Source organism: Ruegeria sp. HKCCD9138 (genome assembly GCF_057220975.1).
On record NZ_JBWVAZ010000011.1, the window covers coordinates 1 to 52,989 of the forward strand.

General features: G+C 58.4%; 64 protein-coding genes and 1 tRNA gene (1 of these 65 only partly in view). 30 read left to right on the forward strand and 35 right to left on the reverse strand.

Annotation, left to right across the window (positions count from 1 at the left end; translation table 11 throughout):
* Window positions 1-638: 638 nt before the first annotated feature.
* Window positions 639-714 (reverse strand) — tRNA-Ala (locus AC2TEL_RS16950).
* Window positions 715-854: 140 nt separating this feature from the next.
* Window positions 855-1,175 (reverse strand): TIGR02300 family protein, encoded by a 321-nt coding sequence (locus AC2TEL_RS16955; RefSeq protein WP_480842942.1) that lies wholly within the window; start codon window positions 1,173-1,175, stop codon window positions 855-857.
* Window positions 1,176-1,275: 100 nt separating this feature from the next.
* Here AC2TEL_RS16955 and AC2TEL_RS16960 point away from each other — a divergent pair, with 100 nt between their 5' ends.
* The 3 genes from AC2TEL_RS16960 (at window position 1,276) to AC2TEL_RS16970 (ending at window position 3,893) form a co-directional block, all read left to right on the forward strand.
* Window positions 1,276-1,971, forward strand: coding sequence for a M48 family metallopeptidase (locus tag AC2TEL_RS16960; RefSeq protein WP_480905561.1), 696 nt, complete (start codon window positions 1,276-1,278; stop codon window positions 1,969-1,971).
* Between the two features lie 30 nt (window positions 1,972-2,001).
* Entirely contained in the window at window positions 2,002-2,649 is a 648-nt protein-coding gene (locus AC2TEL_RS16965; RefSeq protein ID WP_480842940.1) for a GntR family transcriptional regulator, read from the forward strand.
* Between the two features lie 113 nt (window positions 2,650-2,762).
* Window positions 2,763-3,893, forward strand: coding sequence for a lytic murein transglycosylase (locus tag AC2TEL_RS16970; protein WP_480905563.1), 1,131 nt, complete (start codon window positions 2,763-2,765; stop codon window positions 3,891-3,893).
* Window positions 3,894-3,897: 4 nt separating this feature from the next.
* Here the strand turns inward: AC2TEL_RS16970 and AC2TEL_RS16975 are convergent, their stop codons facing one another.
* Window positions 3,898-4,860 (reverse strand): acetyl-CoA carboxylase carboxyltransferase subunit alpha, encoded by a 963-nt coding sequence (locus AC2TEL_RS16975; RefSeq protein ID WP_480842938.1) that lies wholly within the window; start codon window positions 4,858-4,860, stop codon window positions 3,898-3,900.
* Window positions 4,861-5,247: 387 nt separating this feature from the next.
* Between AC2TEL_RS16975 and AC2TEL_RS16980 the strand changes: the two genes are divergently transcribed.
* The gene (locus AC2TEL_RS16980) at window positions 5,248-6,081 is read left to right on the forward strand and encodes an AraC family transcriptional regulator (RefSeq protein ID WP_480905566.1); all 834 of its coding nucleotides are present in this window, start codon (window positions 5,248-5,250) and stop codon (window positions 6,079-6,081) included.
* A gap of 1 nt (window position 6,082) precedes the next feature.
* Here AC2TEL_RS16980 and AC2TEL_RS16985 read toward each other — a convergent pair whose 3' ends face one another.
* Window positions 6,083-6,679: a LysE family translocator gene (locus AC2TEL_RS16985; RefSeq protein ID WP_480905568.1), complete on the reverse strand. Its 597-nt coding sequence runs from the start codon at window positions 6,677-6,679 to the stop codon at window positions 6,083-6,085.
* A 72-nt stretch (window positions 6,680-6,751) separates the two neighbouring features.
* Here AC2TEL_RS16985 and AC2TEL_RS16990 point away from each other — a divergent pair, with 72 nt between their 5' ends.
* Window positions 6,752-7,204 (forward strand): Lrp/AsnC family transcriptional regulator, encoded by a 453-nt coding sequence (locus AC2TEL_RS16990; RefSeq protein ID WP_480842936.1) that lies wholly within the window; start codon window positions 6,752-6,754, stop codon window positions 7,202-7,204.
* Between the two features lie 120 nt (window positions 7,205-7,324).
* Window positions 7,325-7,906 (forward strand): PA14 domain-containing protein, encoded by a 582-nt coding sequence (locus AC2TEL_RS16995; RefSeq protein ID WP_480842935.1) that lies wholly within the window; start codon window positions 7,325-7,327, stop codon window positions 7,904-7,906.
* Window positions 7,907-7,959: 53 nt separating this feature from the next.
* Here AC2TEL_RS16995 and AC2TEL_RS17000 read toward each other — a convergent pair whose 3' ends face one another.
* Window positions 7,960-8,922 (reverse strand): L-malyl-CoA/beta-methylmalyl-CoA lyase, encoded by a 963-nt coding sequence (locus AC2TEL_RS17000; protein WP_480842934.1) that lies wholly within the window; start codon window positions 8,920-8,922, stop codon window positions 7,960-7,962.
* A gap of 295 nt (window positions 8,923-9,217) precedes the next feature.
* Here AC2TEL_RS17000 and dgcN point away from each other — a divergent pair, with 295 nt between their 5' ends.
* The 3 genes from dgcN (at window position 9,218) to AC2TEL_RS17015 (ending at window position 12,196) form a co-directional block, all read left to right on the forward strand.
* Window positions 9,218-10,219 carry an N-acetyltransferase DgcN gene (dgcN, locus tag AC2TEL_RS17005; protein WP_480905571.1) on the forward strand — a complete coding sequence of 334 codons (1,002 nt, stop codon included), beginning with the start codon at window positions 9,218-9,220 and terminating at the stop codon, window positions 10,217-10,219.
* Between the two features lie 74 nt (window positions 10,220-10,293).
* On the forward strand, window positions 10,294-11,259 hold the full coding sequence (dgcA, locus tag AC2TEL_RS17010) for an N-acetyl-D-Glu racemase DgcA (protein ID WP_480905574.1): 966 nt from the start codon (window positions 10,294-10,296) through the stop codon (window positions 11,257-11,259).
* Between the two features lie 76 nt (window positions 11,260-11,335).
* Entirely contained in the window at window positions 11,336-12,196 is an 861-nt protein-coding gene (locus AC2TEL_RS17015) for a D-amino-acid transaminase (RefSeq protein ID WP_480905577.1), read from the forward strand.
* Between the two features lie 49 nt (window positions 12,197-12,245).
* Here AC2TEL_RS17015 and AC2TEL_RS17020 read toward each other — a convergent pair whose 3' ends face one another.
* The 3 genes from AC2TEL_RS17020 to AC2TEL_RS17030 all read right to left on the reverse strand — a co-directional run bounded on the left by AC2TEL_RS17020 (window position 12,246) and on the right by AC2TEL_RS17030 (window position 13,737).
* Window positions 12,246-12,560 (reverse strand): DUF1244 domain-containing protein, encoded by a 315-nt coding sequence (locus AC2TEL_RS17020; protein WP_480905579.1) that lies wholly within the window; start codon window positions 12,558-12,560, stop codon window positions 12,246-12,248.
* A 112-nt stretch (window positions 12,561-12,672) separates the two neighbouring features.
* The gene (locus tag AC2TEL_RS17025) at window positions 12,673-12,912 is read right to left on the reverse strand and encodes a DUF6868 family protein (RefSeq protein ID WP_480842929.1); all 240 of its coding nucleotides are present in this window, start codon (window positions 12,910-12,912) and stop codon (window positions 12,673-12,675) included.
* Window positions 12,913-12,999: 87 nt separating this feature from the next.
* Complete coding sequence (locus tag AC2TEL_RS17030; RefSeq protein ID WP_480905582.1) at window positions 13,000-13,737, reverse strand: N-formylglutamate amidohydrolase; 738 nt, start codon at window positions 13,735-13,737, stop codon at window positions 13,000-13,002.
* 117 nt (window positions 13,738-13,854) lie between these two features.
* Between AC2TEL_RS17030 and pyk the strand changes: the two genes are divergently transcribed.
* The 7 genes from pyk to AC2TEL_RS17065 all read left to right on the forward strand — a co-directional run bounded on the left by pyk (window position 13,855) and on the right by AC2TEL_RS17065 (window position 19,465).
* Window positions 13,855-15,300, forward strand: coding sequence for a pyruvate kinase (gene pyk, locus AC2TEL_RS17035; protein WP_480842927.1), 1,446 nt, complete (start codon window positions 13,855-13,857; stop codon window positions 15,298-15,300).
* 245 nt (window positions 15,301-15,545) lie between these two features.
* Window positions 15,546-15,983 carry a universal stress protein gene (locus tag AC2TEL_RS17040; RefSeq protein WP_480842926.1) on the forward strand — a complete coding sequence of 146 codons (438 nt, stop codon included), beginning with the start codon at window positions 15,546-15,548 and terminating at the stop codon, window positions 15,981-15,983.
* A 12-nt stretch (window positions 15,984-15,995) separates the two neighbouring features.
* On the forward strand, window positions 15,996-17,546 hold the full coding sequence (locus AC2TEL_RS17045) for an alanine/glycine:cation symporter family protein (protein WP_480842925.1): 1,551 nt from the start codon (window positions 15,996-15,998) through the stop codon (window positions 17,544-17,546).
* 184 nt (window positions 17,547-17,730) lie between these two features.
* Window positions 17,731-17,931, forward strand: coding sequence for a 50S ribosomal protein L35 (gene rpmI, locus AC2TEL_RS17050; RefSeq protein WP_005981143.1), 201 nt, complete (start codon window positions 17,731-17,733; stop codon window positions 17,929-17,931).
* Between the two features lie 15 nt (window positions 17,932-17,946).
* Complete coding sequence (gene rplT, locus AC2TEL_RS17055) at window positions 17,947-18,312, forward strand: 50S ribosomal protein L20 (protein WP_039523695.1); 366 nt, start codon at window positions 17,947-17,949, stop codon at window positions 18,310-18,312.
* A gap of 256 nt (window positions 18,313-18,568) precedes the next feature.
* A complete protein-coding gene (locus AC2TEL_RS17060) occupies window positions 18,569-18,736 on the forward strand; it encodes a hypothetical protein (RefSeq protein ID WP_480905584.1) in 168 nt (55 codons plus the stop codon).
* A 45-nt stretch (window positions 18,737-18,781) separates the two neighbouring features.
* Window positions 18,782-19,465, forward strand: coding sequence for a phosphatase PAP2 family protein (locus AC2TEL_RS17065; RefSeq protein WP_480905586.1), 684 nt, complete (start codon window positions 18,782-18,784; stop codon window positions 19,463-19,465).
* 307 nt (window positions 19,466-19,772) lie between these two features.
* Here AC2TEL_RS17065 and AC2TEL_RS17070 read toward each other — a convergent pair whose 3' ends face one another.
* Together AC2TEL_RS17070 and AC2TEL_RS17075 are read right to left on the reverse strand one after the other, a co-directional pair.
* Window positions 19,773-20,234 (reverse strand): hypothetical protein, encoded by a 462-nt coding sequence (locus tag AC2TEL_RS17070; RefSeq protein WP_480905589.1) that lies wholly within the window; start codon window positions 20,232-20,234, stop codon window positions 19,773-19,775.
* Window positions 20,235-20,373: 139 nt separating this feature from the next.
* Window positions 20,374-21,765, reverse strand: a complete 1,392-nt coding sequence (locus AC2TEL_RS17075; RefSeq protein WP_480905591.1) for an aminotransferase family protein — start codon at window positions 21,763-21,765, stop codon at window positions 20,374-20,376.
* Between the two features lie 219 nt (window positions 21,766-21,984).
* On the opposite strand from AC2TEL_RS17075, the gene AC2TEL_RS17080 reads away from it, so the two are divergent.
* Window positions 21,985-23,613 carry an acyl-CoA synthetase gene (locus tag AC2TEL_RS17080; protein WP_480842920.1) on the forward strand — a complete coding sequence of 543 codons (1,629 nt, stop codon included), beginning with the start codon at window positions 21,985-21,987 and terminating at the stop codon, window positions 23,611-23,613.
* On the opposite strand, the gene AC2TEL_RS17085 is transcribed toward AC2TEL_RS17080, so the two are convergent.
* The 8 genes from AC2TEL_RS17085 to hmgA all read right to left on the reverse strand — a co-directional run bounded on the left by AC2TEL_RS17085 (window position 23,610) and on the right by hmgA (window position 30,765).
* Entirely contained in the window at window positions 23,610-23,939 is a 330-nt protein-coding gene (locus AC2TEL_RS17085) for a DOPA 4,5-dioxygenase family protein (RefSeq protein ID WP_480905594.1), read from the reverse strand. The genes AC2TEL_RS17080 and AC2TEL_RS17085 overlap by 4 nt on opposite strands.
* 117 nt (window positions 23,940-24,056) lie before the next feature.
* Window positions 24,057-24,599 carry a VOC family protein gene (locus tag AC2TEL_RS17090; protein ID WP_480842918.1) on the reverse strand — a complete coding sequence of 181 codons (543 nt, stop codon included), beginning with the start codon at window positions 24,597-24,599 and terminating at the stop codon, window positions 24,057-24,059.
* Between the two features lie 5 nt (window positions 24,600-24,604).
* Complete coding sequence (locus AC2TEL_RS17095; protein WP_480842917.1) at window positions 24,605-24,802, reverse strand: DUF2783 domain-containing protein; 198 nt, start codon at window positions 24,800-24,802, stop codon at window positions 24,605-24,607.
* A 5-nt stretch (window positions 24,803-24,807) separates the two neighbouring features.
* Window positions 24,808-26,418: an FAD-dependent oxidoreductase gene (locus tag AC2TEL_RS17100; protein ID WP_480842916.1), complete on the reverse strand. Its 1,611-nt coding sequence runs from the start codon at window positions 26,416-26,418 to the stop codon at window positions 24,808-24,810.
* A 134-nt stretch (window positions 26,419-26,552) separates the two neighbouring features.
* A complete protein-coding gene (locus AC2TEL_RS17105) occupies window positions 26,553-27,503 on the reverse strand; it encodes an MBL fold metallo-hydrolase (RefSeq protein WP_480842915.1) in 951 nt (316 codons plus the stop codon).
* Window positions 27,504-27,513: 10 nt separating this feature from the next.
* Complete coding sequence (gene fahA / locus AC2TEL_RS17110) at window positions 27,514-28,773, reverse strand: fumarylacetoacetase (RefSeq protein ID WP_480905595.1); 1,260 nt, start codon at window positions 28,771-28,773, stop codon at window positions 27,514-27,516.
* Window positions 28,774-28,780: 7 nt separating this feature from the next.
* Complete coding sequence (maiA, locus tag AC2TEL_RS17115; protein ID WP_480905597.1) at window positions 28,781-29,413, reverse strand: maleylacetoacetate isomerase; 633 nt, start codon at window positions 29,411-29,413, stop codon at window positions 28,781-28,783.
* A complete protein-coding gene (gene hmgA / locus AC2TEL_RS17120; RefSeq protein ID WP_480842912.1) occupies window positions 29,410-30,765 on the reverse strand; it encodes a homogentisate 1,2-dioxygenase in 1,356 nt (451 codons plus the stop codon). The genes maiA and hmgA overlap by 4 nt, the downstream gene beginning before the upstream one ends.
* A gap of 57 nt (window positions 30,766-30,822) precedes the next feature.
* Here hmgA and AC2TEL_RS17125 point away from each other — a divergent pair, with 57 nt between their 5' ends.
* From AC2TEL_RS17125 to AC2TEL_RS17135, 3 genes are all read left to right on the forward strand, one after another.
* Window positions 30,823-31,275, forward strand: coding sequence for a MarR family winged helix-turn-helix transcriptional regulator (locus AC2TEL_RS17125; RefSeq protein ID WP_480905599.1), 453 nt, complete (start codon window positions 30,823-30,825; stop codon window positions 31,273-31,275).
* Between the two features lie 61 nt (window positions 31,276-31,336).
* The gene (locus tag AC2TEL_RS17130; protein WP_480842910.1) at window positions 31,337-32,572 is read left to right on the forward strand and encodes an adenylate/guanylate cyclase domain-containing protein; all 1,236 of its coding nucleotides are present in this window, start codon (window positions 31,337-31,339) and stop codon (window positions 32,570-32,572) included.
* A gap of 135 nt (window positions 32,573-32,707) precedes the next feature.
* Window positions 32,708-33,655: a hypothetical protein gene (locus tag AC2TEL_RS17135; RefSeq protein ID WP_480905602.1), complete on the forward strand. Its 948-nt coding sequence runs from the start codon at window positions 32,708-32,710 to the stop codon at window positions 33,653-33,655.
* Between the two features lie 68 nt (window positions 33,656-33,723).
* On the opposite strand, the gene AC2TEL_RS17140 is transcribed toward AC2TEL_RS17135, so the two are convergent.
* Entirely contained in the window at window positions 33,724-34,533 is an 810-nt protein-coding gene (locus AC2TEL_RS17140; protein ID WP_480842908.1) for a division plane positioning ATPase MipZ, read from the reverse strand.
* Window positions 34,534-34,750: 217 nt separating this feature from the next.
* Between AC2TEL_RS17140 and AC2TEL_RS17145 the strand changes: the two genes are divergently transcribed.
* The 3 genes from AC2TEL_RS17145 to AC2TEL_RS17155 all read left to right on the forward strand — a co-directional run bounded on the left by AC2TEL_RS17145 (window position 34,751) and on the right by AC2TEL_RS17155 (window position 38,482).
* A complete protein-coding gene (locus AC2TEL_RS17145; protein WP_480905605.1) occupies window positions 34,751-35,638 on the forward strand; it encodes an AEC family transporter in 888 nt (295 codons plus the stop codon).
* Between the two features lie 183 nt (window positions 35,639-35,821).
* Window positions 35,822-37,417, forward strand: coding sequence for an MFS transporter (locus tag AC2TEL_RS17150; RefSeq protein WP_480905608.1), 1,596 nt, complete (start codon window positions 35,822-35,824; stop codon window positions 37,415-37,417).
* 213 nt (window positions 37,418-37,630) lie between these two features.
* A complete protein-coding gene (locus tag AC2TEL_RS17155) occupies window positions 37,631-38,482 on the forward strand; it encodes a DUF4396 domain-containing protein (RefSeq protein WP_480905611.1) in 852 nt (283 codons plus the stop codon).
* Window positions 38,483-38,578: 96 nt separating this feature from the next.
* Here the strand turns inward: AC2TEL_RS17155 and rpmE are convergent, their stop codons facing one another.
* Both rpmE and rplS read right to left on the reverse strand, forming a co-directional pair.
* Window positions 38,579-38,800: a 50S ribosomal protein L31 gene (rpmE, locus tag AC2TEL_RS17160; protein ID WP_480810483.1), complete on the reverse strand. Its 222-nt coding sequence runs from the start codon at window positions 38,798-38,800 to the stop codon at window positions 38,579-38,581.
* Window positions 38,801-38,811: 11 nt separating this feature from the next.
* Window positions 38,812-39,195 carry a 50S ribosomal protein L19 gene (gene rplS, locus AC2TEL_RS17165; protein ID WP_480843036.1) on the reverse strand — a complete coding sequence of 128 codons (384 nt, stop codon included), beginning with the start codon at window positions 39,193-39,195 and terminating at the stop codon, window positions 38,812-38,814.
* Window positions 39,196-39,576: 381 nt separating this feature from the next.
* Here rplS and AC2TEL_RS17170 point away from each other — a divergent pair, with 381 nt between their 5' ends.
* Window positions 39,577-40,377 carry a glycoside hydrolase family 25 protein gene (locus AC2TEL_RS17170; RefSeq protein WP_480842903.1) on the forward strand — a complete coding sequence of 267 codons (801 nt, stop codon included), beginning with the start codon at window positions 39,577-39,579 and terminating at the stop codon, window positions 40,375-40,377.
* On the opposite strand, the gene trmD is transcribed toward AC2TEL_RS17170, so the two are convergent.
* The 11 genes from trmD to ffh all read right to left on the reverse strand — a co-directional run bounded on the left by trmD (window position 40,374) and on the right by ffh (window position 47,201).
* A complete protein-coding gene (trmD, locus tag AC2TEL_RS17175; protein WP_480842902.1) occupies window positions 40,374-41,177 on the reverse strand; it encodes a tRNA (guanosine(37)-N1)-methyltransferase TrmD in 804 nt (267 codons plus the stop codon). The two genes, AC2TEL_RS17170 and trmD, sit on opposite strands and share 4 nt — an antisense overlap.
* Window positions 41,174-41,989: a hypothetical protein gene (locus AC2TEL_RS17180; protein WP_480905614.1), complete on the reverse strand. Its 816-nt coding sequence runs from the start codon at window positions 41,987-41,989 to the stop codon at window positions 41,174-41,176. The genes trmD and AC2TEL_RS17180 overlap by 4 nt, the downstream gene beginning before the upstream one ends.
* On the reverse strand, window positions 41,989-42,492 hold the full coding sequence (gene rimM, locus AC2TEL_RS17185; RefSeq protein ID WP_480905617.1) for a ribosome maturation factor RimM: 504 nt from the start codon (window positions 42,490-42,492) through the stop codon (window positions 41,989-41,991). The genes AC2TEL_RS17180 and rimM overlap by 1 nt, the downstream gene beginning before the upstream one ends.
* The gene (locus AC2TEL_RS17190) at window positions 42,485-42,634 is read right to left on the reverse strand and encodes a hypothetical protein (protein WP_480842899.1); all 150 of its coding nucleotides are present in this window, start codon (window positions 42,632-42,634) and stop codon (window positions 42,485-42,487) included. The genes rimM and AC2TEL_RS17190 overlap by 8 nt, the downstream gene beginning before the upstream one ends.
* Window positions 42,635-42,638: 4 nt before the next feature.
* On the reverse strand, window positions 42,639-43,274 hold the full coding sequence (gene bluB, locus AC2TEL_RS17195) for a 5,6-dimethylbenzimidazole synthase (protein ID WP_480842898.1): 636 nt from the start codon (window positions 43,272-43,274) through the stop codon (window positions 42,639-42,641).
* 12 nt (window positions 43,275-43,286) lie between these two features.
* Window positions 43,287-43,682 carry a 30S ribosomal protein S16 gene (gene rpsP, locus AC2TEL_RS17200; RefSeq protein ID WP_480905620.1) on the reverse strand — a complete coding sequence of 132 codons (396 nt, stop codon included), beginning with the start codon at window positions 43,680-43,682 and terminating at the stop codon, window positions 43,287-43,289.
* Window positions 43,683-43,749: 67 nt separating this feature from the next.
* Complete coding sequence (locus tag AC2TEL_RS17205; RefSeq protein WP_480842896.1) at window positions 43,750-44,046, reverse strand: chorismate mutase; 297 nt, start codon at window positions 44,044-44,046, stop codon at window positions 43,750-43,752.
* Window positions 44,043-44,594 (reverse strand): GNAT family N-acetyltransferase, encoded by a 552-nt coding sequence (locus tag AC2TEL_RS17210; RefSeq protein ID WP_480905623.1) that lies wholly within the window; start codon window positions 44,592-44,594, stop codon window positions 44,043-44,045. The genes AC2TEL_RS17205 and AC2TEL_RS17210 overlap by 4 nt, the downstream gene beginning before the upstream one ends.
* Entirely contained in the window at window positions 44,591-45,142 is a 552-nt protein-coding gene (locus tag AC2TEL_RS17215) for a GNAT family N-acetyltransferase (RefSeq protein ID WP_480905626.1), read from the reverse strand. The genes AC2TEL_RS17210 and AC2TEL_RS17215 overlap by 4 nt, the downstream gene beginning before the upstream one ends.
* A complete protein-coding gene (locus tag AC2TEL_RS17220; RefSeq protein ID WP_480905629.1) occupies window positions 45,139-45,651 on the reverse strand; it encodes a GNAT family N-acetyltransferase in 513 nt (170 codons plus the stop codon). Before AC2TEL_RS17220 ends, AC2TEL_RS17215 begins: the two co-directional genes overlap by 4 nt.
* Before the next feature lie 41 nt (window positions 45,652-45,692).
* Window positions 45,693-47,201, reverse strand: a complete 1,509-nt coding sequence (gene ffh / locus AC2TEL_RS17225) for a signal recognition particle protein (RefSeq protein ID WP_480842890.1) — start codon at window positions 47,199-47,201, stop codon at window positions 45,693-45,695.
* Between the two features lie 268 nt (window positions 47,202-47,469).
* Between ffh and AC2TEL_RS17230 the strand changes: the two genes are divergently transcribed.
* On the forward strand, window positions 47,470-48,000 hold the full coding sequence (locus AC2TEL_RS17230) for a prolyl-tRNA synthetase associated domain-containing protein (protein WP_480905632.1): 531 nt from the start codon (window positions 47,470-47,472) through the stop codon (window positions 47,998-48,000).
* Here AC2TEL_RS17230 and AC2TEL_RS17235 read toward each other — a convergent pair whose 3' ends face one another.
* Both AC2TEL_RS17235 and AC2TEL_RS17240 read right to left on the reverse strand, forming a co-directional pair.
* Window positions 48,001-48,741, reverse strand: coding sequence for an aspartate/glutamate racemase family protein (locus AC2TEL_RS17235; RefSeq protein WP_480842886.1), 741 nt, complete (start codon window positions 48,739-48,741; stop codon window positions 48,001-48,003). It lies immediately after the preceding gene.
* Window positions 48,742-48,817: 76 nt separating this feature from the next.
* A complete protein-coding gene (locus tag AC2TEL_RS17240) occupies window positions 48,818-49,399 on the reverse strand; it encodes an FMN-dependent NADH-azoreductase (RefSeq protein ID WP_480905635.1) in 582 nt (193 codons plus the stop codon).
* A gap of 120 nt (window positions 49,400-49,519) precedes the next feature.
* Between AC2TEL_RS17240 and AC2TEL_RS17245 the strand changes: the two genes are divergently transcribed.
* The 4 genes from AC2TEL_RS17245 to AC2TEL_RS17260 all read left to right on the forward strand — a co-directional run bounded on the left by AC2TEL_RS17245 (window position 49,520) and on the right by AC2TEL_RS17260 (window position 52,173).
* On the forward strand, window positions 49,520-50,398 hold the full coding sequence (locus tag AC2TEL_RS17245) for a LysR family transcriptional regulator (protein ID WP_480842882.1): 879 nt from the start codon (window positions 49,520-49,522) through the stop codon (window positions 50,396-50,398).
* Window positions 50,395-51,309, forward strand: coding sequence for a DMT family transporter (locus AC2TEL_RS17250; RefSeq protein ID WP_480842880.1), 915 nt, complete (start codon window positions 50,395-50,397; stop codon window positions 51,307-51,309). The genes AC2TEL_RS17245 and AC2TEL_RS17250 overlap by 4 nt, the downstream gene beginning before the upstream one ends.
* A 59-nt stretch (window positions 51,310-51,368) precedes the next feature.
* Window positions 51,369-51,647: a hypothetical protein gene (locus AC2TEL_RS17255; RefSeq protein WP_480842878.1), complete on the forward strand. Its 279-nt coding sequence runs from the start codon at window positions 51,369-51,371 to the stop codon at window positions 51,645-51,647.
* 112 nt (window positions 51,648-51,759) lie between these two features.
* Window positions 51,760-52,173 (forward strand): universal stress protein, encoded by a 414-nt coding sequence (locus tag AC2TEL_RS17260; protein ID WP_480842876.1) that lies wholly within the window; start codon window positions 51,760-51,762, stop codon window positions 52,171-52,173.
* Here the strand turns inward: AC2TEL_RS17260 and AC2TEL_RS17265 are convergent.
* Window positions 52,153-52,509, reverse strand: coding sequence for an ArsR/SmtB family transcription factor (locus AC2TEL_RS17265; RefSeq protein WP_480905638.1), 357 nt, complete (start codon window positions 52,507-52,509; stop codon window positions 52,153-52,155). The two genes, AC2TEL_RS17260 and AC2TEL_RS17265, sit on opposite strands and share 21 nt — an antisense overlap.
* A gap of 231 nt (window positions 52,510-52,740) precedes the next feature.
* On the opposite strand from AC2TEL_RS17265, the gene AC2TEL_RS17270 reads away from it, so the two are divergent.
* A protein-coding gene (locus tag AC2TEL_RS17270) for an AtpZ/AtpI family protein (RefSeq protein ID WP_170387173.1) crosses the window boundary here: on the forward strand, window positions 52,741-52,989 show its 5' portion. Its footprint extends 84 nt past the window's final position; only the first 249 of its 333 coding nucleotides appear in the window; the start codon lies at window positions 52,741-52,743; its stop codon lies off the right edge, out of view.

Consider the following 52,989-nt stretch of genomic DNA (forward strand, 5'->3'; position numbering starts at 1 on the left):
TACAGGCCGACGATGCACTAACAATCAATTTGGACCAGTCAGATGAGGCTGCTCATGACCCATTGTACGCATCGTTTCAGCGCGCAGTTTAATGCCCCCAGATAATGAGGCTGTTCCCTTTGCCAGAGTTCGCACTACTGGCTTTCCGAGAAAACCCGACAAGCTTGTTTGCGTAAGTTGGTTCTTTGTGTGAGTCAGCAAGACAACGTCTGAATAGTTCTCCTGTTCGCAGATCTTTCTTGCATAAGCCAGCGCAATCTGGAAGGCGTTCTCGTCATGACTGTCGATTGGAACAAGAACACGAATGGTATTGGTCAAGAGAATTCCTTTCAAATTAGAGAGTTGAAACAGTTTGTGAAAGTTCGGAACGCAACACAACCCTAGAATGAAAGTAGTATTGAAATTACAGGTTTGAAAGTCTCCTTCGACGGCTGCACTGCAGCATACAGAAAGCCAGTCGAGCGGCAGCTTTGGGCCGTTCGGGGCCTGATGCACATGCAAAGTACAGAAGCTTGGTAGACGCCGCTGTGGGCTCATTCCGGCCATTTGCTGAACGGAATATTTAAGGCCGCATCGGTCCCAAAGGAAAATGCTGCTGCCAAAAAGGAAAAACTTTGGTGCTCGTACCAGTTAGGTTTTGGTGGAGCCTAGGGGAGTCGAACCCCTGACCTCTTGCATGCCATGCAAGCGCTCTCCCAACTGAGCTAAGGCCCCATTCAGGTACCGTCCGTGCGGTGGACGGACGTTTATGAGACGCCGCTGCCGAGTGCAAGACCAAATTTCGGAATCCGACAAAAAGAATCTGGCGACGCGGTAGGGCAGGGCGAGGCGGCCGGGACCGCCTCGGGCCGGGGTCAGGACTCGTCTTCCGACGACATGTCCGTGATATCGTCCAGCGAAACGTTGTCGTCGTCGTCATCTTCCAGCAGATCATCATCCAGCTCGACATCGACGTTATCGTCATCGTCCAGAACCAGATCTTCATCCGACGACGCTTCGCGTGCTTTGACCGATGCGGCATCCTCGGCATCCGCAGCGATCATGCGGCTTTTGCCGGTTTCCAGCTCCACGATCTCGCCGGTATAGGGGCTGACGATCGGGTCCTTGTTCAGGTCGTAAAAGCGTTTGCCGGTTGTCGGGCAAACACGCTTTACGCCCCATTCTTCCTTGGGCATATCAAATCCCCTTGATATCAGGTGAATCTCAACAATGATTCAGGTCACCTGCCACAAGCGGCAGGCACTGTCAAAGCCTTTGCGCTAAGGAGAACGGCCCATGGGGCGACACGCATTGCCCGGACAGCCACCGGTTCCGTTAACATTGCGCAAATCGGCGCGGGCGCGGCGGATCTCGTTGCGGATTTCTCAGTTGGATGGACGGGTTACGCTGACTTACCCGCAGGGTGTCGCTGAAACCGAAGCGCTGAGTTTCGCTCATCAGAAAGAGGAGTGGATTCGTCAACACCTTCAGGACCGTCCAGAAGCGGCGACCGTCCAATTCGGCCATAGCATTCCCATTGAAGGCGTCGAACGCCGAATCGTTCCCGCTCGGGGTCGCCGGGTTCAGTTGGGCAATCACGACATCGCGGTGCCGGAAGGGGCCGAGGCGCGGCGGCTGGCCAAGTTTCTGAAGGAACTGGCCCGCGATCGTCTGACCGAAGCGTGCGATGACTATGCAACCATGCTGGGGCGCCCCTATTCAAGTCTGACGATGCGCGATACGCGGTCGCGTTGGGGATCGTGCAGTTCCGCAGGTGGTCTGATGTTTTCCTGGCGGCTGATCCTGGCTCCGCCCGAGGTGCTGCATTACGTGGCGGCGCATGAAGTCGCGCATCTGGCCGAGATGAACCATTCACCCGCCTTTTGGGCGCAGGTCGAGCGAATATTCGGGCCGTACAAGGCGCCAAGGCGCTGGTTGCGCGACCATGGTGCCGGGTTGCATCAGTATCGGTTCGACGCCAGTGCGAGTTGACCCCACAGATTTTTGTGATCACATGGGGGCATGTTGACGACACGCCCTGCCGACTCGCAAACCGCCACTCATGATCGTGTGTATCGTTCCCTGCGATCCCGGATCATGCATGGAGAGACCGCTCCGGGACAGGCGCTGACGTTGCGTGGGATTGGCAAGGAGTTCGGGGTTTCCATGACGCCTGCGCGAGAGGCCGTGCGCCGCCTTGCGGCAGAAGGCGCGTTGTTTCTGTCCACATCGGGTCGGGTTTCGACGCCAGAACTGACCAATGATCGCATAGAGGAACTGGCTGCGCTGCGCGCCTTGCTCGAGGTCGAACTGGCCAGCCGGGCGCTGCCCCGGGCCCATATGGCGCTGATCGACCGGTTGCAGAGTATCAACATGACCGTGGCCGAAATGGTCACCAAACGCGATGCGGTCGGGTATATTCGGACCAATCTGGAATTTCACCGCACACTTTACCTGCGGGCGCAGGCTCCGGCGATGCTGGCCATGGCCGAAACCGTCTGGCTGCAGCTCGGACCAACAATGCGCGCGCTTTATGGTCGGTTGCGGCGCACAGAGCCGCCCCATTATCACAAGCTGATCATCGCCGCCCTCAAGGCCGGGGACGAGCCTGGGTTGCGGCTGGCTGTGCGCTCGGACGTGACGCAGGGCCTGCGTCTTCTGGTGAGTTGAGCGGCTTATCGCCGACTGCTTCAGAACTTGAATGTGACAGGCTGTCTTTCTGGTCTGGTTGGCGCGGCTGCGCTATTCTGAGGCAAATCACATAACAAGAGCAGATTTCAGACATGATCAATCGACGGACCTTTTCTATTGGGCTTGGGTCAACGGTTCTGGCCGCCTGTTCCGGGGGCAGCGTACCGACGCGAGCGCCCGCATCGCGCATGCAGGCTGTGCCGAACGCAGGGTGGGATGCTTGGGTTGCAAACTTCAAAGGGCGTGCAGCGTCGCAGGGCATCTCGCAGACGACCATCAACCGGGCCTTTCAGGGCGCCGGTTACCTGCCCGAAGTGATCCAGCGCGACCGCAACCAGGTCGAGTTCAAACGTTCGCTTGAGGATTACCTTGCCATCGCCGCCTCGGACGAGCGGATCGGCACCGGCAAGCAGATGTTGGTCCGCCACGCGGGAACTCTGTCGCAGATCGAGGCGCAATACGGCGTCGACAAAGAGGTCATCGTGGCTGTTTGGGGTCTGGAAAGCCGGTATGGCGCCCGACGTGGTGACGTGCCGGTGGTCTCGGCCCTGTCGACGCTGGCCTATGACGGGCGGCGCGGACAGTTCTTTGAAAGCCAGTTGATGGCAGCAATGAAGATTCTGCAAAACGGGGACACCACGCCTAACAACATGACCGGTAGCTGGGCCGGTGCCATGGGTCATACACAGTTCATTCCTACGTCCTATCTGGCCTACGCTGTAGATTTCACCGGCGATGGGCGACGCGATATCTGGTCCGGGGATCCAGCGGATTCGCTGGCTTCGACCGCGGCCTACTTGGCTCGTGCAGGTTGGGTGCGTGGACAACCCTGGGGCGGAGAAGTCGGCACCGTTTCTGGTTCACCAATTGCGGTTTTACAGCCGCAAAAACCGGGTCCGCGTATTGCCGTGTTCCGCAATTTTCAGGTGATCAAACGTTACAACAACTCGGACAGCTATGCGATTGGGGTGGGCCATCTGTCCGACCGGATCGCTGGCGGCGCGCCGTTTCAGGCCTCGTTCGGGCCGGACGCGAACGGGTTGACGCTTGAAGATCGCAAAGAGCTACAGCGCCGCCTGACTTCGGCGGGCTATGACACGCAGGGCGCGGACGGTGTTATTGGCGGTAAGACCACGGCGGCAATCACCGGCTACCAGCGTGCCAATAGGCTGCCTCAGACCGGTGAGCCATCGGTTGCTTTGCTGCGCAGGTTGGGCGGTTGACAGGTTACGCCGCCAGCCCCTTCGAGCCGATATCCAGGAATTTCTGACGGCGGTCCTTGATCAGGGTCGCCGCGTCCATGCCGTCCAGTTCTTTCAACATGAGGGTAATAGCGTTCCGAACGGATTCGACCGTGGCGGGACGATCCCGATGGGCACCACCTTTAGGTTCTTCGATGACTAGGTCGCAAACCCCCAGCTTTCGCAGGTCCTGCGCGGTCAGACGCAGTGCTTCGGCCGCCTCGCGCATCTTTTCGGCATCCTTCCACAGGATCGACGCGCAACCCTCGGGCGAGATTACCGAATAGACCGAGTGTTCCAGCATCGCCACACGATTGGCGGTGGCAAAGGCCACAGCCCCGCCCGAACCACCCTCGCCGATGATTACCGAGACCAGCGGTACACCGATTTTCAGGCACATTTCGGTGGAACGCGCGATGGCTTCGGACTGGCCGCGTTCCTCGGCACCCTTGCCGGGGTAGGCGCCTGCGGTGTCGATCAAAGTGATGACCGGTAGGTTAAAACGCCCGGCCATTTCCATCAGGCGGACGGCCTTGCGATAACCCTCGGGCCGCGCCATGCCGAAATTCCGTTCGATCCGCGATTTGGTGTCCGAGCCCTTTTCGTGACCGATCACCATCACCGGCTGATCGTTGAACCGTGCCAACCCACCGATCACCGCCAGGTCGTCGGCAAAGTTCCGATCTCCGGCCAGCGGGGTAAATTCCGTGAACAGCGCCTCGACATAGTCCTTGCAGTGCGGGCGTTCCGGATGACGCGCTACCTGACATTTCCGCCACGGTGTCAGGTCCTTATACAGCTCGTCCAGCAACTTGGCGGCTTTTGCATCCAGCGCGGCGGCTTCCTCGGCCACGTCCATCTCTTCATTGGCGCGGGCCAACGCGCGCAATTCCTCGGCCTTGCCTTCGATCTCGGCCAGTGGTTTTTCGAAATCCAGATACTGGGTCATGACGCCTCACTTGCGTGAAATTTCCTAGCTATATGCCGTTGGGCGCTTCCAGATGCAACTATAAGGAAAATCTGTGCCACCCGGAGTCGCGGAAACTGTTGATCACGCAGTGAATATCTTTGTGAAGGCGTTTCAGTGCGGGCCAATTCAATTAGCAATAAGGTTCTATCGACGGGGCCAAAACTTGAATGTCAAGCAAAGGCACATTCGCCAAGTCGATCCTGATAGCTGGCAAGCGGCGGGTTCCAAAGCAACCGTCCGGGAGCAAGCTTCATTCTCGATCCAGTGCGCCCAAGCGGTTGAGCGTTTTCACACAACGAAACTTAGCAAGATTTGTGGATAGAGATTATGCAACCACGAAGAGGCAAGGAAAAAGGAAGAATGCCGATGACAACCGGCTATGAAGACCGTGTTTTGCGGGTGCTGGCCTATATCCATGACAACCCCGCCGGGGACCTGTCTCTGGATGCTCTGTCGGATGTCGCTGCCATGTCACGGTTTCACTGGCACCGGGTCTTTCGCGCCATTACAGGCGAGACCTGCGCGCAGGCTGTGCGTCGTGTCAGGTTGCATCGCGCGGCCTATATGCTGGTCGCGTCCGACAAAGCGGTTCCACAGATCGCAACTGAAATCGGCTATCCGAACCTGAAGTCCTTTGCGCGCGCCTTTTCCGAAGCCTACGGCAATAGTCCCGCCGCGTTTCGTAAGGCGGGGCAGTTTCTGCCAAGTAAACCGCAATTCAGAACAGGAGATTATCCGATGCATCCCGTTGTTACCCGAGAAGAGCCCGTTCGCCGCATTGTCGCAGTGCCGCACAAGGGAAACTATGGAGAAATTGGCAAAAGCTTTGAGGCGTTTGGTGCCATGTGCGAATCCCGCAACCTGTGGCCTCAGCTCGGGCCGGTTATCGGCGTTTACCTCGACAGCCCCGAGGACGTGCCCGTCGACGAGCTTCGCAGTTATGCCGGGGCGGAATTCCAAGGTGAAGCTGTGCCTGACGACATGGAAGAGGTGAAAATCCCTGGTGGCAAGACTGCTGTTCTGACGTACAGGGGCCCATACTCCGGAATTCAGGCCGCCTATCAATCCCTGTTCGGCAACTGGTTGCCAACGTCCGGAGAAGAACCGGCGGATCAGCCTTGTTATGAAATCTACCTGAACAATCCGCGCGACACGGCGCCCGAAGAGCTGTTGACCGAAATCTGCCTGCCTTTGAAATAGGTCAGTTCGGCAACAGAACCGGGTAAAGCGAAGCCACCAGAAGGCCTGCCATCGTCCAGTTGAACATCAAAAGGCGGCGTGGGTTCGTCAGTATCCGCGCCATCTGTTGTCCCAAAACCGTCCAGGTACTGACCGATGGCAAGTTGATTGCACCAAATACCAGCGCAACAATGATAACGGCACTCAGCGTCTGGCCGGGGGCATAAGCCGTGGTGGCGGTCAATGCCATGGCCCAGGCTTTGGGATTAACCCACTGGAACGCAGCCGCCTGCAGGAATGTCATGGGTGTTCCTGTTGCATCCGTACGGCTTGCCGGAGCGGCATGGGCGATTTTCCATGCGAGATACAAAAGATAGACGACCGCCACAATTCTGAGCGCTGAGTAGCTTGCCGGGTATCTGTCAAACATCTGAACCAACCCGATGCCAACCAGAAGCACCATGAAAGTAAACCCCAGTCCGATCCCCAGCATATGGGGGATGGTTCGGCGAAATCCGAAATTGGCGCCAGAAGCCATCAGCATCAGGTTGTTTGGACCCGGTGTAATGGATGAAACAAAAGCAAAGGCGATCAGGGCGAGCAGGATGTCGAAGGTCATTGCGGGATATTTCCCTAAAATGCGGCGAATGAAATTGCGATTATGTGCGTAGTCGAGCTAATCTCGCAACTGATGGCTAAAGATGATGAAATAAACCGTCAAATATTGCGGGAGCTGACTCGCGATGGACGCATCAGCAACCTGGATCTGGCGGATCGCGTTGGTTTGTCGCCTTCGGCCTGCCTGCGCCGGGTTCAGGAACTGGAACGGTCAGGTGTGATCTCGGGCTATCGCGCCGTCCTGAACCCCACGGCGATGGGGGTCGGGTTCGTCGCCTATATCGGTGTCGGTCTGGGCGAGCACACAAAAGCCGCACAAGAGGGGTTTGAGCGCGCCTTGCAACTGGCTCCGGAAGTGGTGGAGTGTCACAACATCACGGGAACGATCGAGTACCTGCTGCGGGTCGAATGTGCCGATTTGCCATCTTACAAGACGTTTCATACCGAGGTGCTGGGAACACTGCCGCATGTGACCTCGATCACGTCTTACGTGGTCATGGGATCGCCGAAAGACCTGCGGGCTTGATGGTGGAATTGTGATTTCTAACCATCTTGCGGGCTTAAATCTCAGGCCCTAGTGTCATCTCAAATACGTCGCCCACATGGTAGAGACTACCGCAAGAGGCGCTCAGTCAGGGAGATGACCATGAAACCTATTCGAACCGGAGCGTTCGCTGCAGCCATGGCGATGGTCGCCAGTGCGGTTTTTGCGGCACCGCTGAAACTGCAACCCGCCAGCCCTCAGCCGTCCAACCCTCAGGCCGGGCTGAACGTCAAATACGCATGGGAGGGTAACCCTCCTCGTAAGATCCAGACCGTGGCCAAAGCCAAGCAGATGATGAAGAAGGCCAAACCCGGAGCGCCGCTGCGGGGATTGGACTACCGCGATACGAATGAAGGCGACCCGGTTCTGACCTACAATGAGGCTTTCAACGTCGCGGCCGAGGTAACCGGTTACATCCGCTTTGATGCGCCCGGAGTCTACGAGCTGGAAACCTGGTCGAATGACGGCATCGATGCATGGGTTGGTGGTCAGCAGATCGGGTATTTCAACGGTCGTCAGGGCTGTGAAGCCAATCAGCGGACGGAAGTCGAGGTGCCTCAGGCCGGATGGTATCCGCTCAAGATCAATTATTTCCAGAAATACGGAACATCTTGCCTGATGATGAAATGGGGAAAGCAGGGGGAACGGTTTACGTGGACCCCCAATAACGTCTTCGGGCGCTGACCGCGTTATTGCCGGACGGCAAGAATGGCGCCCGACCGGGCGCCTTCTTTTTCTCAGCCGTTGGCCGCGATCAGTTCGGCCTGCGCCACGATCACTTCGGCTTGTTTGATCGACGCGATATCGACAAGCCGGCCCTTATAGACAGTTGCGCCTTCACCGTTGGCCTTGGCCTGTTCCATCGCGGCCAGGATCTCGCGCGCTTCCGAGACTGCTTCGTCCGAAGGGGTGAATACCTGATTGGCCAGAGCGATCTGCTTGGGGTGAATCGCCCATTTGCCGACCATACCCAAAGTGGCCGAGCGTTTGGCCTGCGCGATATACCCTTCGTCATCCGAGAAATCGCCAAACGGGCCGTCGACCGGCAACACGCCATGGGTGCGGCAGGCGGCGACGATGGCGGCCTGTGCCCAATGCCACGGATCGGACCAGTGCTTTTCGCCCTCGCGTAGCATGTAGTAGTTTTCCTGCGTCCCGCCGATTCCGGTAGTCTGCATTCCCATTGATGCGGCAAAATCGGCGGCGCCCAGACTCATTGCCTGCAGGCGCGGCGATGCGGCCGCGATTTCCTCGACATGGGCGATACCCGCGGCGGATTCGATGATGACTTCGAAAGAGATCGGTTTGCTGCGGCCTTTGGCGCGCTCGATTGCTGTGACGAGCGCATCAACTGCGTAAACATCCGCTGCGCACCCAACCTTGGGGATCATGATCTGATCCAGCCGGTCGCCAGCCTGTTCCAGCACATCGACCACATCACGATACCAATACGGCGTGTCCAGCCCATTGATGCGGACGGACATGTATTTGTTGCCCCAGTCGACTGTATTCAACGCCTCGATCACATTGGCACGTGCGGCATCCTTATCCGAAGGCGCTACCGAGTCCTCCAAATCGAGGTTGATGACATCCGCTGCCGAGGCCGCCATTTTGGGGAACAGTTTGGTGTTCGAACCCGGGCCAAAGAGCTGACAGCGATTGGGCCTGGCAGGTGCGGCGGGTTGAATGCGAAAGCTCATCTGGACCTCACGAGGGTAATGAAATTACGTTTTTGGCTGCCCATTGGGTATTAAATTGCGCGGATGTGTGCAAGGTGTATTGTGCACCTGCGGCAATGCTTGCGCAGCATCGTTCAATTTGCTGCCTTGCATCGCCTGTCATTACCCGATTTTCCACAAGATGTCGGAGAATCTTCGGCAAAACTAACAAACCTCGCAAGATTATCCCGTGCCCTCGCTTCAGGTGGCGCAAAAACGAGAAACCCTCGTGATACAAAGTCTCTAGCATTGGGCGGAATCACAGGAGTGAAGCGCGATGATCGAGACACCTTATCTGCTATTTCTGGGCGACGCGCCCGACCAGCTGGCCGCCAAGGTTGCGGTCGGAATCAAGGATTGGCGCCCTGAGAACGCCGTTGGCCAGTACCGGATGGACGGATGCAAGGCGGATCTGGGTCTGAAAGACATGGATCTGGTGGAAGCTCGCGAAGCCGGGGCCAAGACGCTTGTCATCGGCGTCGCCAACCGCGGTGGTGTCATCAGCCAGGAGTGGAAGAAGGTTCTGGTGACCGCGCTGGAAGAGGGGTTCGATCTGGCCTCGGGCCTGCACAATCTGCTGCGGGACGAGCCTGACCTCGTGGCCGTGGCAGAGGCGACGGGTCAAAAACTGCACGACGTGCGTATCCCCGAAGTTGACTATCCGATTGCGAACGGCATCAAACGCACCGGAAAACGGTGCCTTGCCGTCGGGACAGACTGCTCGGTCGGCAAGATGTACACGGCCATGGCAATGGACGCCGAGATGCGCAAGCGGGACATGAAGGCAACATTTCGTGCCACGGGGCAGACAGGCATTCTGATTACCGGCGATGGTGTGCCGCTGGACGCGGTAATCGCGGATTTCATGGCCGGCGCGGTCGAATGGCTGACCCCGGACAATGACGAAGATCACTGGGATCTGATCGAAGGACAGGGGTCGCTGTTCCACGTGTCCTACTCTGGTGTGACCATGGCTCTGATCCATGGCGGTCAGCCCGACGCACTGATCCTTTGCCACGAACCGACTCGCGCCCACATGCGGGGTCTGCCGACTTACCAGTTGCCATCGCTGGAAGCTCTGCGGGATACGGCGCTTCAAATGGCGCGCGTGGCAAACCCCGATTGCAAGGTCGTTGGAATCTCGGTCAATACGCAGCACATGAGCGAGGACGACGCGACGGACTACCTGGCAGCTTTGGAAGCCGAGATGGGCCTGCCGGCAACCGATCCCTTCAGGTTCGGATCGGGCAAGTTGGTCGACGCGCTGGCTGCGGTCTGATCTAACGGACACGCCGGTGGCGGGGTGGTCCGCCTCCGGCGGGAGTATTTGGAAAAAGATGAAGGAGCGGGCGCGTGCGAATTGAGGTTTCTCGCGATGTGTTTCGGCTGGCGCAGGTGTTCACGATCTCGCGCGGATCGCGCACCGAAGCGAAGGTGCTGACGGTCCGGCTGTCGGATGGAACGCATCAGGGCTGGGGCGAATGCGTGCCTTATGCGCGATATGGCGAGACACTGGAGTCGGTAGAGGCCGAGATCGCGGGATTGCCCGCGGAGTTTTCCCGCGAACAGTTGATGGATTTGCTACCAGCAGGCGCCGCGCGAAACGCGGTCGATTGTGCCTTGTGGGATCTTGAGGCCAAACGCGCGGGCAAACGGGCGTGGGACCTGGTCGGGCTGGAAAAACCTGGTCCTGAAATCACGGCCTATACCCTGTCGCTGGACACTCCTGAAGCCATGCAGGCGCAAGCGGCTGAAAATGCGCATCGTCCACTGCTGAAAATCAAGCTGGGCACGCCGGACGACATGCCCCGGCTAGAGGCCGTGCGCGCCGGTGCGCCGGATGCAAGGATCATTGTCGACGCAAATGAAGGCTGGTCGGCGGAGGTTTATGCCGATCTTGCCCCGCATCTGCTGCGGCTGGGCGTTGCGCTGGTGGAACAGCCGCTGCCCGCCGGGGAGGATGACGCTCTGATCGGGATGGATCGGCCCGTTCCGGTGTGCGCCGACGAGTCCTGCCATGACCGCACGAGCTTGCCTGCGCTAAAAGGCAAGTATGACGTAGTCAACATCAAGCTGGATAAGACCGGCGGCCTGACCGAGGCGTTGAAACTGCGCGCGGCGGCACTGACCGAAGGCTACGATATCATGGTGGGATGCATGGTCGGCAGTTCCCTGGCGATGGCACCTGCGACTCTGGTGGCGCAGGGTGCGATGGTGACAGACCTTGACGGCCCGCTGCTTCTGGCCGAAGACCGCGACAACCCGCTGATTTTTGATGACGCCGGAGTGCACCCGCCCAAAGCGGGCCTCTGGGGGTGACGAACGCCCGGAAAATGATCCGGCGGATCATTTTCAGCGGCGAACGGGCGAAGCCCTGAGACGAAAAGGATATGACATGACCCGCACCGTTTACGTGAATGGCGAATACCTGCCCGAGACCGAGGCCAAGGTGTCCATTTTTGACCGTGGTTTTCTGTTTGCAGACGCGGTTTACGAAGTCACCAGCGTTCTGGGCGGCAAGCTGATCGATTTCGAAGGCCATGCCGTGCGGCTAAAACGGTCTCTGGATGAGCTGGAGATGGCAGAGCCTTGCAGCAAGGAAGAGCTGCTGAGTATTCACCGCAAGTTGGTGGAACTGAACGGGATCGAAGAAGGTTTGATCTATCTGCAGGTCTCGCGCGGCAGCGATGGAGACAGGGATTTCGTGTTCCCGGACGCGGCCACCAAGCCGTCACTGGTCCTGTTTACGCAGAACAAGCCCGGTCTGGCCGACAGCCCCGCGGCCAGGAAGGGCGCCAAGGTCATCTCGATCGAGGACATCCGCTGGGGTCGCCGCGATATCAAAACGGTGCAGTTGCTGTATCCGTCGATGGGTAAGATGATGGCGAAGAAAGCGGGCTGCGACGATGCGTGGCTGGTTGAAGACGGGTATGTGACCGAAGGCACCAGCAACAACGCCTATTTCGTCAAGAACGGCAAGATCGTCACCCGGCCGCTGTCCAACGACATTCTGCATGGCATCACCCGTAAGGCGGTGCTGCGGATGGCGGCCGAGGCTCAGATGGAAATCGAAGAACGCCTGTTTACCATCGACGAAGCCAAAGAGGCGGACGAGGCCTTCACCACCTCGGCCAGTGCTTTTGTCATGCCGGTGGTCGAGATCGACGGGGTGGCGCTGGGCGATGGCACTCCGGGTCCGATCGCAACGCGTTTGCGCGAGATTTATCTGGAGGAAAGTCGCAAGGCCGCAATCTGATCATGAAAGGCCCGCCGGAATCGCGGGCCTTTCGCTTTCCGAGTAGGCGTCAGTCCTTCTTGCCCACGTTTTCTTCGAAGGCGACCTTGAAGGCGGCCTGTTTTTCTGGGCTCGCCTCGGTCTGATAGTTGGATTTCCATTCATCCATGGTCATGCCATAAAAAATCTCGCGGGCCTCTTCCTTGCCCATCTCGATCCCTTTTTCGTTGGCGGCCTCCTGATACCAGCGCGACAGGCAGTTTCGGCAGAACCCGGCGAGGTTCATCATATCAATATTCTGCACGTCGGTGCGGTCTTCCATCAGGTGTTTCCGCAAACGGCGGAAAGCAGCGGCCTGAAGTTCGATCTCGGTTTGCTGGTCCATTGTCGGGCTCCGAATGATTGTCTTGCGTTCGGTGCATGACCTAACAATCCGCAAGCTCTGTTACAATGAACAGGAGGGGCCCAGAGGCCCCTCGGGTATCCAGATTGGGATGCTATGCCAGTTTCAGGGCCAGCCATGGCATCATGCAGAAAATGATGGTCAGGATCTTGTAGTTCGCAAGATACCGGAAATAGGCCCGTTTTACGTCTGCCCGATCCATTTGGAACATTCTGCCGTGAATGCCTGCTACCCAGTCCTGCAGTGCCACGATCATCACCGTGCTGAACAGCAATACCGCGATGTTAAGGACCGTCATCCAGCCGAAGACGGTCGTCAGGAATTCCTGAGTCATGGTCGTCTCCTTTCCCTTAATATATGGGTATCGGAGAATTCGCTCACAATAACGTGAGGCCTGAAAACGCCTGGCCGTGACCCTACGTCACAAACCGCTTTCAGCAAGGGCGTCCTGCAAAATGGTGGCCAGGCGTTCTGCCCACTCTCGCTGCCCTTTGTGATCCGCGATCAGGTCATTCCGCAGCTCAATCAGCGCGTTCGGGCGCCCAAAACTCGTGCAATGCTTGTCGATGGCATCACCGGGCAGAACACCCGTATAGGGTTCGTTGACGCCGACACACAAGTCGCCTTCGGCTTCGAGGCGATTGATCAGCGGGCGCGAGAAACGCTCGTCCGCCGTATGCAGAATTCCGATATGCCAGGGCCGGGGTTCGCGTCCTCGCAATTGCCGGGTGAAGGAGTGCATCGACACGATCACCGCATGAGGCAGCGCCGCCATCCTGGCCAGCGCATCATGATAGGGGCGGTAGCACATGTTCAGACGCCGTTCGCGCTCGGCTGCGTCGGCGTGGCGGTTTCCGGGGATGATCGACCCGTCATAGAGCTTCATCAGCAGGGTCGGGTCATCCTCACCCCGGTTTGGATCGATCACTAGACGCGAGAAATTGGCGGCGATAACCGGCGCGTTCATAATCTCACCCAAATGCTTCGAGACCTCGTAGGCGCCCACGTCATAGGCAATGTGGCGTTCCATATCTTCGCGCGGCAAGCCAAGGTCGCCGCCGTTGACCTCGGGCGGGACAGTGTTGGTCGCATGATCGCAGGTAATCAACCAGCGCGAGGGGCGATCCGCGCCGTGAACAAAAAACGGAGTGTATGTCATCAGCCTGTCATCTAGTTTGCCGCAGGTGTAGGACAGTTGCTTCGGAAAGGGAATTGCGCAATAAGCAGCTCAAGCACTGTTTGCGGTAACATCGACTGTTTGAGGAGAGCAATACCAATGCGACGCCTGAGAAATGTGAAAATCGTGGCGACGCTGGGTCCGGCGTCCAATGACTATGACACCATCCGCGCATTGCACGAGGCGGGGGCGGATGTTTTTCGTCTGAACATGAGCCACGGCAGCCACGATGAAATCCGCGAACGCCACAGGATCATCCGGCAAGTTGAGAAGGATCTGGACAGCCCGATTGCGATACTGGCGGACCTGCAGGGACCCAAGCTGCGCGTAGGCGTTTTTGCCAATGATGCTGAGGAACTGGAAGAAGGGGCTGCATTTCGACTGGATCTTGATCCCGAACCTGGTGACATCAATCGTGTCTGCCTGCCGCACCCAGAGATATTTGCCGCGCTGGAGCCCGGCGCCCGGTTGCTGGTGAACGATGGCAAGATTCGATTGATCGTGCAGGACTGCGGTCAGGATTTTGCAAATTGCACGGTCGAGGTTGGCGGAACGATCTCGAACCGCAAGGGCGTAAACGTCCCTGACGTCGTTCTGCCGCTGGCGGCGCTTTCGGCGAAAGATCGCGACGATCTGGAGTTTGTCTGTCAATTGGGTGTGGACTGGTTGGCACTTAGCTTCGTGCAACGCGCAAAGGACGTGTTCGAAGCCCGCGCCTTGGCCGATGGCCGCGCTTCGATTCTGTCCAAGATCGAAAAGCCCGCTGCCGTTGAGGCGTTTGAGGACATCCTGGATGCTTCGGACGGGATCATGGTGGCGCGGGGTGACTTGGGTGTCGAACTGCCGGTTTCGGCGGTGCCGCCGATCCAGAAGCGATTGGTGCGCAAATGCCGTGCGGACGCCAAGCCGGTGATCGTGGCAACGCAAATGTTGGAAAGCATGATCGAAAGCCCGATGCCGACTCGGGCCGAGGTGTCGGACGTGGCGACCGCAATCTATGAAGGTACGGATGCCATTATGCTCAGCGCGGAATCGGCGGCGGGTTCGTATCCGATCGAGGCTGTCCAGACCATGAACAAGGTTGCGATCGAGGTCGAGGCCGACCCAACCTACACGCAGATCATTGCGGCATCGCGGTCGGCACAAGGAACGACCATAGCCGATGGCATCGTTGCCGCTGCCCGCGAGATCGCCGAAAAGACAGACATCAAGGCCATCTGCTGCTTTACGCAAAGCGGCACGACGGCGCTGTTGACGGCGCGTGAGCGCCCGGGCGTTCCGATCATCGCCATGACCCCCGCCAAAGGTACCGCACGGCGGCTGTGCCTGAGCTGGGGATGCCATTGCGTCATGACCCCCGAACTAGAGCGGTTCAAGGGCGCGGTCGTCGCCGCCGCCCGTGCTGCCCGGTCCGACGGTTTTGCGTCTGAATCGGACCAGATCGTTGTCACTGCAGGCGTGCCGTTCAACGTGCCGGGAACCACAAACATCCTGCGGATCGCGCCTTGTGACGAACGCCTGATCTACAACACTGATCCGGGTTGAGTCTGACATGCGGGCATAGTGTTTCACGGTGATACTTCACGAGAATGCCTAATTTTTAATCGAAAAATATCATTAAAAATCAATATCAAGCCGAATTCTGGGTTGAGTTCGGCGATATTCTCTCTGTTTTTTGGTGTTTTTGTCGGATACTTCACGCCAGGGCAGTCTACTCAAAAAGTTCCAGGTTCCGGCTGCCCTGCCGGGGGCGAGGGCTCCGGACAGATAAACGATAACGGAGGAACAAGATGACAACGAAAATTGTCATAGGACTGGACGGGACAGAAACCGGAGAACACGCGATCGCCTTTGCCAAAGACCTGGCAAAACGCATCGGGACGTGTGAATTGCTGGTGGTCTATGTCATCGAATGGTCCCCATTCACTTTTCAGACGCCCGAAGAAAATGCCTTGCGCCACAAGCGACGTGAGGAAGAGGTGGAGCTGGCGACAACACGGATCGTGACACCGGCTGTGGACGCTTTGACCGCAGACGGGTTCACGGCACATGGCATAGTTCGCCACGGCGATGTGGCCGAGACGCTGAACGCCATAACCGTCGAAAACGGCGGCACGCAGATCATCGTTGGCCGCGCATCGGCGGACGGGTTCAAGAAACGCCTTTTCGGTAGCTCGACCCAAAATCTGGTCATGCATGCCGATGTTCCGGTCACCGTTGTGAACTGAGGGAGGGACGAGATGAATATGTTGAGAAATCTGGGTCTGGCCGCGACCGCCGCCCTGATCGCCAGCCCCGCAGCGGCGCAGGATTCGACCGGTCTGGACGACAAGATCAATCAGGCCTTTGCCGACTTTACCGGACCTTTCGTCAGCTTTATCTTTGCGCCGTTCCCGGGCACCAGCGTGCCGTGGATCGTGATGTGGCTGGTGATCGCGGCGACTGTTTTCACCCTGTATTTTGCCTTTGTGCAATTCCGGTTCTTTGGCCATTCCATCAGCCTGGTCAAAGGCGACTATTCCGACCCCAACGACGCGGGCGAGGTCAGCCACTTTCAGGCGCTGGCAACGGCGCTGTCCGGTACGGTTGGTCTGGGTAACATCGCCGGTGTTGCAGTGGCCGTCGGGATCGGGGGGCCGGGTGCCACGTTCTGGATGATCGTGGCCGGCCTATTGGGCATGGCGTCGAAGTTCACCGAATGTACCCTGGGTGTGAAGTATCGGAACGAATACGAAGACGGCACCGTTTCCGGTGGTCCGATGTATTACATGTCGAAGGGCTTTGCCGAGCTGGGTCTTCCCGGTGGCAAGATCTTGGCTGTTCTGTTCTCGATCTTCTGTATCCTGGGCGCGTTGGGCGGCGGAAACATGTTCCAGGCCAATCAGGCGCATCAGCAGATCGCGGGCATCACCGGAGACTATCCGGGCTGGATCACAGGGCTTGTCTTTGCGGCTATCGTGTTCGCAGTGATCGTGGGTGGCCTGAAGTCGATTGCGCGTGTGACCGAGAAGGTCGTGCCCTTCATGGGTGTCATGTATGTGGCGGCAGCTCTGGTCATCATCATCATGCATGCGGATCAGATCGGGTGGGCCTTTGGTCAGATCTTCGCCGGTGCCTTTACCGGTCTTGGCGTTGCTGGCGGAATGGTCGGGGCGCTGATCCAGGGCTTCCGTCGTGCGGCGTTCTCGAACGAAGCAGGCGTTGGTTCCGCGGCGATTGCGCACTCGGCCGTTCGGACCAAGGAGCCGATCACCGAAGGGTTCGTGTCATTGCTGGAGCCGTTCATCGATACGGTGGTGATCTGTACCATGACCGCGCTGGTGATCATCATCACCCAGCAGCTCGTCATTGACCCGGCAACCGGCTTGTACATGCTGACCGAAGACGGCAGCGCGATCGCGACCGTGGACGGTAATTCGGGCGTCAGCCTGACTTCGGCGGCCTTTGCCAGCGCCTTTGGCTGGTTCCCTTATGTGCTGGCCGTTGCGGTGGTCCTGTTTGCCTTCTCGACCATGATCAGCTGGTCCTACTACGGCCTCAAGGCTTGGACCTATCTGTTCGGCGAAGGCCACACCAAAGAGCTGGTGTTCAAGATCATCTTCTGTGTCTTCGTTGTCATCGGCGCGGCGGCCAACCTTGGTCCGGTCATCGACTTTTCGGATGCGGCGATCTTTGCGATGGCGGTCGTGAACGTCTTTGCGCTCTACTTCCTGATGAAAGTGGTGCGTCAGGAGCTGGCCAGCTACGCCGCACGGCTGAAAAGCGGCGAAATCCGCAAGTTCAGCCACTGAGCCATTCCACCGGGGCGGCCTGCGTCGCCCCGGTGACCGATCAGCCTAGCGAAAAGCTCAGATTCTGGTCGAAACCCCCTTGCCAGTATGACCGAACTTGCGTAAACGGCGCATCTGATCGCGTGACCGGCCGAGATGGCATGCCGAGTCGCGTTTGAAACCGAACCCGAAAAAGGAGACGGAAATGCCTAAGATGAAGACAAAGTCGAGCGCCAAGAAGCGCTTCAAGGTGACTGCGACCGGTAAGGTCATGGCAGGCCAGGCCGGTAAACGGCACGGCATGATCAAGCGGACCAAGAAATTCATCCGCGACGCCCGTGGCACCACCACCCTGTCCGCCCCCGACGCCAAGATCGTCAAGGGCTACATGCCCTACGACCGCTAAGAGGAGATTTGAGAGATGTCCCGCGTTAAAGGTGGAACCGTAACTCACGCCCGTCACAAGAAGATCATCAAGGCCGCAAAAGGCTATTATGGTCGCCGCAAGAGCAACTTCAAAGTTGCGACCCAGGCCGTCGACAAGGCCAACCAGTACGCAACCCGCGACCGCAAGAACCGCAAGCGCAACTTCCGCGCGCTGTGGATCCAGCGTATCAACGCGGCCGTGCGTTCGCATGACGAGGCTCTGACATATTCCCGCTTCATCAACGGTCTGAACCTGGCCGGTATCGAAGTGGACCGCAAAGTTCTGGCCGACCTGGCCGTGCACGAACCGGAAGCGTTCGGCGCGATCGTCGCCAAAGCACAGGCCGCTCTGGCTGCCTGATCCTCTTTTCAAGAGAGACAGTGAATGACGGGCCGTTCCAAAAGGAACGGCCTTATTCGTTTGGGCGGTTGGATACCTGATTATCTGCTTTGCGCGGTTTCAGCGATAAGTCATCTATACCAACCGCCCAGGGGCTTTCCCGAACCGGTGGTGTGGCTGGCCAGATTATCTGCGCATTAAGCAGATTTAATCGAAACACAATGCACGCGGCTAAGAACCATCAACACATGAGACTCACCAAATAGGAGTGAGTACCATGAAATATGCTGCCTTGGGTTTGGTGGCCCTGAACATAGCTTTCCTAAGTGGTCCGGCATTGGCGGATTGTCACTTCGGAACCGATGCGGTGACTGGCATGGAGACTATCATCTGTGAAACGGATGGCGGCTTTTCCAGTTGGGGCACCATGATCGCCGAAGCCTGAATTTCTCCGACGATGCCTGTCGTGTAGTCCGAAAAGGAAACTGTCGTGTTTAAGAATGCCGTTGCGGTTGTTGCCCTCGTTGCCCTTGCCGGGCCTGCCAATTCAGCCCAGTTCTACCCGGCGAACAGTCTTGACACTGTTGCACTGATTGGCCCCCCGGCCAAACCCGGTACACCAGAGTTCGACAAACAAATGTTCGCGGTCATGTGGCTGCAGGAAAGCCGCACTTCTGAACAGGTGGACTTTGTCCGAAAATCCGTCGATCTGGAACGCTTTGCACCTGTCGTCGCTACAGGGTTGTCGACTGTCGACACACATGTTCTGAGTGAAACGCTGGATCAGATTATCGACGAAGTTCGCGAAGACTATAACCTGGTTAAGGCGAACTACGATATTCCACGCCCCTTTGTGATCAATGACGCTGTTGAGCCCGTCGCGACAGCGTTCCCCGTAACCTCATACCCGAGCGGACACACGATCCGTGCCATAGTTTACACTTCGGTTCTCTCGGATATCTTCCCCGAGCATTCCGACGCACTTGAAGATCTCGGGCGCGAAATTGGTTACGGCCGCGTTATAGGTGGCGTGCACTACCCCATGGATGTCGTGTCCGGGCAAGTGCTGGGCAATGCTTACATGGATGTGATCCGCGACCAGCCTGCCTATCACGAAGCGTTGAATGCCATTCTGAGCGAAAAGGACGACGGAGCCGCGCCGGTTAACCAGTAGGCAGCCGTAACCTCCGGATATGGAAGCAAGTCCGATTGGTTTGAAGTGCCAACAGCGGAGCTATTGACGATTTGCTGTAGTTTTCCGCGAAGGCATCGTATCGATTGTGTTTCAGAGCCGGAGCGTATGCAAAACACAACGTTGTCCGCTTGGCTGAGCATTCAAAAGCCCTTGGGATCGGCAAAAGTACCGAAGCCATTGAGGCACCAGCTTCAACCTCCGTTAATCGTTGGGCTTCGCACTACACATCACCGCAGATGCTGTCGCCCACATCGGTGATCCATCCGTTCTTGTCGTGAGTGTTGGCCTACTGATCATCCTTCTGTTTTACCAACTGCGCAGCAAAAGCGACGCCAGTGCCCGGACCGGCATAGGTGATCATCAGCACGTCATCCAGGTAGACCCCATTGAATATCCCCGCTGAAACGTCCTCGCCCGATATTCCGGCTTCGGCCAATACAAAGCGGGTGGGATCATCCAGGCTGAAGGTTCCCATTGCCTCTTCCACGATCCATTCTTTGTCGCCAATCCGCCGCCAGCGGTTGGTGGCAGTGATAAGGTTGCCGTCCAGCTTGGTGATCTCCAATTCCATTTCGGTCTTCAGAAGACCCTTTTCATGGTTCGGGTTCGATTTGGCGAAGGCCACCAGATAGGTACCTGTCCAGGTGCCGACGATCTGGGGGAAACCGCTGCCGTCTTCGGCACTGGCCGGGGCAGCGATGGAAAGCGCAAGGAATGTGGCTATGATACGGAGGAAATTGAATTTCATGGTCGGATCTCCTGAATAGAATGGTCACAGGCTATCTGAGATCAGGAATTACGCAAATTGATGGGTCCCAACGGAAAAACCGGCGCGGGGTGCGCCGGTTTTCTTGTCTCTAGTCGGACCGAGAAGTGTCCCGATCAAATCATCCAAACACTCGCCCCAGGGCGCCGTCGACTGCATCGGTAATTTGGTCAATATCCTCCGCGGTCGCGATCAGCGCGGGCGAGAAGCACAAAGTGTTGTTCTTGCCGGGAACCGAACGGTTGGTGACACCGATAATCACGCCCTGCGCCATGCAGTCGGCGACAACGGCCTGTGCCAGCTTCTCATCCACAGGTTCCTTGGTCGCGCGATCCGCAACCAGTTCGGCACCCAGAAACAGGCCCTTGCCACGGACGTCGCCGATGACCTTATACTTCTCCATCAGTTCCTGCAGGTTTGCCGTCATGCGGTTGCCCATGTCGGTGCAGTTCTGCAGCAGGTTTTCTTCCTCGATGATCCGCATGTTCTCGATTGCCGCCGCCGGACCGGCCGTGCAGCCGCCAAAGGTCGAGATGTCGCGGAAATAGTTCAGCGGATCGTCTGCATTGTCCTTGAACATGTCGAACACCTCTTCGGTGGTCACCATGCAGGCAATCGCCGCATAACCCGAAGCGACACCCTTGGCCATGGTCACGAAATCGGGCTTGATGCCGTATTGCTGATATCCGAACCAGGTGCCGGTCCGGCCGACGCCGCAGACGACCTCGTCGATATGCAGCAGGATGTCGTACTTCTTGCAGATTTCCTGCACGCGCTGCCAATAGCCCTCGGGCGCTTCGATCACGCCGCCACCCGCGGTGACGGGCTCAAGGCACAGGGCGCCGACTGTGTCGGGGCCTTCGCGCAGGATAACCTCTTCGATCTGGTCTGCGGCCCATTCGCCAAAGTTCTCTTCGGGCGCACCGTCCAGTTCGTGCTTGCGGTACTCCATGCAATGAGGCACGCGCACGAAGTCGGGGGCAAACGGCCCATACTGCATGTTGCGCTCGTCCTGACCACCCGCGGACATCGCCGCAAGGGTCGAGCCGTGATAATCACGGTCGCGGTACAGGATCTTGGTCTTCTTGCCGCCATAGCGTTTATGCGCAATCTGGCGAACCATCTTGAACGCCTTCTCGTTCGCCTCGGAGCCAGAGTTGGTGTAGTAGACGCGGCTCATGCCCGGCATCTTGGCGATCAGGTTCTCGGCAAAGATCGACCCCGGGATCGACCCTGCGGAGTTGGCAAAGTAGCACAGCTTCATCAGCTGGTCATAGACCGCCTTGCAGATGGATTCGCGGCCATAGCCCACATTCACCGTCCACACGCCACCGGAAACGGCGTCCAGATGTTCCTTTCCTTTCTGGTCCCAGACACGCATGCCCTTGCCTTCGACGATGATACGCGGGTCGTTTGTCTCAAATGGTTTGTGCTGGATCAGATGGTGCCAGATGTGGGCGCGGTCGGCCTCGACCACGCGGGAAAGATCGTTTTCGTTGAACGTGCCGTCCATGACATGTCCTTTCAAGGTAAGGCGCGCGGGAATCAAGATGACCCAGCGGGCGCGCTGTGACGTGATGATGTAGATCAGCGTGAATATAGCGCGGGAAGTAGGGCCAGATTAACCCATAGAATAACGCCAGTGCATCATTTCCGCGTATTTTTACGGGTTTGTTTTGATGCAAGCTTTGTGCTCAATACACGAACCTGGCGCGATTGGGAGGAGCATCGGATGACAGCCCGCACAATATATCAGCAGCATCTGGACAAGACCCCAGCGAATTTTACACCCCTTTCCCCGCTCAGCTATATCGAGCGAACCGCCGCGATCTATCCCGACTACCCGTCTGTAGTCTACGGCGCGCGCAGGTATACCTGGTCGGAAACCTATGACCGCTGTCGCCGTCTGGCCAGCGCGCTGGCCGCGCGCGGAATCGGTGATGGGGATACAGTGTCGATCATCGCCGCCAACATTCCCGAGCATTACGAGGCGCATTTTGGCGTTCCCATGGCCGGCGCCGTTCTGAACGCGATCAATACCCGGTTGGACGCACCCATCGTTGCCTTCATCCTCAACCACGCCGAGGCCAAGGTTCTGCTGGTCGATCCCGAGTTTTCGGGCGTTGTGAAGCAGGCTTTGACGCAAGTGGATCATGACCTGCTGGTAATTGATATCGAAGACCCCGGCTTCGACGGGGGTGAGCGGCTGGGCGAATTGACCTACGACGCGCTGCTGGCCGAAGGTGATCCGGGCTTTGATTGGCCGCTGCCTGCAGATGAATGGGATGCGATCACGCTGAACTATACGTCGGGGACAACCGGCAACCCGAAAGGTGTCGTCTATCACCACCGAGGGGCTGCGCTGAATGCAACGTCGAACATTCTGACATGGGGCATGCCGCAGCACTCGGTGTATCTGTGGACGTTGCCGATGTTTCACTGTAACGGCTGGTGTTTCCCATGGACCATGGCAGCCAACGCGGGCACGTCCGTTTGCCTGCGTGCGGTGCGGGATGAACCGATCTACCGTGCCTTCCGTGAGGAAGGCGTCACGCATTTCTGCGGCGCACCCATCGTGCTGAACATGCTGGCAAACGCACCGGATCACCTCAAGGATTTCAGCCAGCAAATCAAGGTGATGACAGCAGGTGCACCACCCCCCGCCAAAGTGATTCAGGCGATGGAAGGAATGGGTGTCGAAGTGACCCACGTGTATGGTCTGACCGAGACCTACGGGCCATCGGTGGTCTGTGCATGGAAGGAAGAATGGAATGACAAGGCGCCCGAAGAACAGGCGGCGCTGAAAGTGCGGCAGGGTGTCAAATACGTGGCGCTGTCCGGCCTGATGGTTGCTGATCCCGAGACGTTACAGCCTGTGCCCGCTGATGGTGAAACCATGGGCGAGATTTTCATGCAGGGCAATATCGTGATGAAGGGTTATCTGAAAAACCCCGATGCGACGGACAAGGCGTTCAATGGCGGCTGGTTTGCTTCGGGTGATCTGGGCGTAATGCACCCCGATGGCTATATCGCGCTGAAAGACAGGTCCAAGGACATCATCATTTCCGGTGGAGAGAATATCTCGTCAGTCGAGGTTGAGGATGTCCTTTACAGGCACCCGGCCGTGATGGAGGCCGCCGTGGTGGCACGGCCCGACGAGAAATGGGGCGAAACGCCCTGTGCCTTTGTCGAGCTGAAGCCGGGGGTGGAGGCAACCGAGGCTGAGGTGATCGCGTTCTGCCGGGACAACATGGCTCATTTCAAGGCGCCGAAGACCGTCGTGTTCGGCGCACTGCCCAAGACGTCGACCGGCAAGATCCAAAAGTTCATTCTGCGTGACCAGGCCCGGGAACTGGATTAGTCGAAGATCGAAAGGTCAAGCTCCAGCATCTCACCCATCCAGATGGCGCGGTCCCTGTGATCGGGCAGATGGTCGCCGGTATCGGGGTGGGTAAAGATCGTCAGACCCTGACGGTTGAGCATCAGCCAGGGGATAACCTGATCAAAGACTGTGGGGGCAAATCCCAGCTGACAGCTCCAACGCGGGTGCGGGCCGACGTTTCGGTCATGCATCCGCCCCATCTGAACGGGAAACAGGCGCGCGGCCTCCTCGCATACCCGTTGTGCCGTATCCTGCGTATCGGCGTCGAAATAGACATGAGCATGGTAGCCGGAAATTTCAGGCATCGCGTTCCCCTTCATCTGTTTTGCTCAATCTAAACAGATGAGGCCGCCGGTGGCACCCATGCCGACACACAGGCCGTGTGCGCTGGGTATATGGTCAATCCCAGCGCAACGAAGCCGTCAGCCCTTGTTCAGTTCCTTGGCATGCAACCAGTCCGCATGCTGGGGGGCTTTCTTGGTGCGCGACCACTCTTCCAGCATATCCCACTTCACGCTGTCCAGCCGGGCCAGCATCTCCTCCTCCTCGGGATCCGGGCAGGCCAGTTCAACGCGGTGCCCATTTGGATCGAAGAAGTAGATCGAATGGAAGATCGAATGGTCGGTGACGCCCAGAACCTCGACCCCGTTGGCTTCGAGGTGTTCCTTGAACGCAACCAGCGCGTCGCGGTCTTTGACCTTGAAGGCGATGTGCTGAACCCAGGGCGGTGTATTCTCGTCGCGACCCATTTCGGGTTTGGTCGGCAATTCGAAAAACGCCAGCACGTTGCCGTTCCCGGCATCCAGAAACAGATGCATGTAAGGATCGGGCTCGTGGGTCGAAGGCACCTTGTCTTCGGCGATGGCAAGAATGAAATCCATATTCAGCATCTTGCCGTACCATTCCACCGTCTCTTTTGCATCCTTGCAGCGATAGGCGACGTGGTGAATCTGTTCGATTTTCATGGCAGTCACTCCTGCTTCAGCGCGGCTGCGTTCAGCGCTTGTTTCAGTATCTCGGTGTCTCCGATATGGTTTGCCAAAATCAGCACCAGCCGCGCGTTCAGCGCATCGCTGTCGGCATCTTCCAGGCCTTCATGTGCCGAAAGCAGATCGGCATAGAAATCGTCAGCCCGGTCGATATTTGGTGAGAGGATAAGGTCGGCCATGGCGTTTACTCCTTCCCAGTGGCGCGGAGGACCGCGTGCCGGATTGCATTTTCTTCATAACTGTCGCGCCGTGCAGCCACGTGCTGATCGGGGCGGATCAGGTAAACGGCGCTGGTTGCGTCACCCAGATAGCGGCGTTTCAGCTCCATCGTCGGGTCGTCCTTGACAGACAGGGCCAGTCGCCTGACTTTCACACCTTCGACCTCGATCTCATCTGGCGCGTCTGCGTCAATGGTCATCAGGATGAAATCATCCCCGAGTTTGGACAGCAGGAACTCATCGCCCAATGGTGCATCAGGGCAAGGCGATCCCGGTCGGGTACGCGCCGGGCCGTTCAGGGCGTCGGCGGAATTCAGGGGCGAGCCGAAATAGGTGCAGGGTAGGCTCAACCGGCCGGAATTGACCAGCGGACGCGCAAACTCGTAATGTTCGCTCAAGTCCAGAACGGCATCACGCAAAAGGCGGGACATCCGGGATTTCGGCGTAATGAAATCGGTCGAGCGGCTGGAATTCAGAATGTTTTCGTCCGCACCCTGAATTCGTTCGACATCATAACTGTCAAGCAGGGTCTCGGGCGCGGTGCCATCGATGACCATTTTCAGTTTCCAGCACAGGTTGTCAGTGTCCTGCAGGCCCGAGTTTGCGCCCCGGGCGCCGAAGGGGCTGACCTGGTGTGCGCTGTCGCCGGCAAAGATCACACGACCATAGCGGAACTGTTCCATGCGGCGACACTGGAAGGTGTAGATGCTGACCCATTCCAGTTCGAATTCGACGTCTTCGCCCAGCATCGCCTTAAGGCGGGGGATCACATTCTCGGGGCGCTTTTCGCGTTCTTTGTCAATGTCCCAGCCCAGTTGCAGGTCGATGCGCCAGACGTTGTCGGGTTGCTTGTGCAACAAGGCAGACTGGCCCTTGTTGAACGGCGGGTCGAACCAGAACCACCGCTCGGTCGGGAAATCGGCGTCCATGATCACGTCAGCAATCAGGAAGTTGTCTTCGAAGACGCGACCCACAAAGTCTTTGCCCAACATGGATCGCATGGGTGACCCGGCGCCATCACAGGCGATAACCCAATCGGCTTCGATGGTGTAGGAACCTTCTGGTGTTTCCACTTCAAGCTTGACGTGATCGGGATGGGTGCCGACCGCTTCGACCTTGTTGCGGCCGCGGATTTCAATGGGCGCGCCCTCTTCCTGCAATTCGCGAACCCGTTCGACCAGATACTGTTCGAAATAGTATTGCTGCAGATTGATGAATGCCGGACGCTTGTGCCCTTCCTCGGGCAGGAGGTTGAACTCATAGACTTTCCGGTTGTCGAAAAAGACTTTGCCCAGATTCCAGACGACACCCTTGTCCACCATGGGCTGACCGCATCCCAGCCGGTCGAGAATTTCCAGTGGTCGTTTGGCAAAACAAATGGCTCGGCTGCCAAAACTGACCTTGTCGTTTTCGTCCAGAACAATAACCTCGACCCCATGCTGGGCCAGATCGATGGCCGCGGCCAGACCCACGGGCCCGGCACCAACCACGATCACCTTATGGCGTACCGGAGCGGGCGCGGACTGGTCCGGGCTGGGCTCGTAAGCATAGATCGGTGTTTCAAAAATCTTGTTCACAGTCTCTCTCCCACGTTCTGCGCGCAGGGCGCACCTCGTCCGCGCTCTGACGCGACCGCGTCAAAGGTCAGGTTCATCCTCTCATCGTTTGGTCCGGGCCAACACGATCTGGATCAAATCCGGCCCGGATATTCTCAGCCCTGCAGGGCCTCCCACATTTCCAGATCGCGCTGAGCGGTCCAGATGCGAGGCGTGTCGATGCCCCGCGCCTCGTCATAAGCGCGTGCAACATTGAACGGCAGACAGTGTTCATAGATCGCGTAATCGGCAAATTTCGGGTCGCATTCGGCCCGAACCGCGTCCCAGGCTTCTTTCAGGCTGCCACCACGCGCCGCGACTTTGGCGACCGGGCGGAAGGTGCTTTCGACAAAGTCCCGGGTGTTTTCGATGGCCGCGTTGACCATGTCCTTTCCAACCAGTGCGTCGCCACGGCCCGGAGCGATCGCGTCCACGTCGAACCATTTGATCTCGTCCAAGGTGTCGCCCCAGTCGCTGAAATGCCCGTCGCCGCAATAGCAGGCCGAGTGGTATTCAACGATGTCGCCGGTAAACATGACGTTCTGATCCGGGACGTGAATGACGATGTCTCCGGCGGTGTGGGCACGGCCCAGATGCATCAGATCAATGCGGCGATTGCCCAGATAGACGGTCATCGTGTCGCTGAAGGTCGTTGTGGGCCAGGTCAGGCCGGGGATGCTTTCGTGTCCTTCGAACAGGCGCGGGAAACGCTGGAATTCGCTGTCCCAATCCTCTTGCCCGCGTTCCACGACCATGGCGCGGGCCATGTCGGACATCAGGATCTGCTGCGCGCCAAAGGCGCTGGCACCCAGGACGCGAACGGCGTGATAATGGGTCAGCGCCACATGCGTGATCGGCTTGTCGGTCACCGAGCGGACGCATTCGATCACCTTGTTCGCCAGACGCGGGGTCGCCTGTGCCTCGACGATCATCACGCTGTCATCTCCGATAATGACGCCCGAGTTCGGATCACCTTCGGCGGTGAAGGCATAAAGCCCTTCGCCAACTTCGGTGAACGAGATTTTCTTTTCCGTCATGTCCCCCTGGGACGCGAATGCTTTGGCCATGGTGAATTCCTTATCGTGCGTAGGGGTTTTCGAAAGCAGGCAGAACGGTGCCGACGCAATCGCCAAAACCGATGGTGTATCCGTCGCCTTTGGCTGCACCCGTCAGGGTCAGCGTGTCTCCGTCCTCGATAAAGCTGCGGGACTCACCGGTGTCCAGCGTCAGGGGTTCCTTGCCGCCCCAGCTGAGCTCCAGTAGCGAACCGCGTTCCGGCTTGGTCGGGCCAGAGATTGTGCCCGAGCCCAGCAGGTCGCCGGTGTTCATCGGACAGCCCGAAGTCGTGTGATGTGCCAACTGCTGCGCGGCAGAGTAGTACATCTGGTTGTAATTCGTCTCGGCAATGGTCGTCGGAGCTTTGCCGGCAGGCGCCATCGTGATCGACAGGTCGATGTTATACAGCATCGGACCGCGATCCTTGAGGTGATCAAGTAGCTCGAAATCGCGTTCGGGCGTATCACAGCGAAAGGGCTCCAGTGCAGCCTTGGTGACGATCCACGGTGAAATCGAGGTGGCGGTCGCCTTGGCCTGAAACGGGCCAAGCGGCTGGTATTCCCATGCCTGAATGTCGCGCGCGGACCAGTCGTTCAGCAGGACGTAGCCGAAGATATTGTCGTCGGCCTCCTGAACTGTAATCGGTCCGTCCGACGGCGTGCCGACAATTGCGCCCATCTCAAGTTCAATGTCGAAGCGGCGGCTGGGCTGAAAGGCGGGCAATTCCTGGTCCGGAGACTTCAACTGACCCCAGGGGCGCCGGATATCGGTGCCCGAGACCACGACGGACGACGCGCGCCCGTTATAGCCGATGGGGATGTGCAGCCAGTTCGGCGGCAAGGCGTTTTCGGGCCCACGGAACATGGTGCCAACGTTAAAGGCGTGGTTCCGACCCGCGTAAAAATCCGTGTATTCACTGACGGCGAAGGGCAGGTGCATCTCGGCCTCGGCCTGCGGCACCAGAAGGGGTTCGACCCTGTTCTGTTCTTCGGACCCTTCGGACAGTAGATCGGTCAGCCGTTCGCGTAGCGCCGCCCAAACGGCAGGACCTTCTTCCATCAGCGGGTTCCAGAAGGGCAGATCGAACAACGGCTCATCGGTTAGTGTGACCAACCCTTCCGCCTCGGCGGCCGTGAGGTCAAGGATCATGTCGCCGATCGCCACACCGCAGCGAGGGTCAGTGCCTTCGGTCGAAAAGACGCCGTACGGCAGGTTGTTCAATGGAAAAGGGGTGTCGGCGGAATTGGCCGAGATCACCCAGGATTTTTTCAACTGGCTCATGCGTATCTCATTTTGCGTCAGGTTGGGCCTCGGGCACCGCATTCGAAAAAGCAGGCAGGTCAAGGCAGTTTTGTTCAATTTCGCTCAGGCGCGGGTAGGGTGTCAGATCCAGCCCCCAGCGTCGCGCGTTATAGAGTTGCGGCACAAGGCAAATATCGGCCAGACCGGGTGTATCCCCCATAGCAAAGCGTGTGCCGGATGCAGCCAAAGCTTGAAACGCAGTGAAACCGCGCTTCATCCAGTGGCACATCCATTCAATGGCCTGATCGCCATCTGCGCCCAGTGCCGTTTTTAGGTGGCTGACGACGCCAGAATTCTGGATCGGATGGGTGTCCACGGCAATCATGTGCGCCAAGGCACGGGTCTGGGCGCGCTTCAACGGGTCAGGCGGCAGAATAGCCGGATCAGGGTAGGTCTCTTCCAGCCACTCCAGTATCGACAGGGATTGCGTCAGTAGCGTGCCGTCATCCAGTTCCAGAGTCGGCACCAGACCAATCGGATTCTTGGCCAAATAATCGGCTGTCTGCTGTTCGCCGGTGATCAGATTGATGGGCATGTCTTCCCACTCGAGCCCCTTGAGCCCGAGCGCAATGCGCAATCGATATGCCGCAGAAGACCGCCAATACCCGTAGAGCCTCATTTCTTGCCCGGCGTCCCGTCGAATTTCTTCTCAAGATCGCTCCAGCAATCAATGTAGTCGTCCTGCAGGGGCGCTTCGTTCGCGGCAAAGGCCGTCAGGTGTTGCGGGAACCGGGTTTCGAACATGAAGGACATTGTGTTGTCCAGCTTGTCCGGGCCCAGATTGGCGTTTGACGCTTTTTCGAAGGCTTCCTTGTCCGGCCCATGGGGCAGCATCATGTTGTGCAGGCTCATGCCGCCTGGGACAAAACCCTGAGGTTTGGCGTCGTACTGGCCATAGATATTGCCCATAAGCTCGGACATGATGTTCTTGTGATACCAGGGCGGGCGGAATGTGTCCTCCATCACCATCCAGCGTTCGCGGAACAGGACAAAGTCGATATTGGCCGTGCCGGGATGGCCCGAAGGCGCGGTCAGCACGGTAAAAATCGACGGGTCCGGGTGGTCGAACAGGATGGCGCCGACCGGGCAGTAGTTACGCAAATCGTATTTGTAAGGTGCGTAGTTGCCGTGCCACGCGACCACATCCAGCGGCGACTGGCCGATCTGGCTGCGATGGAACTGGCCGCACCACTTGATGGTGATGGTCGACGGCACGTCGCGATCCTCGAAAGCTGCCACCGGCGCCTTGAAATCACGTGGGTTGGCCATGCAGTTGGCGCCGATGGGGCCACGGCCCGGCAGCTCGAATTTCTGCCCGTAGTTCTCGCAGACAAAGCCGCGGCACGGCCCGTCGAGCACTTCGACGCGATAGACCAGACCGCGCGGGAGGATGGCGATCTCTTTGGGTTCCAGATCTATGATGCCCAGTTCGGTCGCGAAACGCAGGCGGCCTTCCTGCGGGACCACCAGCAATTCGCTGTCGGCGGAATAGAAATACTCGTCCACCATCGATTCAGTGACCAGATAGATATGGCTGGCCATACCGACCTGAGTGTTCACATCCCCTGCGGTGGTCATCGTGCGCATACCGGTGATCCAGTTCAGCCCTTCCTCGGAATGGGGCACCGCGTCCCAGCGATACTGGCCCAGACTGATCACGTCCGGATCTACGCAGGGCGCGGATTTCCAATAGGGTACGTCGATCTTTTCATAACGCGTCGAATGCTTGACCGATGGACGAATGCGATAGCACCACGTCCGCTCGGGCGGGTTTGCGGTGAAGGCCGTGCCGCTAAGCTGTTCGCCATATAGACCATAGTTACATTTTTGCGGGCTGTTCATACCCTGTGGCAGCGCGCCAGGAAGGGCTTCGGTTTCGAAATCATTCGCCCAGCCAGGCATATACCCCGGATGGGTGCCAACAGGCGTGTCTGCTTGGATCATTTCACGTGGGTGAGTCGGGTGATTCATGGATGATACCTCGCGTTTCTGCTTGTCGGATAATAGTTGATTTTGTAACTAACAAGCATGACACGGGAAGAATCTGACAAAAAAGATGACTTTGATCTGCGAGATTTCCTGCCTTTTCTGTTGAATCAGGCGGCCGAGGAAAGTTCGCTCGAGTTTCAGCGCGTCTATAAGGATCGCTATGGCATGTTGCGAACCGAGTGGCGCGTGCTGTTTCACCTGGGCAATTACGGCGAGATGACCGCCAAGGATATCGGCCTGCGGGCCAAGATCCACAAAACCAAGATCAGCCGTGCCGTGCGCAAACTGGAACAGCGCCGCTTTCTGCAGCGGCTGCGTGATGAAAACGACCGCCGCGTCGAAAGGCTGTCCCTGACCCAATCCGGTCAGGCCGCTTACCGTGAACTGCGCGGCATCGCACAGGAATACGACGCGAAACTGGCTGCGCATTTCACCAATGGCGAAGTGGTATTGCTGCGTATGATGCTGCGACGGCTGGCCGGAATGGATTAATCGCTGGTAATCTGGCCCCGGTGTTCCCAGATGAATACTTGAACGGAAGCAGGTATCAGACATGACGTCCACGGACACAGACACCGCAAAAGCAATTGACCTCATCGACTGGCTGGTGACGCGTGGCCTTGAGGGGGCGGGCAAGCAAGAGCTTCTGGACGGTTATTGCAAAAGACTTGTTGATATGGGCGTGCCGTTGATGCGCTTCCACGCCGCGCAGTCGGCGCTGCACCCGGTCTATGGCGGAACAGGTTACAGCTGGTATCAGGACAAGGGCGGTGATTATCAGACTTTCGAGTATTCCGAGACACCCAGTGAGGTCTGGCAGCAAAGCCCGATGTTCGCATTGCTGAACGAAGACATCGATGTCATCCACGAACGCCTGATCGACAAGAACGAGGCCAGCCGCTTTCCTTTGTTGAACGAACTTCGCGAGAATGGGGCGACGGAGTATTACGCGACCGGGGTATCCTTCGACAGTCCGACGCATAACGGACCAAGAGATGCAAACAAGCCGGTCGACGGTGTTTTGATGTCCTGGACCAGCGACGCACCTGACGGGTTTCGTACCAGCGATCTGGACCTGATAAACACTGCCTTGCCGCATCTCGGGCTGGCGCTGAAATCGGCCTCCAGCACCCGGGTGGCGCAGGATCTGATGCGGGTCTATCTGGGTCGCGATGCCGGGCAGCGCGTGTTGTCCGGGGAAATTCGGCGCGGTTCGTTGCAGCAGATCGACGCGGTAATCTGGAACTTTGACCTTGAGGGCTTTACCAGCCTGTCAGAAGAATTGCCGGGTTCCGAGATCATCGAGATGCTCAACGACTATCTGGCCGTAGCCGTGGAAGTGGTTCACGAATGCGACGGTAGCATTCTGAAGTTCATGGGCGACGGGCTGATGGCGATGTTCGATGTGGGCGAGATTGACGCTGACGCCCGCGCCGCGCTGGGCGCAGTGGCGGTCTTGCAGGATCGTATGGTCGAGTTGAACGAACAGCGCAAGGCCCGGGGCCTGCCGGTCTCAAACTATACTCTGGCCTTGCACTCGGGTGAGATTCTCTACGGCAATATCGGCGCGGAAAGCCGGCTGGATTTCACAGTGATCGGCCCGGCGGTAAATCAGGCTGCGCGTATTGCGGGCATGCACCGTTCGCTGGGGCAGCGCATTCTGATCTCGGACGACGTGGCCCGCGCGGCTCAGCCCAGCGATCACGAGCTGATCTCGGTAGGGCGCTACATGCTGCGCGGAGTACCCGAGCCGAAAGAGCTGTTTACGGTATATCGGACGGGTCAATAGGACCATTGACGTCAAGTACCTTCCGAAATCTCTCAATCTTCACGTGGTTTACAGCCGGTTGAAGATGAGGAATTCGCGCCACAAGCGCCAACGATGTATGATGACCCAGCAAACTCAGCTCAGAGGATATGCATCATGCAGAACTCATTCGTGCGGCGCAGCGCCAATTTCGCCGTAGTTTTGGGCATAGCTTTTCTTTTTTCTTCGACAAACGCGCCCGCCGATCAAGGTGACGCCGACAAAGCTGTGGAGACCTTCAATCACGCCATGCTCTCGATCTTTCATCGCGGCCAGGACGCGCTGACGGCAGATATTCGACCGATCATGGTAATCGCGCGGGACGTCACCGTGATCTCGGAAGATGGGGAAGCAACGTATTCCAGGGACGCTCCGGGTTATCAGCACCTCAAGTCGACATCTCATGTTCTGCTGGGAATTATTGGCGCGGTCACCCCTTGGCCTGAAGACGAAGACAACGCGCGCTGGAAGAGCGAGTTTTCGAGTATCGCGGCCGAGATCGATGCGCTACTCGCAGCAATTGATGGTTTGGGATTGCCGACGGAGTCACTGACCCGTCAACGCGAAATGCTTGAGCAGGCACGAGCTTTCACCAAGAGCGCGGTGAGCCAAGATGAGCTTACGCGCGAAGCCGTGTCCAAAGTCATTAACGACATGCGGCCAATATGGGTTCAGAATATGCGTGAAACCGCACGCGCCGAATTGACCGCACTGCACTCCGCCGTTTCAAAGGCCCGCGCCGCGATGAATGAAGAAGACTGGGCCAGGATGTACATCGTGCATCACGGCGGTTCCAGCGTCGAAGACGTCAATGTCGTGCTTCTGTACTTGCAACGCGTGATGCCCGAAAAAGTCGCAGCCGGACAAGTTATGTTCGCGGAAAACGCGCATGGGACAGATGCGCTGGCAAAGCATGTTGGCTATGTGATTATGCAGCGGAACGTCGGGGCGTGGGCGTTCGGAGATCCCGCACGAATGGAAGTCGATCTTTTGGGTTATGAGGCCGGCGCAGTTCTGGACGAGATGATCCCGGCTCCACCACCTAAGGCAACGGCCTCAAAGTGAATATGATAACGTCATGCCAAAGGCCGAACAGAAGCGGCAAGGCAGCCCATCAGCTGTAAGCGGGTAGTTTAAAAATCGATCTCCACGCCCGGCAGGTTCAGCTCTTTCATCATGTCTCGCAACTCCTGCCGCGCCGCGATGTTCGAGATGTTGAGCTGTTTCACCCCGATATCCTTGAGGTCCAGCAGAGTCAGGCCGCGTGGGAACAACTCGCGGAAGATCACGCGTTCGGAAAAGCCCGAGGCCACACGGAAGCCGATGCGCTGAGACAGCATTTCGATCGCGCGCTGCATCTTTTCCTTGTTGACCATGCGCTGGGTCCCGACCCGGTTGCGCACCACGACCCAGTCAATCGGTTTCAGCCCGGCCTGCGCCCGCAATTGCCGGGCATTCCAGACCATCTCGGAATAGACCGACGGCCCGAGAATCTTCTCTCCCTTCGAGTCGATCCGAGCCAGCAGGTCAAAATCGATGAAACTGTCGTTCAGCGGGGTGATCAGCGTATCGGCCAGTGAGTGCGCCACCTGGCTCAGTCGCGTGTGAGAGCCGGGGCAGTCGATCAGTATGAACTCACTGTCGCTTTCCAGCTCGGCCACCGCGGCGGACAGGCGGTGGTCATAGATGTTTTCGCCCGGCTTCAGTTTGGTCGCGTCGATTTCGGGCAGGTCGTGGTGACGCGGACTGGGCAGAGCCAGTTCAGCGCCATTCATGAAGTTTCGGCGATTTTCGAAGTATCGACCCAGGCTGCGCTGCCGCAGGTCCAGATCCAAGGTGCTGACCCCGTGGCCCAGGCGCGCCAGTGCGGTTGCCACATGCATGGACACGGTCGATTTGCCTGCGCCGCCCTTCTCGTTCCCGACAACTATGATATGTGCCATGCCTGTATTCCCAAGTCCCGCCGTGTTTACCCACAGGTTGTTGCGACCCACTATATGTTGTGTAGGCCGGGAAGGGAAGAACCTCAGGCACGGCTGAGGGTCATTTACAGTCTCTAATTTGGAAAACCACATGACTGGCGCGGGTTAGGTCCTGCCATTGTCAAATCCGGTGCCCTGTTTCAATGTCCTGATCGAAAAACGGTTATTGAGGCGCTTGTTGGATCATCTGTTTCTGAACGTTCTGAACGTGGTGCTGCCGGTGCTGATCTGCGCCGGAATCGGCTATTGCCTGGCTCTGATCCGGGCTCCGTTTGACAACAAGGTGATCGGCGGCATCGTCTCGAAGGTCGGATACCCGACATTGATCATCTCGCACCTGTCCTCCACCCAGATTGCCGTGGGAACGTTTCTCGACATGATGGCGGCCGCAGCTTTGGCCATTGCGGGTTTCGGCGTGCTGGGGTTTGCGGCTCTGAAGCTGTTGCGCATGCCCGTGCGGGCGTTTCTGACGCCCTTGATGCACGGCAATGTCGGCAACATTGGCCTGCCAATCACATTGCTGGCGCTGGGCGATGCCGGGATGGCTTACACGATGGCCTTCGTTGTCGTTGTCCTTGTCAGTATATTTACGGTAGGCATGGGGATACCGGCAGGTGAGTTTTCTCCCAAAAAGCTTGCCACATCGCCGATAATCTACGCGGTGGTCGTCGCGTTGGTATTTATGGCGACCGGAATTGCGCTGCCGCAGCCGATTGCAAAATCCTTTGATATATTGGGTGGGTTGTCGATCCCATTGATGCTGCTGACGCTCGGCCACACTCTGGCAACTCTGAAGATCAGCAGTCTTGGGCGCGCTGTGCTGCTGACGGGGCTGCATCTGTTGATGGCAGTTGCGATTGCCAGTGCCCTAGTCTGGACCTTTGGCTTTACCGGGGCAGAACGCGGTGCCCTTATTATGTGTTGCCTTATGCCGTCTTCGGTGGCGACCTATCTGTTCATTGACCAGCACGTTCCGGAATACGGACCCGAGGTGGCGGGATTCATTCTGGTATCGACCCTGACGACAATTGTCGTTTTGCCCATGGCGTTGTCCTACTGGATTTGACTGTGTCCGGATCACCGGGCATGGCCTGTTGAGCGACGACGCCAATGGGTTTGCTGTAAACCCTATACGCGGCGCCAAAAAAATTGTTTAATTCGGACATGTTATCTTAATACGCCGCTGAGCTGAGGCCGTTGGTTCATTTGCCCGCTCGGAATGGCCCGCTCGGGAACTGGGGGCAAATTGATGACGACGGCAAACTCAAACGGCACTTCGGGCATGGCCGGCGCGCGCGTTGTTCTGGCGATGACAGCGATTTGCATGATGGTCGTGGGGTTCAACACAACGGCCGTCGCGACCATCCTGCCCAATCTAAAGTCCGAGTTTGATCTGACCCCATCCGGCCTGCAGTGGGTCATGGCGATCTATACTGTCGCAAGCGCGACATTGGTCACTATCGTCAGCCGCCTTGGGGACATCACCGGCAAGATGGGCGTTTTCTTCTTCGGAATGATCGTCTTTGCCGCCGGGTCGGCCTCAGCGTTGCTTGCGCAGGATGGTACGATGTTGTTGATCGGCCGCGGAGCACAGGGGGCGGGGGCCGCAGCGCTGTTCGGAACTTCGCTGTCGATATTGACGGCGGCCACCCCTGATGAGGAACGCGCAAGCGTCACCGGAGCCTGGGGTGCCATTGTCGGTTTAGCAATCGGCGTCGGCCCAATCGTGGGCGGCGCGCTTGGCCACTACATCAGTTGGCGGGCTGTATTTGCTGTTGACCTTGTCCTTCTGGTTGCAGCGTTCCTGATCGGTTTGCGGGTGAGCAAGCACAACTACGTTCCCGATACTCGTTTGGCAGATGCCCGGTTCGATTATCCCGGTGCAATCGCGATGATGCTTCTTTTAGGGCCCTTGTCGTTCGCGCTCAGCAATGGCGAGAGCAAGGGGTGGGAGTCCAGAGAGACCCTCGTTCCCCTGTGCATATCAGCAATTGCCGTGATTGCGCTGGTCATGACCTCTCGGCGCAGCGAAGATCCTTTGATAGAACTGCGGTATTTCCGTCATCCGCGCTATTTCATGGCGGCGGTTGGCATGTTCTTTACGGGGTTCACCCTGTTCAGCTTTTTCGTCTACTTCAACGTCTTTGTTCAATCGCCGGACACGTTCGGCTATTCGGCGATTGCTGCGGGGCTGGCGATCCTGCCGCTCAGCGTGACCATGTTCGTCGTATCCGTCACCGCGCCCCGGATCCTTGCGCCATACAGTTTCCAGTGGCCGGTTATCATTGGCATGGGCGTGATGGCGTGTGGCTTCCTGCTGCTGACAACCACCACGAACACCACCAGCTATGTCGGTCTTTGGTGGAAGCTTGCCATCATCGGCATCGGGATGGGCATCGGCTTTTCGCTTTTGCCCCGGCTTGCCCTGCGCCTACTGCCGGAAGAGCATGTCGGGCAGGGTTCGGGAGTAATCAACGCGTTCCTGTATTTCGGCGCAACCCTGGGGGCCGTTATCGGCGGGTTGGCCGAAGCCGTCACAATCCGTTGGGGTTTGACCGAGGTCATCAACGCGCTTCCCTCCGGCTCGGAACAACGTACCGATCTGGCCCATGCACTGACCCACGGAACGCCCGGCCAGGTTCAACAGTTGATCGCGGGTCTGGACCCGGAAACCGGAAGCGCCTTGGCTGTGGCTCTGCGCGAATTGCAGGACAACGCCTTTGACAGCGCAATGTTTGTTGCCGCCATGGCTGCGCTGATCGCGATGGTGCTAGCGATCCTTTTGCTGCGCGGCCCGGTTCCGCCGGTGCACAGCGCTACGGAATTGACGAAAAAACGGCGATGAATCCTGACGATCTGAACGGGCTTGAGCGTGCGGTATCGGAGAATTTGCAAGCCCGTCTTGTACTGCACAGCGGACAACTAAATGGTTTTGACAGTGAACGGAAATTGAACCCGGCAACCTCGCAGATAGCGACCTGCAGCCCGTGGTGATATGAATTGGTCGAGCGCGGAGGCTCTGCCTCGCCATGCCAGAAGGTGTTCTAGGGAGGTCGACATGCTTTATGGAGCCATGCTTGTCTGGTTTGTCCTGACCGGCGCCAGTGTCGGATTCGTCGTTTGGGATTCTCTCACAAATGGTGTCACCAGTTGGGTGCAGAGTGCAGCGTGGATTCTGGTAACCGTCTATACAGGTCCGGTCGGCCTGTTCTTTTATTTCATGACCTGCCGCCGTCCCTTCCCTGGCGGGCATGAACGCTTCACGCGTGCCACGTGGAAGCAAGGCGTAAACAGTGAAATGCACTGCGTAGCAGGCGATGCGACGGGGATCATTCTAGCGGCCATCCTGGTTCACTTTCTCACCCTGTCAAATGGCTGGGATATTGTCGTCGAGTATGTTTTCGGGTTTGTTTCGGGTTTGTTCATATTCCAGGCGCTTATGATGCTTCCCATGTTCGGCAGCTATGCGAAGGCCGTCCGGAAGACGGTCTTCGCCGAAACCGTATCCATGAACATGGTGATGACAGGCATGATCCCGACAATGGTTCTTCTCGCTGCGACCTGGCCCGGATCCGAGGATCCGCTCAACCCGCAATTCTGGTTTCGTATGAGCCTGGCGACGATCGCAGGTGCGATAGTTGCGTTTCCTATTAACCGGTGGCTGGTCGCCAATCACCTCAAACACGGATGCATGACCCTGCCTGGGGTCGACGGACCAGCGAAGGGTATTGGACATACTTCGCCCGAAATGGAGAATATGCCCGGCGAAGAAATGGAGCATGTGGAGGGTCAGGCAATGAACATGAAGTCGTTGCCGATGAATACCATGATCCTTTGGATCACTGGCAGCTATGTGGTTCTGCTGGTTGCGCTCTGGCTAACATCACGCGTCACACCCATAACATTTTGATGCCCGAATTGGGTGCAGCCCAGACACTGACATCGTTGGATGAAACAAAAAGGCCGCCCCATCGGAGCGGCCTTTCGAATTCGAATGAGGTCAGGTTCAGAAGCCCAGACCTTCGTATTTCTTCTTGAACTTCGACACGCGGCCGCCAGCGTCCAGCAGGCGCGACGAACCACCTGTCCATGCGGGGTGCACGGAGGGGTCGATTTCCAGAGCCAGCTGGTCGCCTTCGCTGCCCCAGGTGGATTTCATCTGAACCACGGTGCCATCGGTCATTTTGACGTCGATGAGGTGATAATCGGGGTGGATGTCTTTTTTCATCTTTCCGCTCCTTACGCCTCGGCGCCAGCCTTGGGCTTGTAGTTGGTGACCTCTGCGATACGTGCGGACTTACCGCGGCGCGAGCGCAGGTAGTACAGTTTGGCGCGACGGACGCGGCCACGGCGGACAACGGTGATGCTGTCGATGTTGGTCGAATACAGCGGGAACACACGCTCCACGCCTTCGCCGAACGAGATTTTGCGGACGGTGAACGATCCGGCGATGCCGTCGCCGTTCTTGCGCGCGATGCAGACGCCTTCGTAGTTCTGCACACGGGTGCGCGAGCCTTCGGTCACCTTATAGCCGACACGGATGGTGTCACCGGCTTTGAAGTCGGGGATGTCTTTCCCCAGGGCGGCAATCTGTTCCGCCTCAAGCTGTGCGATCAGGTCCATCGCATTTACTCCTATCTGCTCGTGGTTGGTCCACGAAGTTTGGGCACGGCCTGAGAGCTCTTGGTCTTCACCGGGTCCTGCGTGCAGCCCGCCAGAGGTCAGATCGAATGTTCCTTTGGTCTGGTCTGTCACACCGCGTCTTGGCCGAAGAAAGCCCGACGTCACGCTGCGAAACAAACCAAAACACCGGAGTCGCGCACACGCGGCTCCGGATTGGGCTGCATTACGGTCTTTGAGGGTCGGAATCAAGTCAAAATTGCCGGTAAATTCGGTTTCGGGCGGTGAGAAACCGCCGTTCCAAAACTGCGGCGTTGCCTTGTGGCCCGGATCAGGCATTCTGGTTGCAATTATACGAGCAGAAATTTGATACAGGAATGCATGATGCACAGAGCACTTATGCTGGTCCTCGTGGCCATCGCGCTGGTGTCTTGCGGGCGCCGAGGGCCCGCACCACAAACCGTTGAACCGCTTGCTTTTGCCGACACAACCGCGCCTTCAGTGATATTCCCGAAATTCGGGGATGCCGACCCGCATGAGTGGGAAGGACGGCACCCCGGCCATTATCCGGTGCATGGGTTGGATGTCTCGCGCTGGCAGGGGCCGATTGACTGGCGCACAGCGCGTGCCTCGGGTGTCAGCTTCGTTTTCATCAAGGCGACAGAAGGTGGTGATGTGGCCGACCCGCGGTTCGACGATCACCGGCGCGGCGCTCAGGCCGCAGGGGTGCCTTGGGGGGCATATCATTACTACTACTTCTGCCGTCCGGCCGCCGAACAGGCCCGTTGGTTCATCCGCAACGTGCCAAAGGGGGCTGATCTGCCACATGTGCTGGACATGGAATGGACGCCACATTCCAGGACCTGCACGCTGCGTCCCGATGGCAAGACTGTCCGGTCCGAGGCACAGAAGTTTCTGAATATACTCGAACGCCACTACGGCCGCCGTCCGATCGTGTACACGACCGTGGACTTTTACGAAGACACCGATATCGGGCGCCTGCCAAAAACGGAGTTCTGGCTTCGGTCCGTCGCGGGCCATCCCCGCAATGTCTACCCTCGGGCGGTATGGCGGTTCTGGCAATACACCGGCACCGGTTTGGTGCCAGGTGTGCAGGGTAGGGTAGACATCAACACATTTAACGGTACGCCGGAGATTTGGGCGCAGTGGAGGGCCGGGGGTTAGTCCTTGTCGTGCGATTTCTGGAATATTTCCCAAAGATCGGGTCGTCTTTCGCGTGTGATCCGTTCCGACATCTCGTGGCGCCATTCGGCGATACGCCCGTGGTGGCCCGACATCAGGATGTCCGGGATCGGGCGGCCTTTCCAATCAGCGGGGCGGGTGTATTGCGGATGCTCCAGCAGGCCCGAAGTAAAGCTTTCTTCCTCTGCCGACGCCTGATTGCCCAGCACGCCAGGGATCAGCCGGACCGTGGCGTCGATCAGGGCCTGCGCGGCGATCTCACCGCCGGTCATGACGAAATCGCCCAGGGAAACTTCCTGAACGCCATAATGTTCCAGCACGCGTTCGTCGACGCCTTCGAAGCGACCGCAGAGCAAGGTCATGCCGTCACAACGTGCAAGGTTCTGCATCATGGATTGATCCATCCGGCGGCCGCGTGGGCTGAGATAGATCAGTGGCCAGTTGCCCCGTATCCCTTCCATCGTATGTTCGATGGCTGCGCCCAATACATCGGCCCGCAGAACCATGCCGGCTCCTCCGCCGGCGGGCGTGTCGTCCACGTTGCGATGCTTGCCGATTCCGAACTGGCGCAGATCGATCGTTTCCAGCTGCCATAGCCCTTCTTGCAAGGCTTTTCCGGTCAGACTTTCCCCCAGAACACCGGGAAACGCCGAGGGAAACAGAGTGATGATCTTGGCCTTCCAAACCCCATGCAAATCCGGTGTCTGGGTCATCAACTCACGCGGCTTCAGGGTCGCGCGGACGGCTTTGCGGCCATGAGATTTCGCAGGTTTGTCTGTCATGTGCTGCCGATCAGATCGTTTTGAGCGCTTTCAACCAGGGCCGCCTTTTGTCGGATCAGCGCGTCTTCGTCCAGAGCAGAGCGGTTGAGGTCCAGCAACTCCGTCAATACTTCTTCGGGCAGGCGAGGGTTGACGCGGGTCGGACCCACCAATTGGGCGGATCGCTCGTGGGGCAAGTCCAGAAACTCTGCGAATGGCGCTCCGGGACCGAAAGGACGGCTTTGCAAGTCTTCCAGCCACTCGGTCAGTACAGTGACGCCTGATAGCCGCTCGCGGATAGCCGTGGCCGCGGTCTGCGGCGACGGCACCGAATCAAGACGGGCTCGATAGGTATCAAAGTCCTGCACCAGGCGCATACGCTGTAGGTCATGCGCCCAAAGGCTGCGCAGCCAGCTTCCGCGCTGTCGCAGCGACAGATATAAGGTGATGTTGACGGGCTCATTCGAAAATCGATCCTGAACAAGCTCAACCAAACGCGCCGCAAGCTCAGGTGCGGCTTCGTAGCCGACGGCAACGTTGCGGCTGGGACGCAGACCCGAGAAGTTTTCCTCGCTAAGGATCAGGCCCCGTCGCTTGCCAAAATCCAGAGACGCCAGAAATGCCCGAATGCCATCGCTGAAATCGATCAGCGCGCCGGGCGTACCATAAACCGAGAACCGAGTGGCCGCTTCGGACAGGCCGGATTTGCGTGTGCGATAAGGCAGAACCAGCGCGTGGTCAGGCCAGATCAGTTTTCGGTTTTCAAACAGAAAGGATTGCGCTGCGGTTGTGCCGGTCTTGTGCAGACCCAGATGCAGCATGACCTTTCGCATCAGAACAGGCCCTCGGGCGGGTCGGCTACGATGCGGCCTTGTACCAGATCGACCGTGGGAACGACTTCCAGCGTGAAGGGCAGCAGAACCGTGGATTTCATACCCGGTCCTTGCAGTTCCAGCAGATCGGCCGCGCCGTGATTCTGCACTGCTTTCACGCGGCCCAGCAGGGTGCCGCCGGTATCGTAGACCTGCAACCCGATCAGGTCAGCGTGGTAGAATTCATCATCGGGCAGCGACGGCAGTTGTTCACGTCGCGCGAAAAGGCGTAGCCCCTTGATGGCGTCCGCCTCTTCCTTGGTCTCGATCCCGCCAAGCTTGGCGGCAAACCCGTTCTTGATCGTGCGGGTCAGAACCAGCGGATACCGCTCGGCGCCGCTTTCGTCGGTCAGCGGAGAATAGGCCTCGATGTCCTCGGGAACGGCGCAATAGCTTTTCAGACGCACTTCACCGCGCACGCCGTAGGACCCTGCAATGCTGCCGACACAGATCAGATCACTCATTTGGATTTTCCGTTGTCACACAAACCCCATCCACCCAGTCGCCGCGCGCTACACAGGCCTCGCGCTGGTTGCTGCGTTCAAAGAACACGCCCACAATAAAGGCGATCAGCAGCAGGATGGGAAGTCGTAACAGCCCGAACATCTTCCTATCGCACCTCGACCGGCAAGCTGTCTTCGCGGGTTTCCCAGCCAATGCGTTCCAGTTCGGGCGTATCCGAGAGCTCTTCGGGCCACCCGATACAGAAATACCCGATCAACTGCCAATTGTCCGGCACATCCAGATCGCGGCACATCCGGTCGGGATCAAGGATCGACACCCAGCCCAATCCCAACCCTTCGGCCCGCAGGGCCAACCAGAACAGTGTGATGGCTGTCACGACCGAGTAGCGGCGCATTTCAGGCATTGTGCCTGCGCCAAGGCCCTGTCCCTTATCGGTTCCATCATCACAGAAAACCGCCAGTTGAACCGGTGCCTCCTGCATGCCAGACAGTTTCAGGGTGCTGTAAAGCCGCGCCTTGTCTCCGGAATAGCCAGCAAGAGCCTGTGCATTGGCCGATTGGAAATTCTCAAGCGCAGCGGCGCGTGCCGCGTCGCTTTCGACGCGGATCACGCGCCAGGGTTCGCTGAGCCCCACCGAAGGGGCCAGTCGAAACGCGTCGAGGCAGCGCGACAGCACTGCCTCGTCTATCGCGTCGGTGCGGAACCGGCGCACATCGCGCCGGAGCCGCATCAACAGATCGAACTGCGTGCGGAATTCGTCACTGAAGGTCTGATCCTGCACGCGCCCGCCTGCTTATTCTTCTGCAGCAGCAGCTTCTTCTTCAGCCGGTGCGGCAGCCGCTTCGGCAGCTTCAGCAGCCTTGGCGGCTTTCTCTTCCGCGCGCTCCTGAGCTTTCTTGCCGGGTGCGCCTTTCTGCGGGTTGTTGCGCTCGGCTTTCCCACGGGTGCCGGCAGCTTCCAGCATGCGTGCGATCCGGTCGGTGGGCTGTGCGCCCTGGTCAAGCCAGTACTGAACGCGCTCCATGTCCATTTTCACGCGCTCTTCGCTGTCTTTCGGCAGCAGCGGGTTGTAGGTGCCCAGTTTCTCGATGAAACGGCCGTCGCGAGGCATGCGGCTGTCGGCAGCCACGATGCGGTAGAAGGGACGTTTTTTCGAGCCGCCGCGGGCGAGACGAATTTTCATTGCCATGGTGGTATCTCCTTTGAATGGCTTCACGCCAGAGGCGCGTCTTTGTTTGAGCCGGGTTCTTTTCCGTCTATTCCTGGTGTTTCTTGTGGTGTCGGATGACTTCCTGAATGATGAAATTCAGGACAGCCTTGGCAAAGTCGGGGTCCAGATCCGCCGTCTTCGCCAGGTCTTCTAACCGTGCGATCTGCGCAGCCTCGCGCGAAGGATCGGACGGGGGAAGGTCGTGTTCGGCCTTGAGCTTGCCAACGGCCTGCGTGTGCTTGAACCGCTCGCCCAGCGTATAGACGAGGATCGCGTCCAGCCGATCGATGCTTTCGCGATGCTCTTTCAGCAGCGTGGCGGCACGCGTCACGGGGTTGTTCATTGGCCGGTCCTCTCGGTGGTCAAAGCGGTGTCGGTGAGGTCGAGTGTCGGGTGACGCCAGATTTGGGCTTTCTTGCCAAGCAATTCACCCTCGCGTTCGTAGGTCGCACCAAGGCGTTCGGCCAATGCGCGCGAGCGGTCGTTGGCGTGGGCTATGTATGAAATCACCCCGTTCAGCCCTTGGTGGCGGGCGGCATAGGCGCGGGCAGCCAGGGCCGCCTCAAAGGCGATACCTTTGCCTTCGAACTCTTCCATGATTGCCCAGCCGAGTTCCGGTTCATCCCAACCCGGTGCATCGATGATGCCTGTCCAACCTGCGAATTCGCCGCTAGCCTTTTCGGTGATGTGCCAGCCACCGTAACCCCGCACGGCCCAGTGACCGAAGCGTCCCATCAGCGACCGCCAGCACTCGAACTCGTTCTTCGGCCCGCCAACCATATGGCTGCGTTCGCTTGCAAAAAACGCGGTCATGGCGGGCAGATCGCTTTCGTGCGGCGGCCGCAGGATCAGACGCTCAGTCTCGACGGTTGGTATGGTGAACGAGGTCATGCGTATGCCTCCATTCCACCATTGACCAGATCGGACGGGGCTGGGTGCCGCCAGACCTGCATCGCGCCGTAAGCCGGGTGTTCGAATGTGTAATCGAACCGCGCGCCCAGCCTTTCGGCCACGGCCTTGCTGCCCAGATTGTCCGGATCGATCAGCGAAATTGCCGTTTCCCAACCCAGCACATCATAGGCATGCGCACGCGCGGCCAGCGCGGCCTCGGTCGCATAGCCCTTTCCGGTTGCGTTGTTCATCAAGGTCCAGCCGATTTCGGGCTCGGGCCAACTATGGGGAAACCACAGGCCGACGTGACCAACATAGGCGCCAGTGTCTTTTTCCTCGACGCCCCAGAACCCATAGCCGCGCATTGCCCAATGGCCCAGCAGCATTGCGAGCGAACGCCATGTCTCGTCCGGCCGCAGGGGGCCGCCTACGAATTTTGAGGCGTCGCTGGCGAAGAATTCTGCTTCGGCCTTGAAATCGGCTTCGCACGGTGCCCGCATGATCAGGCGTTCTGTTTCCAGCTTCGGGATCGCCATGGAGATGGTCATGCCTGCACCTCGCCATAGCGCCAGACATACTGATTCGCGTCAAAAGCACTCTCAGCTACAGCATCCCGCGTTGCGCCCAGCCGTTCGGCCAAAGCGTTCGACGGAACATTGGATGCCGACACATAGCTGACGAACTGACCCGACCCGATTAGATCGAAGCCAAAGTCGCGCACAGCAGCACCGGCCTCAGTGGCGTAGCCTTGCTTGCGATGTTCGGCGCTGAACAAATAACCGAGTTCGGGTTCGTGGTCGTCCCATTCCATCCCTAGCAGAACGAATCCAGCGACCTGTTCGTCGTCCTTCAGGGCGACCGTGAACAGACCATGCCCGTGCAAAAGCCATCCCGACGTATAGAAAGAGAACTCGGTCCAAGCCTCCTGTTCGGAACTGCCAAAGCTTTCCCGGCAGATCACGGTCCAAACCGGCAGGTCGTCCAGACGCGGGGCACGCAGAACCAGCCGCCGGGTCTCGATGAACGGCAGGGCAGCGCGATACTGCGCTGCTGCCATCGCCGCCTTTCCGGACGGGGGCTGGGTGCAGCGTGCAGGCGTCACTTTTTCTTTCCAAACCCGCTGAGGCCCGGAGGCAGAGCCATGCCGCCGCCCATACCGGGCAGGCCACCGGGCATCTTGCCGCCCATCGCCTTGGCCGCTTGTTCCAGCGCCTTGGGGTCCATGCCTGCCGCCATTTCTTCAGGCGACGGGCCGCCCTTGCCGAACATGCCCTTCATGGCCTGTTTCAGCATCTTGCCTTTGCCCATCTTGCCCATCTTTTTCATCATGTCCGACATCTGTCGGTGCATCTTGAGCAGCTTGTTGAGATCGCTGACCTCCATTCCTGAACCGGCTGCAATGCGCTTCTTGCGGCTGGCTTGCAGCAATTGGGGATTGGCGCGTTCGCGTTTGGTCATCGACTGGATCATGGCGATCTGCTGGCGCAGGATCTTGTCGTCCAGCCCGGCCTGATCCATCTGCTTCGCCATTTTGCCCATGCCCGGCATCATGCCCATCATGCCCTGCATGCCGCCCATCTGGATCATCTGTTCCAGCTGCATCTTCAGGTCGTTCATGTTGAACTGGCCTTTGACCATGCGCTTCATCATGCGCTCGGTCTGTTCCATCTCCATCGTTTCCTGGGCCTTTTCGACCAGGGCAACGATGTCGCCCATGCCCAGAATACGTCCCGCAATCCGGTCAGGCTCGAAGGTTTCGAGCGCGTCCATCTTCTCACCCAGACCGACAAAGCGGATCGGCTTGCCGGTGACCGCGCGCATCGACAGCGCCGCGCCGCCGCGCCCGTCACCGTCCATCCGGGTCAGGACTACGCCCGAGATGCCGACCTTGGCATCGAATTCTTCGGCCACTTCGACGGCGACCTGACCGGTCAGGCCGTCGACGACCAGCAAGGTCTCACGCGGGTCGACCGCGTTGCGGACCTGTTCGACCTCGTCCATCAGGACTTCGTCAATGTGCAGACGGCCTGCGGTGTCGAGCATATAAACGTCGTAGCCACCCAACGTTGCCTGCTGCTTGGCGCGCTTGGCGATATCGACCGGTTTCTGGCCGGGAACGATGGGCAGTGTGTCCACACCGACCTGCGTGCCCAGAACAGCCAGCTGATCCATCGCCGCCGGGCGGTAGACGTCCAGTGAGGCCATCAGGACCTTCTTGCCCTCTTTCTCTTTCAGGCGTTTGGCGAGCTTACCGGTCGTGGTCGTCTTACCCGAACCCTGCAGACCGACCATCAGGATCGGGGCAGGCGGGTTGTCGATCTTCAGCTTGCCGGGGTCTTCCTCGCCGCGCAGGGTATCGACCAGCGCATCGTGCACGATCTTGACGACCTGCTGGCCGGGCGTGATCGACTTGGTGACGGCCTGACCAGTCGCCTGTTCCTGCACCTTCTTGACGAACTCACGCGCCACCGGCAGCGAAACGTCGGCCTCGAGCAGAGCGACGCGAACCTCGCGCAGGGCGGTCTTGACGTCTTCTTCGGACAGAGCACCCTGTTTGGTCAGCCGGTCAAAGACGCCGGAAAGGCGTTCGGATAGATTTTCAAACATGCCTTCGGCCTCCTTAGCCGGTTATCTGGTGGCACTTCCTAGGTAGGAAACACCGGTTAAATACACAATTGCCCCCACGGGCGAAACTCGCTGGTGGGGGGCGATCCCTGAACGACTCAAGGGACCGGAAGATCAGATGCTTCCGGATGTTTGATGGGGTGTTACCCGAGGCGCCCTTGGATGTCAAACGAGACGTATCTGTAGCAGCCTCAGCCTCTCTTGCGTTCAGTCACGGTTCGCTGCATGACCGACACAAAAGGAGTCTTCCATGGATGCATCATCCGCCTTTCAGGATACACTACCGCTCAGCTCTGATGCACTGCTGGCACAGTTGGACGAATGGGGGCTGAACTACCGCCTCCACACTCACATCCCATTGCGCACCGTCGAAGACGCCAAAGGGGTCGAGGATCAGTTTATGGTGCCCGGCGAGAATGTTCTGCGGCTCAAGAATCTGTACCTGCGCGACAAGAAAAAGCGGAATTATCTGGTGACACTGGAACAAAGTCGCGAAATCGACCTCAAAGCGCTGGGGGCCGAACTTGGGATCGGAAACCTGTCCTTTGGTTCGGCAGATCGACTGATGCAAAATCTAGGCATCCGCCCGGGCGCGGTCAGCCCGCTGGCGATGATCAACGGCGTGGACAACAACGTGCGATTTATTATGGATTCGGCGGCACAACAGGCGGATGTGATCAACATGCACCCTCTGGTCAACGACCGGACCGTCGCCATGCCGCGCAGTGACTTGATGGTGTTCTTCGGCCATATCGGGTGCGAGGTTGCCTGGCTGCCCTGATCAGCCGGCCAAAGCTTCCTTCAACGCCGCCGCAACATGGGCGGCGGATGGATTGACGAACAGGTGGCCGTCCGCCTCGAATACCGCGTCGTCCAGGTGGTCAGGGAATGCAAGCGGCAACTCTGTACAGGCGAGCAGAATGGCCGTTCCCGGGGTGGCGTGGCGATTGCAGTAGGCCAGCAGGCGCGCATGCGCCACATCAGACGCGCCGCCATAGAAGTCGGTGTCGATCATATCCTGCATTTCGGCAATCTCTGCCTCGGGCAGCCGATCATTGGCGGTAATACCTTTGGCAGAAAGGTGCTCGGCATAATGGGGGGCCTGCATTGTGACTGTCGTTCCCAACACCAAAGCATTGGACGCCGCAGTGGTCGATGTGACCTGCGCGGTTGCGTCAAAGATGCTCAGGATCGGCATCGAAACGCCCTGGCGGATTGCGTGCAATCGGGCGTGCGGCGTGTTTGACGCGATGATGCCAAATTCGCAGCCGGCGTGTTGAAGGGTGAGCAGTGCTTCACGAAAAACCGCGTCAAAAGCAGCCCAGCTTTCTTCGTCTCCGGCCACACCGCGCAGAGCGCGGGTTTTGGCCTGCGTGACAGATTCGATCGTCATCGGAGGGACTGGCAACGGGGCCTCATGACCACGCTCGGAATAATACCGGCCCGCGCCTTCGGCGATAGCTCGGTAATAATCCACCGTCGAGGCCCAGCCGACGCCGCCCAGGATCCCTATCTTCTTCATATGAAACGCCCAATCCGAATTTGCTCGATAAGGTCCAGATTGGACGTTTCAAAGTGGATTGACCAGAGGGGGGTGATCAAGCCGCCAGTTCGGATACTGCCTTGCGCGCGTTGCTCAATGCCGCCTCGGCGTCGATAGCCATCTGATCCGCAGCAACTACGTCGACATCAGAGATGCCGATGAAGCCCAGAACGTGGCGTGCATAATTGGTGGCAAAATCAGCCTCGGACCCGACAGGAACACCGCCCGAGGCAATTGCCAGAACAGCCCGTTTGCCTTCAAGCAAACCCTTAGGGCCGTTTTCCGTGTAGGCAAAAGTCAGGCCGGCGCGGGCGACGAGATCGATCCAGGCTTTGAACGCCGCAGGTACCGAGAAGTTGTAGATCGGTAGTCCGATCACAAGTGTGTCGGCCTTTTGCAGCTCACCGACCAGTTCGTCGGATAAGGCGAGCAAGTCGCGCTGAACCGCGTCGCGCTGATCGGCGGGGGTAAAATTGGCGTTAATCCAGTCTTCGGTCAGCAGCGGAAGCGGAGTCGCCAGATCACGGCGAATGATTTTACCGGCGTTCAGATGCTTGACGATCCGGTCGGACAGTTCGCGAGTAGCGGATCCATCACGGCGGGCCGAGGTGTCGATATGCAGAATGGTCTTGATCATTTCAGCTAGTCCTTTGGTCAGGGAGATTTGAGTTCGGCTTCAATATGAACATTGCGCTGGCGAACAAAACTCGGATATATCAACACACATTGTTAGAAATTGCACAATGGAAGCGATGCAATGGACAATTGGGACGAAGTGAGAACCGCCTATCAGGTGGCGCGCATGGGCACGGTCAGTGGCGCGGCTGAGGTTCTGGGCGTTCATCATGCAACGGTCATCCGCCATATCGACGCGATCGAGGCACGCTTGGGCGTGAAACTGTTCCAGCGTCACGCGCGTGGTTACACTCCGACCGACGCAGGCGACGACCTGTTGCGGGTTGCGCAGGCGACCGAGGATCAGTTCAACCAGTTGGTTGGACGTATGAAGGGTCGCGGCGACGATGTGTCCGGCGAACTGGTGGTGACGTCGCTGGCTTCGTTCGCACCTCTGATCGTACCGGTTCTTGGCGAATTCCAGAACGCACATCCCGGCCTGATCGTTCGCTATCTGACCGGCGACCGTCTGTTCCGCCTGGAGTATGGCGAGGCCCATGTGGCCATTCGCGCGGGCGCCGCCCCCGATCAGCCCGACAACGTCGTACAACCCTTCGTTCAGCAAGAAGTCGGGCTTTATGCCAGTACGTCATATATTGAACGTCACGGCAAACCCTCCGGGACCGAGGATCTTGCCAATCATTACTTTGTCAGCACCGATGACGAGAACAGCCGAGCGCCGTTTTCAAGATGGTTGCGCGAGACAGTGCCTTCCGAGGCGATCACCTTCCGCTGCACAAACAACTTCTGCATGCGCGAAGCCGTTCTGGCCGGTGCCGGCATCGGTTTCCTTGCAAGATGGGAAGCGGCCCGCGACGCAAATTTGATCGAGGTTATCGAGCCTCTGCCAGAGTGGTTCGGCAAGCTGTGGCTGGTGACCCATGTGGACCTTCACCGCACAACCAAGGTTCAGGCCTTTCTCAAGTTCCTCAAGGAACATTCCAAAGGCTGGACGACATGAGCCAACAGGCTCGTGGCCATCTGGCCATGCTTGTATTTTCGGCACTGGTCGCGGGCAGCTTTTCACTGGGCGCGATGGTGGCCAATCAGATTGCTCCCTCTGCGATCACGGCGGCGCGCTTCGCTATCGCGGCTTTTGTCATCGGTGGCGCCGCACTGATGACAACCGGTGTGCCGCGCAGCGCGTTTCGGGCGCCCTGGCGTTATCTGATCCTCGGCGGGCTGTTCTCGACCTATTTCGTGCTGATGTTCTACGGGCTGAAAACGGCAGCCCCGGTCAGCGCGTCTGCGGTCTTTACCCTGACGCCGGTCATGTCGGCACTGGCCGGATGGGTACTTCTGCGACAGGTTACAACGCCGCGCATGGCGCTGGCCTTGACCATTGGGGCGACGGGGGCCCTGTGGGTGATTTTCCGGGCCGACTGGCTGGCCTTTCGCGCATTTGAGATTGGCGGGGGAGAGATCATCTATTTCTGGGGCTGTGCTGCCCACGCGATCTATACGCCGATGGTACGCAAACTGAACCGGGGGGAGTCCGCAGTTGTTTTCACTTTTGGAACCTTGCTCGCGGGCTGCCTGATCCTGACGGTATTCGGCTGGTCGGACATCCGCGCCACGGATTGGACCAACCTTCCCGCCCTTGTCTGGGTCAGCCTTTTATACCTGGCATTCTTCGCAACGGCGGCGAGCTTTGTGCTGGTGCAATTCGCAGCACTGCGCCTGCCGTCTGCCAAGGTCATGGCCTACACTTATCTGATACCCAGTTGGGTCATCCTGTGGGAAATCGCGCTTGGGCGTCCCGCCCCGACCGTTTTGGTTCTCGTCGGGGCTGCGCTGACGGCGATTGCGCTGGTTCTTCTGTTGAAAAGCGAAGAGGCGCCACCGAATACCGCAAGTCCGGCTTTGGACTGAGCCTTGCGTTCCGCCGGAGATATGTCAGCCTGCGTCAGGAACTGGTAAGGAGGCTGAATGTGAAATTGCCAATCGCGTTGGGCGTCATTCTGGTATTCTCTGCCTGCGCGTCAGGTAGATCAGAAGGCGCATCGGATGCAGAACTTAAGGCCAATTGCGAGGCGTTGATCTCGGCGGAGACGGAAACCCGGCCGGATGACGTCAAGGCCATTTCGACACAGTCGGATCCGACCGGAACCACCGTCACTGTTTCGGTTGCGGGGTCCGAAGTGCCCTGGATCTGCCGCGCGGACCCCGCAGGAGTGATTGAAGGGATCGGCTTCCAAACGGAAAACTAGAATCCCGTCGTGGCCTTAAGGGTTGTCTCTAAATCGGTAGCGACCATTGAGGCAGGTCAAGGCGTTCATGCCGGTCTTCAGCTATGCTTCTCTTCAAGAAGAGGAGGGTACAATGTTTACGCACATTATGGTTCCTGTCGATTTGCACATGTCACCCGAAATCCGCAAGGCCGCTGAAGTTGCTGCGCAATTGGCCAAATGGCAGGGAGCAAAGGTGACGATCGTCAGCGTTACGGGAACGCAGCCGGGCGACGTGGATTTGACGAAAGAGGCAATTGAAGAAAAAATGGCGGTTTTTGCCGGTCAGATAGCCTCGGAAAGCGGCGCACAGGTTGGTACACGCAATATCCACTCGGTCGATGTGGCTGCAGAAGTCGACGGTGATCTGACGCGGGCTGCAGAAGATATTGGCGCCGATCTGATCGTCGTAGGCACTCATGCGCCCCGGATTACCGATTACATCTTTTCGAGCCACGCGGGGTATTTGGCGAAACACGCCACGATGTCAGTGTTCGTCGTTCGATGACGGTCCGCGGTCCTCGGATGGCAATTCAACCTCCAGAAACCGTTCGAAAGCGTCCAGATTGATCGGTTCGAACTGCCCGAACCCCTGCATCCAAACCGACGCGTTCCGCAGCGCGTCGGGTTCCAGCTTGCACCATTTCACGCGTCCGCGTTTTTCCTGAGAAATCAGCCCGGCCTTGGTCAGGATGACCAAGTGCTTCGAGATCGCGGCCAGCGACATCTCGAAAGGCTCGGCAACATCCGTGACCGCCATGTCATCCTCCAGCAACATCGCCAGAATGGTGCGGCGTGTGGGGTCGGCGAGGGCCGCGAATACGGTGTCAAGATCATTGGACATGCAATCGCTGAACCACAGCCTCCGGGTTTGGTCAACCATTTGGTTGAATATGCGGATTCAGGGGTTTTGAGGTGAGCCGTAGCAAGAGCGCTGATTTTTGGATGGCAGGTTTCGGCAAAAAATACCATAAAATCAATACCTTGATGCGCGGGAATTCGGTCTCTCAATACCGTTGACTCTGTGCGTCCAGCCCCTTAGCACCGTGCCCAAGACTGTGCGAGGGAAACGCCCGTGACCGATGATGACCAAAAGCAGCGTATGGCGCAGCTTGAGGCCAAGATCGAGGCGGCGAAAAAGGCGAAAGAGCCCAAGCCTCGTGCGGATGCTGACGTGTCCGGGGGCGAGCTTGCCTGGCGGATGGTCATCGAAATGGTATCCGGTCTGGGGATCGGATTTGGCATCGGATACGGGCTGGACAGCCTGCTCGGGACGATCCCGATCTTTCTGGTGCTGTTCACATTACTGGGCCTTGTCGCAGGC

Excerpts from the sequence above, each read along its gene's own strand:
- AC2TEL_RS16955 (WP_480842942.1), bottom strand. The coding sequence starts at position 1,175 with ATGCCCAAGGAAGAATGGGGCGTAAAGCGTGTTTGCCCGACAACCGGC.
- AC2TEL_RS16960 (WP_480905561.1), top strand. The coding sequence starts at position 1,276 with ATGGGGCGACACGCATTGCCCGGACAGCCACCGGTTCCGTTAACATTG.
- AC2TEL_RS16965 (WP_480842940.1), top strand. The coding sequence starts at position 2,002 with ATGTTGACGACACGCCCTGCCGACTCGCAAACCGCCACTCATGATCGT.
- AC2TEL_RS16970 (WP_480905563.1), top strand. The coding sequence starts at position 2,763 with ATGATCAATCGACGGACCTTTTCTATTGGGCTTGGGTCAACGGTTCTG.
- AC2TEL_RS16975 (WP_480842938.1), bottom strand. The coding sequence starts at position 4,860 with ATGACCCAGTATCTGGATTTCGAAAAACCACTGGCCGAGATCGAAGGC.
- AC2TEL_RS16980 (WP_480905566.1), top strand. The coding sequence starts at position 5,248 with ATGACAACCGGCTATGAAGACCGTGTTTTGCGGGTGCTGGCCTATATC.
- AC2TEL_RS16985 (WP_480905568.1), bottom strand. The coding sequence starts at position 6,679 with ATGACCTTCGACATCCTGCTCGCCCTGATCGCCTTTGCTTTTGTTTCA.
- AC2TEL_RS16990 (WP_480842936.1), top strand. The coding sequence starts at position 6,752 with ATGGCTAAAGATGATGAAATAAACCGTCAAATATTGCGGGAGCTGACT.
- AC2TEL_RS16995 (WP_480842935.1), top strand. The coding sequence starts at position 7,325 with ATGAAACCTATTCGAACCGGAGCGTTCGCTGCAGCCATGGCGATGGTC.
- AC2TEL_RS17000 (WP_480842934.1), bottom strand. The coding sequence starts at position 8,922 with ATGAGCTTTCGCATTCAACCCGCCGCACCTGCCAGGCCCAATCGCTGT.
- dgcN (WP_480905571.1), top strand. The coding sequence starts at position 9,218 with ATGATCGAGACACCTTATCTGCTATTTCTGGGCGACGCGCCCGACCAG.
- AC2TEL_RS17015 (WP_480905577.1), top strand. The coding sequence starts at position 11,336 with ATGACCCGCACCGTTTACGTGAATGGCGAATACCTGCCCGAGACCGAG.
- AC2TEL_RS17020 (WP_480905579.1), bottom strand. The coding sequence starts at position 12,560 with ATGGACCAGCAAACCGAGATCGAACTTCAGGCCGCTGCTTTCCGCCGT.
- AC2TEL_RS17025 (WP_480842929.1), bottom strand. The coding sequence starts at position 12,912 with ATGACTCAGGAATTCCTGACGACCGTCTTCGGCTGGATGACGGTCCTT.
- AC2TEL_RS17030 (WP_480905582.1), bottom strand. The coding sequence starts at position 13,737 with ATGACATACACTCCGTTTTTTGTTCACGGCGCGGATCGCCCCTCGCGC.
- pyk (WP_480842927.1), top strand. The coding sequence starts at position 13,855 with ATGCGACGCCTGAGAAATGTGAAAATCGTGGCGACGCTGGGTCCGGCG.
- AC2TEL_RS17040 (WP_480842926.1), top strand. The coding sequence starts at position 15,546 with ATGACAACGAAAATTGTCATAGGACTGGACGGGACAGAAACCGGAGAA.
- AC2TEL_RS17045 (WP_480842925.1), top strand. The coding sequence starts at position 15,996 with ATGAATATGTTGAGAAATCTGGGTCTGGCCGCGACCGCCGCCCTGATC.
- rpmI (WP_005981143.1), top strand. The coding sequence starts at position 17,731 with ATGCCTAAGATGAAGACAAAGTCGAGCGCCAAGAAGCGCTTCAAGGTG.
- rplT (WP_039523695.1), top strand. The coding sequence starts at position 17,947 with ATGTCCCGCGTTAAAGGTGGAACCGTAACTCACGCCCGTCACAAGAAG.
- AC2TEL_RS17060 (WP_480905584.1), top strand. The coding sequence starts at position 18,569 with ATGAAATATGCTGCCTTGGGTTTGGTGGCCCTGAACATAGCTTTCCTA.
- AC2TEL_RS17070 (WP_480905589.1), bottom strand. The coding sequence starts at position 20,234 with ATGAAATTCAATTTCCTCCGTATCATAGCCACATTCCTTGCGCTTTCC.
- AC2TEL_RS17075 (WP_480905591.1), bottom strand. The coding sequence starts at position 21,765 with ATGGACGGCACGTTCAACGAAAACGATCTTTCCCGCGTGGTCGAGGCC.
- AC2TEL_RS17080 (WP_480842920.1), top strand. The coding sequence starts at position 21,985 with ATGACAGCCCGCACAATATATCAGCAGCATCTGGACAAGACCCCAGCG.
- AC2TEL_RS17085 (WP_480905594.1), bottom strand. The coding sequence starts at position 23,939 with ATGCCTGAAATTTCCGGCTACCATGCTCATGTCTATTTCGACGCCGAT.
- AC2TEL_RS17090 (WP_480842918.1), bottom strand. The coding sequence starts at position 24,599 with ATGAAAATCGAACAGATTCACCACGTCGCCTATCGCTGCAAGGATGCA.
- AC2TEL_RS17095 (WP_480842917.1), bottom strand. The coding sequence starts at position 24,802 with ATGGCCGACCTTATCCTCTCACCAAATATCGACCGGGCTGACGATTTC.
- AC2TEL_RS17105 (WP_480842915.1), bottom strand. The coding sequence starts at position 27,503 with ATGGCCAAAGCATTCGCGTCCCAGGGGGACATGACGGAAAAGAAAATC.
- fahA (WP_480905595.1), bottom strand. The coding sequence starts at position 28,773 with ATGAGCCAGTTGAAAAAATCCTGGGTGATCTCGGCCAATTCCGCCGAC.
- maiA (WP_480905597.1), bottom strand. The coding sequence starts at position 29,413 with ATGAGGCTCTACGGGTATTGGCGGTCTTCTGCGGCATATCGATTGCGC.
- hmgA (WP_480842912.1), bottom strand. The coding sequence starts at position 30,765 with ATGAATCACCCGACTCACCCACGTGAAATGATCCAAGCAGACACGCCT.
- AC2TEL_RS17125 (WP_480905599.1), top strand. The coding sequence starts at position 30,823 with ATGACACGGGAAGAATCTGACAAAAAAGATGACTTTGATCTGCGAGAT.
- AC2TEL_RS17130 (WP_480842910.1), top strand. The coding sequence starts at position 31,337 with ATGACGTCCACGGACACAGACACCGCAAAAGCAATTGACCTCATCGAC.
- AC2TEL_RS17135 (WP_480905602.1), top strand. The coding sequence starts at position 32,708 with ATGCAGAACTCATTCGTGCGGCGCAGCGCCAATTTCGCCGTAGTTTTG.
- AC2TEL_RS17140 (WP_480842908.1), bottom strand. The coding sequence starts at position 34,533 with ATGGCACATATCATAGTTGTCGGGAACGAGAAGGGCGGCGCAGGCAAA.
- AC2TEL_RS17150 (WP_480905608.1), top strand. The coding sequence starts at position 35,822 with ATGACGACGGCAAACTCAAACGGCACTTCGGGCATGGCCGGCGCGCGC.
- AC2TEL_RS17155 (WP_480905611.1), top strand. The coding sequence starts at position 37,631 with ATGCTTTATGGAGCCATGCTTGTCTGGTTTGTCCTGACCGGCGCCAGT.
- rpmE (WP_480810483.1), bottom strand. The coding sequence starts at position 38,800 with ATGAAAAAAGACATCCACCCCGATTATCACCTCATCGACGTCAAAATG.
- rplS (WP_480843036.1), bottom strand. The coding sequence starts at position 39,195 with ATGGACCTGATCGCACAGCTTGAGGCGGAACAGATTGCCGCCCTGGGG.
- AC2TEL_RS17170 (WP_480842903.1), top strand. The coding sequence starts at position 39,577 with ATGCACAGAGCACTTATGCTGGTCCTCGTGGCCATCGCGCTGGTGTCT.
- trmD (WP_480842902.1), bottom strand. The coding sequence starts at position 41,177 with ATGACAGACAAACCTGCGAAATCTCATGGCCGCAAAGCCGTCCGCGCG.
- AC2TEL_RS17180 (WP_480905614.1), bottom strand. The coding sequence starts at position 41,989 with ATGCGAAAGGTCATGCTGCATCTGGGTCTGCACAAGACCGGCACAACC.
- rimM (WP_480905617.1), bottom strand. The coding sequence starts at position 42,492 with ATGAGTGATCTGATCTGTGTCGGCAGCATTGCAGGGTCCTACGGCGTG.
- AC2TEL_RS17190 (WP_480842899.1), bottom strand. The coding sequence starts at position 42,634 with ATGTTCGGGCTGTTACGACTTCCCATCCTGCTGCTGATCGCCTTTATT.
- rpsP (WP_480905620.1), bottom strand. The coding sequence starts at position 43,682 with ATGGCAATGAAAATTCGTCTCGCCCGCGGCGGCTCGAAAAAACGTCCC.
- AC2TEL_RS17205 (WP_480842896.1), bottom strand. The coding sequence starts at position 44,046 with ATGAACAACCCCGTGACGCGTGCCGCCACGCTGCTGAAAGAGCATCGC.
- AC2TEL_RS17210 (WP_480905623.1), bottom strand. The coding sequence starts at position 44,594 with ATGACCTCGTTCACCATACCAACCGTCGAGACTGAGCGTCTGATCCTG.
- AC2TEL_RS17215 (WP_480905626.1), bottom strand. The coding sequence starts at position 45,142 with ATGACCATCTCCATGGCGATCCCGAAGCTGGAAACAGAACGCCTGATC.
- AC2TEL_RS17220 (WP_480905629.1), bottom strand. The coding sequence starts at position 45,651 with ATGGCAGCAGCGCAGTATCGCGCTGCCCTGCCGTTCATCGAGACCCGG.
- ffh (WP_480842890.1), bottom strand. The coding sequence starts at position 47,201 with ATGTTTGAAAATCTATCCGAACGCCTTTCCGGCGTCTTTGACCGGCTG.
- AC2TEL_RS17230 (WP_480905632.1), top strand. The coding sequence starts at position 47,470 with ATGGATGCATCATCCGCCTTTCAGGATACACTACCGCTCAGCTCTGAT.
- AC2TEL_RS17235 (WP_480842886.1), bottom strand. The coding sequence starts at position 48,741 with ATGAAGAAGATAGGGATCCTGGGCGGCGTCGGCTGGGCCTCGACGGTG.
- AC2TEL_RS17240 (WP_480905635.1), bottom strand. The coding sequence starts at position 49,399 with ATGATCAAGACCATTCTGCATATCGACACCTCGGCCCGCCGTGATGGA.
- AC2TEL_RS17245 (WP_480842882.1), top strand. The coding sequence starts at position 49,520 with ATGGACAATTGGGACGAAGTGAGAACCGCCTATCAGGTGGCGCGCATG.
- AC2TEL_RS17250 (WP_480842880.1), top strand. The coding sequence starts at position 50,395 with ATGAGCCAACAGGCTCGTGGCCATCTGGCCATGCTTGTATTTTCGGCA.
- AC2TEL_RS17260 (WP_480842876.1), top strand. The coding sequence starts at position 51,760 with ATGTTTACGCACATTATGGTTCCTGTCGATTTGCACATGTCACCCGAA.
- AC2TEL_RS17265 (WP_480905638.1), bottom strand. The coding sequence starts at position 52,509 with ATGTCCAATGATCTTGACACCGTATTCGCGGCCCTCGCCGACCCCACA.